This is a genomic window from Vibrio sp. MarTm2 (assembly GCF_027587055.1).
Taxonomy (GTDB): domain Bacteria; phylum Pseudomonadota; class Gammaproteobacteria; order Enterobacterales; family Vibrionaceae; genus Vibrio; species Vibrio sinaloensis_D.
Genome location: NZ_JAPPTK010000001.1, coordinates 630,689 through 688,359, shown reverse-complemented (window position 1 = coordinate 688,359; position 57,671 = coordinate 630,689). Strand labels below are relative to the sequence as shown.

Below are 57,671 nucleotides of genomic sequence, written 5' to 3'. Positions count from 1 at the left end.
GAGGTTCAATCATCTCTAGGATTTCAGCGGCCAACGCGCCCGCTAGTCGCATACGTTCGATTTCTTCAGCTGTTTTAATCTTGATTGACATCGGCTTTCTCTATTTACTTCGCTAGCACCAGATGGTGCGAATGGGCGCATTCTATCAGGAACAGTTGAGAATGTGTATTACTGGCAATTCCCTATTATTCGAGTGGTTGTACGCGGTTTATCAATGATTGGATGACTTTTGCACATTACGTGTTGGTTTTTTTTACTAGCCAGATAGAGCAAAAATATGGTATAAAGCGCGCCGGAAATGTGGTCAGTTCTCTTCACTTCTCATTGATGAAGCGGCGATGCTGGTCAGTTCCATATATACTTTTATCTTTAAATCACACACATTCCGACACATATTCCGGGGTGCTGGGCAGAAGCCTAGTCGGAGTTATGGGGAATGTGGAGGCCTAACCCCATAGAGGATTTTAAAATGGCAACTGTATCAATGCGCGATATGCTGAAAGCTGGTGTTCACTTCGGTCACCAAACTCGTTACTGGAACCCAAAAATGAAGCCATTCATCTTTGGTGCTCGTAACCGCGTTCACATCATCAACCTAGAAAAAACTGTACCAATGTTCAACGACGCTCTAGCTGAACTAGCTAAAGTTGGCGAGAAGAAAGGTAAAGTTCTATTCGTAGGTACTAAGCGCGCTGCATCTGAAGCTGTTAAAGAAGCTGCTATCGCAAGCAACCAGTACTACGTAAACAACCGCTGGTTAGGCGGTATGCTTACAAACTACAAAACTGTTCGTCAGTCAATCAAGCGTCTAAAAGATCTTGAAGCTCAGTCTCAAGACGGTACTTTTGACAAACTAACTAAGAAAGAAGCTCTAATGCGTACTCGTGAAATGGAGAAGCTAGAGAAATCTCTTGGTGGTATCAAAGACATGGGCGGCCTACCAGACGCTCTATTCGTAATCGACGCTGACCACGAGCACATTGCGATTAAAGAAGCAAACAACCTAGGTATTCCAGTTTACGCTGTAGTAGATACTAACTCTAACCCAGACGGCGTTGACTACATCATCCCAGGTAACGACGACGCAATCCGCGCAGTACAACTATACCTAAACGCTGCGGCAGCTTCAGTAACTGAAGGCCGTAACAAAGACGTAGCTGTTGTTGCTGAAAAAGACGGTTTCGTAGAAGCTGAATAATAGCGGCTCCTAGTCACACTTAGACTATGTGCAACCTTGTTGTAGCATATACTGAGTTATAGTTATCAACAGGGGCCGAAAATGTAGGCCCCTGTTTTTTACCAAATCCAGAATCAACTGAGGAATAGAGAATGGCTGTTACTGCTGCTCTAGTTAAAGAACTGCGCGAACGTACTGGCGCAGGTATGATGGAATGTAAGAAAGCGCTTGTTGAAGCAAACGCTGACATCGAACTAGCAATCGAAAACATGCGTAAATCAGGTGCTGCAAAAGCTGCTAAGAAAGCAGGTAACGTAGCGGCTGAAGGCGCAATCATCATTAAAGAAGAAAACGGCGTTGCTGTTCTTCTTGAAGTTAACTGCCAAACTGACTTCGTTGCTAAAGATGGTAACTTCACTGCATTTGCTGAAGAAGTTGCAGCTGACGCTCTAGCTTCTAAAGCTTCTGTTGAAGAACTACAAGCTAAGTTCGAAGAAACTCGTGTAGCTCTAGTAGCGAAAATCGGCGAAAACATCAACATCCGTCGCGTTCAATACGTTGAAGGTGCAGCAATCGCTTCTTACCGTCACGGCGAGAAGATCGGTGTAGTTGTTGCTGGTGAAGGCGATGCAGAAACTCTTAAGCACGTAGCAATGCACGTTGCTGCTTCTAAGCCAGAGTACGTTAACCCAGAAGACGTACCAGCTGACGTTGTTGCTAAAGAGAAAGAAGTTCAAGTTGAAATCGCTATGAACGAAGGCAAGCCTGCAGAGATCGCAGAGAAGATGGTTGTTGGCCGCATGAAGAAATTCACAGGCGAAATCTCTCTAACTGGTCAAGCGTTTATCATGGAGCCTAAGAAATCTGTTGGCGAAATGCTGAAAGAAAAAGGTGCTTCAGTTTCTACATTCGTTCGCCTAGAAGTTGGTGAAGGTATCGAGAAAGCTGAAGAAATGAGCTTCGCTGAAGAAGTAGCTGCAGCTCAAAAAGGTTAATCCTTAGAGAAGCGCACAAAATTTAGACCGTAGCCAAGGCTGCGGTCTTTTTATGACTAGGGATGTAAACGATTAGCCGTGATGAATACAGACTGCTCAGTCTGTATTCATGACTGTTAATCAATAACTCTCTTTTTGGAAGGTAAACTCCATGACAACTAACCCTAAACCAGCGTATCAACGTATTCTGTTAAAACTGAGTGGTGAAGCTCTTCAAGGTGAAGACGGCTTTGGCATCGATCCTGCGGTACTTGACCGTATGGCACAAGAAGTAAAAGAGCTGGTTGAGCTTGGTGTTCAAGTTGGTGTGGTTATCGGTGGTGGTAACCTTTTCCGTGGTGCAGGTCTTGCTGAAGCGGGCATGAACCGCGTAGTCGGCGACCATATGGGTATGCTAGCAACAGTAATGAACGGCCTAGCGATGCGTGATGCTCTGCACCGTGCTTACGTGAACGCTCGCGTAATGTCTGCTATTCCTCTAAAGGGTGTATGTGACGATTATAATTGGGCAGATGCGATTCGCGAACTACGCCAAGGCCGTGTGGTAATCTTCTCTGCGGGTACAGGTAACCCATTCTTTACAACCGATTCTGCGGCATGTTTACGCGGTATCGAAATTGAAGCCGACGTAGTTCTAAAAGCAACAAAAGTAGATGGCGTATTTACGGCTGACCCAGTAGCAAACCCAGACGCAGAGCTGTATGATAAGCTTTCATTTAACGCAGTTCTTGAAAAAGAATTGAAAGTAATGGATTTGGCAGCATTCACATTGGCTCGTGACCACAAAATGCCAATTCGCGTATTCAATATGAATAAACCAGGCGCACTACGTCGCGTGGTTATGGGTGAAGCAGAAGGCACGCTAATCAGCGACGCAGAGTAATTCCAATCACCGTAGCACGATATGTGCTACGGTATTGCCTTTTGAAGACTCCCGCTTAGGCTTTCTTCGAGAAAGATTTACACATTAAGGTGATATTGTGATTAACGAAATCAAACAAGACGCTCAAGAGCGCATGGAAAAAAGCGTAGAAGCGCTAAAGAATAACCTGTCTAAAGTTCGTACAGGTCGTGCACACCCAAGTCTATTGGCTGGTATTTCAGTTGAGTACTACGGTGCACCAACTCCTCTAAATCAAGTTGCTAACGTAGTAGCAGAAGACGCACGTACACTAGCAATCACAGTATTCGATAAAGAGCTGACTCAGAAAGTTGAGAAAGCGATCATGATGTCTGACCTAGGTCTAAACCCTATGTCTGCGGGTACTATTATTCGCGTTCCACTTCCACCGCTAACAGAAGAGCGTCGTAAAGACCTTGTTAAGATTGTTCGTGGCGAAGCAGAAGGTGGTCGTGTTGCTATTCGTAACATCCGTCGTGACGCAAATGGCGAGCTAAAAGCACTGCTAAAAGACAAAGAAATCTCTGAAGATGAAGATCGTAAAGGTCAAGAAGAGATCCAAAAGCTAACGGATGCAGCTGTTAAGCAAGTCGACGAAGTGCTAGCAGCAAAAGAAAAAGAGTTGATGGAAGTCTAATTCCTCTACAAACTCTCCTTCTAAAGAGCGCTGTGCTCGCAGCACAGCGTTTTTTTATGCTACTCTCTGTCCTTTGCTGATTACCTATCAATTTCTTATATGCAAAACTCACATCTCTCTCCAGACGTTCTTCCTCAACATATTGCAATTATCATGGACGGCAATGGCCGTTGGGCTAAAGCGCAAGGTAAACCTCGCGTGTTTGGTCATAAAAATGGTGTTGCTGCTGTTAGAAAAGCGATTTCTACTTCCGCCAAACTCGGTATTAAAGCGATCACTTTATTTGCTTTCAGCAGTGAAAACTGGCGTCGCCCTGAAGAAGAAGTGGGAGTATTGATGGAGCTGTTTATCACGGTTCTTTCAACCGAGATTAAGAAGTTGCACAAAAATAACCTTCGGCTCCGAGTTATCGGCGATACGGCACGTTTCAATGATAGGTTACGGAAAAAGATTGCTCAGGCAGAAGAGTTGACAGCGAATAATACTGGCATGGTGGTGAACATCGCCGCTAACTACGGTGGTAAGTGGGACATCATGCAAGCGACGAAGGCTTTGGCTAATAAAGTCGCAAACGGTGAATTACAAGCGGACGAGATTACTGAGGAAATGATGACTCAGCATTTAACCATGTCCGATTTGCCTGAAGTTGATCTCATGATTCGTACCAGTGGTGAGTGTCGAATCAGTAACTTCATGCTCTGGCAGATGGCCTACGCAGAAATGTATTTTACGCCTATCTATTGGCCAGAATTCGATGAAAATAGCTTAGTTGAAGCAGTGACTTGGTTTGTTAATCGAGAAAGAAGATTCGGTTGTACCGGTGAACAAATCAAGGCATTGATGGAAAGCGAATAAAGGATCCAAGTTTGAAACAAAGAATAATAACAGCGCTCATCCTTGCTCCATTGGTGATTCTAGGAATTTTTGAGTTGTCGCTTCCCTTATTTACAATTGCGATTGCTGCGGTAATGATGATCGGTTATTGGGAGTGGACGCAATTTGTTGAAGCAAAATCTCGTGCTTTGGCGCTGATCCCAGCAGTATTGGTCAGCGGCCTGAGCCTAGCGCTTGTCCCTTTCGATGCTTTTAGTTTAAACCAAATAGTAGAGCCACACTATGCCATCCTTGCGGTTGGGTGTGCGTGGTGGCTAGTGTCTAGTACTCTCGCGATCACATACCCGAAATCGGCTTCATTGTGGCAGCACTCTCCTGTACTGCGTCATCTCTTCGGTATATTAACGCTTTTACCTTTCTTTTGGAGTGTACTGCTCCTTCGTGCCGAAGGGATTGAAACCGACGCTTATCATGGTGCTAAGTTAGTGCTTTACGTTTGTTTGATTGTCTGGGCTGCTGACAGCGGTGCTTACTTTGCTGGTAAGAGCATGGGTAAGCGCAAAATGGCGCCAAATGTCAGTCCCAATAAAACCATTGAGGGCTTGATTGGCGGGATTGTTACCGCAATTATCGTCGGATGGGGAGCGGCAAGCTGGTTTGATATTGAATTTACTAGCCCGTTTATCATGATCGTGATTACGCTGATTACCGTGGTGATTTCCGTTCTGGGTGATCTGGTTGAAAGTATGTTCAAGCGCGTCTCAGGGATAAAAGACAGCAGCAATATTATTCCCGGCCACGGTGGTGTGCTCGATCGCATTGACAGCCTCACAGCGGCATTTCCTGTTTTTGCATTTCTTTACTTCATTTTTTAGGCAAGCTTCGGCTTGCCTAAGTCACAAATCGGTTTCTTGCTATGCGTAAGCTAACAATATTAGGTGCAACTGGTTCGATCGGCGCGAGCACGTTTAAAGTCATCGAACAAAACCCCGAACAGTTTTCTATTGTCGCACTTGCGGCGGGAGGAAATGTTGAGAAAATGCGTGAGTTGTGCCTGAAATGGCAACCTAAGTATGCGGTGATGGCATCGGACTCGGCGGCTTTGCAGCTCAAACAGCAGTTAGCGGCACTTAAACTTGGTACTGAAGTGTTGTCGGGTATTGAGGCCATGTGCGACGTATCCTCGATGGATGACGTTGATACTGTAATGGCTGCGATTGTTGGTGCTGCGGGTCTGTTACCGACGATGGCGGCAGTCAAAGCAGGTAAGCGTGTGCTGCTTGCAAACAAAGAAGCCTTGGTGATGTCTGGTCAGTTGTTTATCGATGCGGTTAAGCAGTCTGGCGCTGAGCTTATGCCTGTTGATAGCGAGCACAACGCAATCTTCCAATGCTTACCAAGTGATATCCAAACCAATCTTGGTCGCTGCGATTTAGCACAGCATGGTATCTCAAACATTTTGTTAACCGGTTCTGGTGGACCTTTCCGTTACAGTGATATCGAATCACTGAGCTCAGTCACTCCTGAACAAGCCATAGCTCACCCTAACTGGTCGATGGGGCCAAAAATTTCAGTCGATTCGGCGACCATGATGAACAAAGGTCTTGAGTACATTGAAGCGAAGTGGTTGTTTAATACCTCGCGTGAACAGCTCAAAGTACTGATTCACCCGCAGTCGGTTATTCACTCGATGGTTCAATATAAAGATGGCTCAGTATTGGCGCAGATGGGCGAACCAGATATGGCGACGCCGATTGCGCTGACCCTGTCTTACCCTGAACGTGTTGCGGCGGGTGTGGCACCGCTAGACTTTACTAAAGTTGGCGAGCTCACTTTCTTAGAACCTGATTACAACCGCTACCCATGTTTAAAACTCGCTATCGACGCCTGCTACGAAGGTCAGCACGCAACAACGGCACTCAATGCGGCAAATGAAATTGCGGTGGCTGCGTTCCTCGATAGACAGTTGTCATTTACAGACATATCGGTCATTAACCAGAAGGTTTTGTCAAAAGTCTGTGCTGATACCCATCAGTCGCACTGTAGTGACTTGGAAAGCATACTTGAGGTCGATAGAATGGCGAGAGATTTAGCAACCAACTGGGTTAGTGAGCGTAAGCTATGACAGGTATTTTGTGGAACTTCGTATCCTTTATCGTTGCGCTGGGAATATTAGTCGCTGTCCATGAGTTCGGCCATTTCTGGGTTGCTCGCCGCTGTGGTGTAAGAGTCGAAAAATTCTCCATTGGCTTTGGCAAAGCGATTTGGAGCAAAGTAGGAAAAGATGGCACAGAATACAGCGTCTCGATGATTCCATTGGGTGGCTACGTCAAGATGCTTGACGGGCGTGTCGATGAAGTCTCTGACGCCGACCAACGCTTTGCTTTTGATAAAAAGCCACTTTGGAAGCGCAGTGCGATTGTCGCTGCAGGACCAGTGTTTAACTTCTTATTTGCCATTATCGCCTACTGGCTTGTGTTTATGATCGGCGTTCCGGCGGTTAAGCCCGTTGTCGGCCAGGTTACCCCCTATTCAATTGCTGCCCAAGCAGGGTTGGAACAGGGAATGGAACTTAAATCCGTTTCTGGCGTCAAAACCGCAGATTGGGAATCGGTCAACATGGGGTTGATTGCTCATATTGGTGATGAACGTCTGACGATGACGGTTGCTCCTTCCGACGGTATCGGCGTTGAGCAAACCCTCTCTTTTGATCTTACCGAGTGGAACTTTGACCCTGAAAAACAGTCTGCTATGTCAGCGCTTGGCTTTGTTCCTTTTACGCCAGAAATTTCAACCAAGCTTATCAATGTGACGCAAGGCAGTGCTGGTGAGCGTGCTGGATTAAAAGTCGGAGATACTCTGCTCGCGATTGACGGTGTCGCCATCACAGATTGGCAGCAAGTCGTTGATGCGATTCAGCAGCATCCGAATGCTTCACTGCCTCTTCAAGTTGAACGCGATGGTGAGCGTGTCTCTCTGACAATCATTCCAGACAGTCGTGAGATGAAAGGTAAAGGTGAAGTCGGTTTTGCTGGAATCGCCCCAGAGGTCGCAGAATGGCCGGAAAGTTATCGCTTCGACTTACAATTTGGTGTAATTGAATCAGTCGGGAAAGCGGTTGAAAAAACCGGACAAGTGATTGATCTGACCATCAGCATGTTGAAAAAGCTGATTGTTGGCGATGTAGGACTTAACAACTTAAGTGGACCCATTTCAATAGCGAAAGGGGCAGGGACGACCGCCGATTATGGCTTGGTTTACTTCCTTGGTTTCCTTGCTCTTATTAGTGTCAACTTAGGGATAATTAACCTTGTGCCGTTACCTATGTTAGATGGCGGACATCTATTGTTTTTTGCTATTGAGGCTGTAATAAGACGCCCAGTCCCTGAGAAAATTCAGGAAATGGGGTACCGTGTAGGCGGAGCAATTATCTTCTCTCTTATGGCAGTGGCAATTTTCAATGATTTTGCTCGTCTCTAACTGGGCAAAGGTTGTAGTAAGGAATAACTAAAACAAATATGGCGATGAAAAAGATTCTACTTGCCACAGCACTCGCAACAAGTATGAGTGCAAATGGTGCCGAAAGCTTTGTTGTCCAAGATATTCAAGTTGAAGGCTTGCAACGTGTGACACTTGGTGCTGCGTTGTTGAAAATGCCAGTCCGTATTGGCGATGCCGTCGACAATGAAGATATCTCGCAAATCATTCGAGCTCTCTACGCATCTGGCAACTTCGAAGACATTAAGGTTTTACGCCAAGACAACGTGCTCGTTGTTCAAGTAAAAGAGCGTCCTACCGTATCCAGTATCTCGTTCTCTGGTAACAAGGCGATCAAAGAAGAGCAGCTGCAACAGAATCTAGATGCTTCTGGTGTCCGAGTCGGTGAAGCGCTTGACCGCACGACTTTGGCCAATATCGAGAAGGGTCTAGAAGATTTCTATTACAGTGTTGGTAAGTACAACGCGAATGTAAAAGCGGTGGTCACACCGCTCCCACGTAATCGTGCTGATTTAAAATTTGTTTTCTCTGAGGGTGTTTCAGCCAAGATTAAGCAAATTAACTTCATTGGTAATGACGTCTTTTCTGACGATGAGCTACTTGGCCGATTTGAGCTTAATGTGGATGTCGCTTGGTGGAACTTCTTATCCGATGACAAATACCAAAAGCAAGTTTTAGCTGGCGATATTGAAGCACTTAAGTCGTACTACTTAGACCGTGGCTACCTGAAATTTAAAGTTGATTCTACACAAGTCTCAATTTCCCCTGACAAAAAAGGGGTCTACATTACCTTAGGCTTGGAAGAAGGCCAGCCATACTCGGTCAAAGACGTGAAGTTCCGTGGTGACCGTGTTGTTGGTGAAGACGAGCTTAACGATCTCATTTCATTTGAGATGGGCGAACTCTACAACGGCTCAGCGGTGACGAGCTTAGAAGAGAACGTCAAACGTTTATTGGGTGAAGCTGGTTATGCTTACCCTCAAGTGCGCACCATTTCTGAGTTTGATGATGAGACTCAAGAAGTTTCTTTGGTGGTCAATATTGAAGCGGGTAAACGTATTTATGTGCGAGATATCCGTTTTGTGGGTAACAACTCGACCAAAGATGAAGTACTGCGCCGAGAAATGCGTCAGATGGAAGGCAGTTGGCTGAACTCTAAGGCAATAGATACTGGTAAGAGTCGACTAAATCGTCTCGGTTTCTTTGAAACGGTCGATGTACAAACTGTGCGTGTTCCGGGCAGCGAAGACCAAGTGGATTTGGTATACAGCGTAAAAGAGGCGAACTCAGGCAGCGTTAACTTCGGTATCGGCTACGGTACAGAATCTGGCGTGAGTTTCCAGGTCGGATTACAGCAGGACAACTTTATTGGTACTGGTAATCGTGTTGGTATTAACGCGATGATGAACGACTACCAAAAGAACGTGAGTTTGGACTATCGTGACCCTTACTGGAACCTTGATGGTGTCAGTCTTGGCGGTAAGATCTTCTACAACCAGTTTGAAGCGAAAGAAGCAGGTATCGTTGACTACACCAACGAAAGTTACGGCGCTAGTTTAACATGGGGCTTCCCATTCGATGAATTGAATCGCTTTGAGTTTGGTGTGGGTTACACCCACAACAAGATTGGTAACGTGCCGACTTATGACCAAGCGCAGCTGTTTGCTCAAAGTATTAATCAGCCAGATGGTGACATCATCACCAATGACTTTGACTTGAATGCATCTTGGACACGAAACAACCTTAACCGAGGTTATTTCCCAACGGCGGGTAACTACCAACGTGCATTTGCTAAGGCAACAGTACCAAGCTCAGACGCTCAGTACTTCAAGCTACAGTATGACGTTAGACAGTACATTCCGTTGACCAAAAAGCACGAATTCACGTTACTTATGCGTGGTCGCTTAGGTTACGGTAATGGTTACGGCCAAACGGATGGTAACGACAACTTGTTCCCATTCTACGAAAACTACTACGCGGGTGGTTTCACCTCTCTTCGTGGCTTTAGATCGAATACCGCGGGACCAAAAGCGGTGTACACAATAAACAGCAATCCATCGTTCTGTAGTAGCTCATCGTGTGTCAACTCGACCGATGACTCTGTAGGTGGTAATGCGGTTGCTCTGGCGAGTCTTGAGCTGATTGTGCCGACGCCTTTTGCATCTGATGAAGTGCGTAACCAAATCCGCACCAGTATGTTCCTTGATGCGGCAAGCGTTTGGGACACAGAATTCGTCTATGATGAGACGATCACAGATCGTTACTACATGGACTACTCGGATCCAACCAACTACCGCGCATCATACGGTGTGGCGTTGCAATGGATGTCACCAATGGGACCTTTGGTATTCTCAGTGGCGAAACCGATTACAATTTACGAAGGTGATGATGAAGAATTCTTCACTTTCACCATCGGCAGAACCTTCTAATTTGAAAGGAAAATATAAAGTGAATAAAACAATTAAAGCGGCTGGTATTGGCCTATTAGTAATGACGTCTTCTCTATTTGCTCATGCGGCAGAAGCTGCGCAAAAAGTAGGCTATGTAAATACCGCTCAAGTGTTCCAAGCACTACCACAACGTGAAGTTGTACTGCAAAAAATGCAGGAAGAGTTTAAAGACAAGGCTGATGAGCTAAAGTCTATTCAAGCAGAAGCAAAAACGAAGATCGAAAAGCTAAAGCGTGATGGCGAGTTATTAGGTCAAGATGAAGTTGAGAAACTACGTATTGAAATCGGTCAGCTAGACAGCAAATACAAAATCAAAGCTCAGGCTCTAGAGCAAGCGTCAGCGCGTCGTGAAGCGCAAGAGAAGCAAAAGCTATTTAAAGTTATTCAGGATGCAGTGAAGAAAGTCGCTGAGAAAGAAGGTTATGACATTATTGTTGATATCCAGACCATGCAGTACGGCAAGCCTGAGTACAACATTTCAGAAAAAGTAATCAAACAACTAAAATAATCGTTTATGACAGCAATCTCTTTAGCCGATTTGGCAACTATTACTGGGGGAGAGCTCCATGGTGATGCAAGTGCAATGGTCACCATGGTTGCACCAATGGACAAAGCACAGGAAGGTGACGTTACTTTCCTGTCTAATCCTAAATACGCTAAGCACCTTGCTGACTGTCAAGCGACGGTGGTGATGGTAAAAGAAGCTCAACGCGAAGCGTGTAGTGGTAATGTACTTGTGGTCGATGACCCTTACGTCGCTTTTGCTAAAGTGGCACAAGCTCTCGATACTACACCTTCACCGGCAACCTCAATTGCGCCTTCAGCGGTGATCGCTGATGATGCAAAGTTGGGTGATAATGTCTCCGTTGGCGCAAACGCCGTGATTGAATCTGGGGTAGAGCTCGGAGACAACGCGGTGATCGGTGCGGGCTGCTTTATTGGCAAAAATGCGAAAATTGGCGCTAATACCAAGTTATGGTCGAATGTCAGCATTTATCATGACGTGGTATTAGGGGATGATTGTTTAGTTCAAGCGAATACAGTGATTGGCTCTGATGGCTTTGGTTATGCCAACGATAAAGGTGAATGGATTAAAATTCCACAACTTGGCTCGGTCATTATTGGCAATCGTGTAGAAATTGGCTCTTGCACGACGATTGACCGTGGCGCGCTCGAAGATACCATTATTGAAGATAACGTTATCTTAGATAATCAGATGCAAATCGCTCACAATGTACAGATCGGATATGGTACAGCTATGGCTGGTGGTACGATTGTTGCTGGCAGTACTAAGATCGGCAAATACTGCATCATTGGCGGTGGTACGGTTATTAACGGTCACATTGAGATCGTTGATGGCGTGACTATTACTGGTATGGGCATGGTTATGCGTGGCATTTCAGAAAAAGGGATGTACTCATCTGGGATCCCATTACAGCCGAATAAAGAGTGGCGTAAAACCGCGACTCGCGTTCATCGTATTGATGAAATGAACAAGCGTCTTAAAGCGGTTGAAAAGCAGTTAGAACAAGACTCGGAATCTTGATTCCAGTCTTGATCAAAAAGGCTCGCGAATTGCGAGTCTTTTTCGTCTATAATGCCAGCCGAAAACATATTTAGCATTCGATATAGGAATATGACTTTGACTACTGAAAAGAAAACGATGAACATCACTGAAATTCAGGAATTACTCCCTCATCGCTACCCATTCTTGCTGATTGATCGCGTGACTGACTATCAAGAAGAGAAGTACTTAACGGCGATTAAAAACGTTTCAGTGAATGAACCTCAGTTTACAGGTCATTTCCCACAACTGCCTGTATTTCCTGGTGTGTTGATTCTTGAAGCAATGGCTCAGGCGACGGGCCTGTTGGCATTTAAATCATTTGGCGCGCCTTCTGAAAATGAACTGTACTACTTTGCTAGCGTCGACAAAGCAAAGTTTCGCAAACCAGTTGTACCAGGTGACCAATTGGTTATAGAAGTTGAGTTTGTTAAAGAGCGTCGCGGTATTGCAGCGTTTAACGGTGTTGCAAAAGTCGACGGCGAAGTCGTATGTTCAGCAGAGCTGAAGTGCGCCCGTCGAGAGTTTTAATATGATTCACGAAACTGCTCAAATCCATCCTTCGGTTGTTATTGAAGGTGAGGTAAAAATTGCAGCCAACGTAACCATCGGTCCGTTTACTTACATCTCAGGCAATATTGAGATAGGTGAAGGGACTGAAGTGATGTCTCACGTTGTGATTAAAGGCCATACAACCATTGGCAAAGATAACCGTATTTTCCCACATGCGGTCATTGGTGAAGAGAACCAAGACAAGAAATACGGTGGTGAAGCCACGACAGTTGTAATTGGTGACCGTAACGTCATACGTGAAGCGGTACAAATCCACCGAGGCACAGCGCAAGATAAGGCAACAACCGTCATCGGTGATGACAACCTTCTTTGCGTTAACGCGCACATCGCACATGATGTGATCGTCGGAAACCATACGCACGTGGGTAATAACGCTATTCTTGGTGGACACGTTACAGTGGAAGATTACGCAGGGGTGATGGCTTTGTCTGCGATTCACCCGTTCTGTAAAGTCGGAGCGTACAGCTACATTGGTGGTTGTTCTGCTGTGGTTAAAGATGTTCCACCGTACGTTCTTGCGCAAGGCAACCACGCGACACCGTTTGGCTTAAACCTTGTTGGCTTACAGCGTAATGGCTTTGAAAAAGCAGAGCTAAGAGCGCTGCGTAATGCGTACAAAGAGTTCTATCGCTCTGGTAAAACCCAAGCAGAAGCGAAAGAAGTGCTCGAAGAAATGGCAAAAGATTGGCCATCAATTAAGCACTTTATTGAGTTTGTGGAAACCTCTGAGCGTGGCGTTATTCGCTAAGCCATCCCATGATTAATTAAAAAGATCGCAGCCATCGGTTGCGGTCTTTTTGCGTTTATAAAGTGAGTAAAATGGAAAAACCACTCAGAATTGGCATTGTTGTGGGGGAGCTGTCAGGTGACACGCTCGGGGAAGGCTTTATCAAAGCGGTCAAAGCGCAATACCCTGACGCCGAGTTTGTCGGTATTGGCGGACCCAAGATGAAAGCACTAGGCTGTGAATCTCTGTTTGACATGGAAGAACTCGCTGTCATGGGGTTAGTGGAGGTACTTGGCCGATTACCGCGTTTACTCAAAGTAAAGGCGCAACTGGTGAAGTATTTTACAGACAATCCACCTGATGTTTTTGTTGGTATCGATGCGCCTGATTTCAACTTACGTCTAGAGTTAGACCTGAAACAAGCTGGCATCAAGACAGTCCATTATGTTAGTCCATCCGTATGGGCTTGGCGTCAAAAGCGCATCTTCAAAATCGAAGCCGCAACCAACTTAGTGTTAGCATTCTTGCCCTTTGAGAAAGCGTTTTACGACAAGTTCAATGTGCCTTGCGAGTTTATTGGCCATACACTGGCTGACGCCATTCCGTTGGTTTCAGAGAAAGCACCTGCTCGAGAACTATTGGGTCTTGAGCAAGATAAGAAGTGGCTTGCGGTTCTACCCGGAAGCCGCGGTAGTGAGCTAAAAATGCTCTCCCAACCATTTATTGAAACCTGTAAAAGGCTGCATAAAACGCATCCTGACTTAGGATTTGTGGTCGCGCTGGTAAACCAGAAGCGTCGAGAGCAATTTGAACAAGCTTGGCAAGAGTTTGCTCCTGAGCTTGATTTTACCTTGGTCGATGATACAGCGCGTAATGTAATTACAGCGGCTGATGCGGTATTGCTTGCCTCGGGGACTGTTGCTCTAGAATGCATGCTGATCAAGCGCCCTATGGTGGTTGGATATAAGGTCAACGCCATCACCGCGTTTATCGCTCGTCGCCTAGTGAAAACAGACTATGTATCACTGCCAAACATTCTGGCTGAGCAAGAGATCGTCAAAGAGTACTTACTAGAAGAGTGCACTCCTGATAATTTGGCACCCGAAGTAGAGCGTTTGCTAGGCAGTGATGGTCAGCAGATGATCGACAAATTTACAGAGATGCATCACTGGATTCGCAAAGATGCGGATACCCAAGCTGCGAATGCAGTTTTGGCATTAATTGGTAAGAAATAGACATTATGGCAAAAGAAAAACAAGAACTTCCGCCGTTTGAGTACCCGCAAGGTTATCAATGTGTGGCTGGGGTGGATGAAGTCGGTCGAGGGCCGTTGGTGGGCGATGTGGTTACGGCAGCTGTGATCTTAGACCCCAACAATCCCATTGAAGGTTTGAACGACTCAAAAAAGCTCTCAGAGAAAAAGCGTTTAGCGCTGCTGCCTGAAATTCAAGAGAAAGCACTCGCTTGGTCCGTTGGGCGTTGCAGTCCTGCTGAGATTGATGAGTTGAATATCCTACAAGCGACTATGGTAGCCATGCAGCGAGCGATCGCAGGGTTAAAAGTACAACCAGATTTAGCACTGATCGATGGCAACCGCTGTCCTGCGTTGCCAATGGATGCTCAAGCGGTGGTTAAGGGTGACTTGCGCGTTGCTGAGATCAGCGCCGCATCCATCATTGCGAAAGTTGTCCGAGACCAAGAGATGGAAGAGCTCGATAAATTACATCCAGAGTTTGGCTTTGCTAAGCACAAAGGTTATCCAACTAAGGCGCATTTTGAAGCGATTGAAGCGCATGGTGTGATTGACCAACATCGTAAAAGCTTCAAACCAGTGAAGAAAGCGCTCGGGTTAGATTAGAAACCCGAATATTATGGGGTGTATTCACGTATTACTATCACGTAAAATACCCCCATTCCTTTCCGATTAAGTACTATTTGCGGAACTATTCATGTCAGATCCTAAGTTTGTCCACCTTCGAGTTCACAGTGACTTCTCCATGGTCGATGGCCTTTCCAAAGTGCCACCTCTGGTTAAGAAAGTGGCAGAGTTGGGAATGCCTGCAATGGCACTTACCGATTTCACTAACTTATGTGGTTTGGTGAAGTTTTATGGTACCGCTCACGGTTGTGGTATCAAGCCGATCATTGGTGCCGATTTTGCCATGCAATCGGCAGCATTCGGTGATGAACTCACCAAGTTAACGGTGTTGGCCGCAGACAATACTGGCTATAAAAACCTAACGTTACTGATCTCAAAGGCGTACCTTCGTGGTCACGTTCAGCATCAGCCAGTCATCGATAAAGAGTGGTTGGTGGAACTGTCCGAAGGTTTAATTTTGCTCTCTGGTGGTAAAAGCGGTGAAATTGGTAAAGCGCTTCTCAAGGGCAACCAAAAAACGGCTCAAGAGTGCGCAGAGTTTTACCAGACTCACTTTGCCGACCGTTTTTATCTTGAGTTAACTAGAACCGGACGCGCCGACGAAGAGAGCTACCTCCATTTTGCACTCGAATTCGCTGAGCAGTTTGAATTGCCAGTGGTTGCGACAAACGATGTCGTCTTTCTTGACGAAACCTTGTTTGATGCGCACGAGATTCGAGTGGCGATTCATGACGGCTATACCTTAGAAGATCCACGTCGACCAAAGAACTACAGCCCTCAGCAATATTTACGCACAGAAGAAGAAATGTGTGAGTTGTTTGCTGACATTCCCGAAGCGCTAGAAAACAGCGTCGAAATTGCTAAGCGCTGTAACGTCACTGTACGTCTTGGAGAATACTTCCTACCCGCGTTCCCAACAGAAGGCATGGAAGAAACGGAATTCTTAGTCATGAAGTCGGAGGAGGGGCTCGAAGAACGCCTTGAGTTCTTATTCCCCGATCCGAAAGTTCGTGCTGAGCGTCGCCCTGAATATGATGAGCGATTGAAAATCGAACTCGAAGTTATCAACAATATGGGTTTCCCCGGTTACTTCTTGATCGTAATGGAGTTCATCCAGTGGTCGAAAGACAATGACATTCCTGTTGGTCCGGGGCGCGGTTCGGGTGCCGGTTCATTGGTGGCGTATGCACTGAAAATCACAGACTTGGACCCGCTCGAGTACGACTTACTTTTCGAACGTTTCTTGAACCCAGAACGTGTTTCGATGCCCGACTTTGACGTCGACTTCTGTATGGACAAGCGTGACCAAGTGATTGATCACGTAGCAGAAATGTATGGTCGCGATGCGGTATCGCAGATCATCACCTTTGGTACCATGGCGGCGAAAGCGGTAATACGCGATGTGGGTCGTGTGCTTGGCCATCCGTTTGGTTTCGTTGATCGCATTTCGAAACTCGTCCCGCCGGATCCTGGCATGACGCTAGAGAAAGCCTTTAAAGCCGAGCCTGCACTGCCAGAGCTTTATGACGCGGATGAAGAGGTCAAAGAACTCATTGATATGTGTCGCATCCTAGAAGGGTGTACACGTAACGCGGGTAAACACGCGGGTGGTGTTGTAATTTCACCCACCACGATCACCGATTTTGCGCCGATTTACGCGGATGCAGAAGGCCATTTCCCCGTCACTCAGTTCGATAAGAATGACGTGGAAACCGCGGGGCTGGTTAAGTTTGACTTCTTGGGGCTGCGTACCCTAACTATCATTGACTGGGCACTAGGGTTGATTAACCCTCGCTTAGCCAAAGAGGGGAAAGCCCCTGTCGCGATTGAGTCGATACCGCTTGATGACCAAGCGTCGTTTAACTTACTGCAAAACTCTGAAACTACCGCGGTGTTCCAGCTTGAATCCCGTGGTATGAAAGAGCTAATCAAACGCCTTCAACCCGACTGTTTCGAAGACATCATCGCACTGGTAGCTTTGTTCCGTCCGGGGCCGCTGCAATCAGGCATGGTAGACAACTTTATCGACCGAAAACATGGCCGAGAAGCAATTTCCTATCCTGATGAAAAGTGGCAGCACGAGTCGCTCAAAGAGATCCTCGATCCGACTTACGGCATTATCCTGTATCAGGAGCAGGTAATGCAGATTGCGCAGGTGCTTTCTGGTTATACCCTTGGTGGTGCGGATATGCTTCGTCGTGCTATGGGTAAGAAAAAACCGGAAGAGATGGCCAAACAGCGTGCCACGTTCGAAGAGGGCGCGATTGCCAATGGTGTCGATGGCGAACTCGCGATGAAGATTTTCGACTTGGTAGAGAAATTTGCGGGCTACGGCTTTAACAAATCTCACTCAGCGGCATACGCCCTGGTTTCCTACCAAACCTTGTGGCTCAAAACACACTATCCTGCGGAGTTTATGGCTGCGGTAATGACCGCGGATATGGATAACACCGAAAAAGTGGTTGGTCTTGTAGACGAATGTTTACGCATGAAGCTGAAAGTGTTGCCGCCGGATATAAACTCTGGCTTGTATCGCTTCAACGTAGATGAAGATGGCGCAATTGTTTATGGCATCGGTGCGATAAAAGGTGTCGGTGAAGGTCCTATCGAGGCGATCTTAGAGTCGCGTAACCGAGATGGCCATTTCAAAGACTTGTTCGATTTCTGCGCTCGCATCGATTTGAAAAAGGTCAATAAACGCGTCATAGAGAAGCTTATCTATGCCGGAGCCTTGGATCGACTTGGTCCTCATCGCGCAGCCATGATGGCTTCACTCGATGACGCGGTTAAAGCAGCCAGCCAGCATCACCAAGCGGAAGCATTTGGTCAGAGCGATTTGTTTGGCGTATTGACGGAAGCACCAGAAGAGGTAGAAAACAAATACACCAAAGTTGCGCCGTGGCCTGAGAAGGTATGGTTAGAGGGAGAGCGGACAACGCTCGGCCTTTATTTGACCGGGCACCCAATAAATGCCTATTTGAAGGAACTTGGTAAGTACACCAGTTGTCGACTAAAAGACGCGACGCCAACTCGTCGTGACCAAAGTGTGACTGTCTCAGGGCTAGTGATTGCAGCTCGCGTCATGACCACAAAACGCGGTACACGCATCGGCTTGATGACACTCGACGATCGCAGTGGACGTATGGAAGTGATGTTGTTCTCAGATGCGTTGGATAAATACGCTGAATTGTTAGAACAAGATAAAATTTTGGTGGTTTCTGGACAGGTCAGCTTTGATGATTTCAATGGTGGTCTTAAAATGTCCGCGCGCGAGGTCATGGATCTCGGCACTGCTCGCGAAAAGTACGCGCGTGGATTATCTGTATCGATTGAAGAATCTCAAATCGATGGCCAGTTTTTTGAGCGCTTTAGTAAAATACTAGAGCCTCATCGGGCAGGAACGGTTCCTGTTCATGTATATTACCAACGGAGCGATGCGCGCGCGCGTCTAACGTTAGGTACCGAATGGCGAGTTACGCCAAGCGATGCATTATTAGATGATTTAAAACAACTGCTTGGTAATGGCCAAGTAGAACTCGAATTTAACTAAATTCGGCACAAAGCCGAATCAGAAAGGATCGATAGATGAGCCTAAACTTTTTAGAATTTGAAAAGCCGATCGCAGAACTTGAAGCAAAGATTGAAGCACTACGTGATGTATCTCGCCACGGCGGTGAGTCTGGTGTGGATCTAGAAAAAGAGATCGAACAGCTAGAAAAGAAAAGCTTAGAGCTTAAGAAAAAGACCTTTAGCGATCTAGGGGCGTGGGAAACGGCTCAACTGGCACGTCATCCACAACGTCCTTACACGCTTGACTACATCCAGCATGTATTTACAGAATTTGAAGAGCTAGCGGGTGACCGAGCGTTTGCTGATGATAAAGCGATCGTTGGTGGTATGGCTCGCCTTGATGGTCGTCCGGTTATGATCATCGGTCACCAAAAAGGTCGTGAGACCAAAGAAAAAGTAAAACGTAACTTCGGTATGCCTAAGCCTGAAGGTTACCGTAAAGCCCTACGCCTTATGGAAATGGCAGAGCGTTTTAACATGCCAATCATCACCTTCATTGATACTGCGGGTGCTTACCCAGGTGTTGGTGCAGAAGAGCGCGGCCAATCAGAAGCAATTGCGAAAAACCTAAAAGTGATGGCGGGATTAAAAGTGCCAGTGATTTGTAACGTTGTCGGTGAAGGTGGTTCAGGCGGTGCATTGGCTATCGGTGTTGGCGATTACGTGAACATGCTTCAGTACTCGACGTACTCAGTCATCTCACCAGAGGGCTGTGCATCGATTCTATGGCGTGATTCAGATAAAGCGCCTCAAGCGGCAGACGCGATGGGCCTAACGGCGCCTCGTCTTAAAGAGCTTGAGTTGATCGATGAAATTATTGAAGAGCCATTAGGTGGTGCGCACCGCGACCATGTTCAAATGGCAGCAAACATGAAAGCGAACCTACTTAAGCAGTTAGACGAGCTGGCTCAATTTGACAACGATACACTTCTTGAGCGCCGTTACCAACGCTTAATGAGCTACGGTTACTGCTAATCAGCATCTTGTTAAATCCTAAAGGTCGAACTTAGTTCGGCCTTTTTTATTGGTGGGTGATAAACTATCGCTTATCAATTATCGAGTTATTCCGTTATGGATCTGTATCAATCATTTTCATCTGTCATTGAAGAGTATCTTGCTCCGCGCAGTCGTATTGTTTTGGCCTTCAGTGGCGGCATTGACTCACGTGTATTGCTTTCATTACTTGCGCGCTATCAGCAGGAAACCCATCGTCCGACGCTAGCTGTCCATGTTCATCACGGTCTGAGTGCCAATGCTGGTGAGTGGGCTAACCAGTGTCAAGAGTGGGCTGCTCAGAGTGATGTCCCCTTTATTTTGGAAAAGGTGCAGTTAGACGCCAGCGGGAAGAGCATCGAGGAGTGTGCCCGAGATGCGCGTTATAAGGTGTTGGCTCGGCATGTAAATGAAAAGGATATTTTACTGACGGGTCAACATGGAGATGATCAGCTAGAAACGTTTCTTCTCGCCTTAAAGCGAGGCAGTGGACCAAAAGGTTTGTCGGCGATGGCTGAGAGCAAGCCGTTTTCTAATGGCCGATTGGTTCGACCGCTACTTAAGGTTAGGCGCGAAGAGATCGAACAATACGCGCAGCACCATGGCTTAAACTGGGTGGAAGATGAAAGTAATCAGGATACCCGCTTCGATCGCAATTACATTCGTCACCATATTTCGCCGATTATTGATGCGCGTTGGCCGCATTTTACTCAATCGGTCCAGCGAAGCGCTCAATTGTGTGCAGAGCAAGAGTTACTGTTAGACGAGCTACTCCAAGATAAGCTCAGGCTCCTGGTCAACTCGGATGGTAGCTTAGCCATTCAAGGGATGGCTGATTTGGGCGCATTGATGCGGGCACGTTTGATTCGTATGTGGTTGGCCAATGCGGGCCAGCGCATGCCAAGTCGAGATCATCTGGACAAAATTTGGCATCAGGTAGCACTTGCTCAGGCAGACGCGAATCCTGTTCTGAATCTAACTTCTGCGCAAGTACGCCGTTTTAACCGACGTCTCTACTTAGTTTCCGCTCATGACGATATTAGCGATTGGTCTCAACGCTTGGGGCTAGGTGAGGAGCTTGAGCTTCCTGATAGGCTCGGCCATTTGACGCTTCAAGCGACATCGACAGGGTCATTGTCCTTATCTGCACTGCAGCAAGCGCCATTACGTATCATCTTTAATCCCGAAGGGCTCAGCGCTCATCCAGCAGAGCGAGGGCATAGCAGAAAACTGAAAAAGCTGTTTCAGGAGTATCAAGTGCCGAGTTGGGAAAGGCGAAGAAGACCGATACTTATGTGTGGCGATAAAGTAGCGGCCATCGCGGATTTGTTTATTGATCATCACTTTATCGGTCAAGACTGTGAGCTTATCTGGAGCAAGTAAACTATCTTTGTGTCAGAATCGTATAGATAAAACACACATAAGAAGTGGACTTATAAGGAAGAGCAATGAAGAAAATCGCTATTGGAATGGTCATCGGAATGAGCTTTATGGCTGGTCAAGCTATGGCGGCAGGTGATGTAGCTGCTGGGCAAGCGAAAGCGGCGGTATGTGCGGCTTGTCATGGTGCGGATGGTATTGCTGTCATCCCAGGTTATCCAAACTTGAAAGGTCAAAACGAACAATACCTTGTCAGCTCGATTAATGCGTACAAAAACAAAGAACGTAATGGTGGTCTAGCGGCGGTCATGCAAGCGCAAGCATCGATGCTCAGTGATGCCGATATCGCTAACCTAGCGGCATACTACGCAAGTTTGAAATAACCTTTGGTTAAGTTGTATATTAGCCTGAGCGCTTATCGCTCGGGCTTTTTATTGCCCGATGATCGTGGGATAATAAGCCAAATTGCTGAAGTTTAAGGGATGAACATGAAAAAAATTGAAGCCATCATCAAGCCGTTTAAGTTAGATGATGTTCGCGAAGCGTTAGCAGAAGTCGGCATTACCGGTATGACGGTTTCTGAGGTAAAAGGCTTTGGACGTCAAAAGGGTCATACTGAGCTATACCGTGGTGCAGAATACATGGTGGATTTCTTGCCTAAAGTGAAGCTTGAAATTGTGGTTACCGATGACGTTGCTGACCAGTGTGTTGATACGATTGTTGAGACTGCACAAACAGGCAAAATTGGAGATGGTAAGATCTTCATTACTGACGTTGAACGCATCGTACGTATTCGTACTGGTGAAGAAGACGAAGACGCTATCTAGTGTTATTGTCAGAGTGCGTGAACTGAATTCGATAATCAAGGAAGAGCCGTAAGGCTCTTTTTTACATTTTAGGGCTCAATGATGAACAAAAAATGGTTACTAGCATTGCCTACTGGACTCGTACTCACGGGAATGGTTGGCTATCGAGTGGTGTTCACATTGCCTGAACAAGGCCAAATATCTTCGATTTCGCAAGGGAATATTGCGCCTTCGTTGCAATGTTACCGCAGTGACTCAGCAAAACCGGTGGATCTCAATGGCGAGCTGAATGTTCTGGTGTGGAACATCTACAAGCAGAACCGACCAAACTGGCATTCTAGTTTGCAAACTCTGGTGGAGGGAAAACAATTGGCTCTGTTACAAGAAGCCAGTATGACCCCTGAGTTACTCCATTGGATTGAGGACAATCAGTGGTTTGGTAGCCAAGTCGATGCGTTTAAAGCCTTTGATACCACCGCGGGCGTTCTGAACTTAAGCTACGATACGCCTGATCTCGCCTGTGCGTATACCGAGCTTGAGCCTTGGTTAGGGTTACCCAAATCTGCTTTATATGCGACTTACCCACTGACGAATGGCCAGTCATTGGCAGTAGTTAATATCCATGCGGTGAATTTCACTTATGGCACAGTGGAGTATCAAAGACAGCTTGATACGTTAGTGACGGAGCTTTTGAATCATCAGGGGCCGATCATTGTTGCTGGCGATTTTAACAGTTGGAGTGACGCGCGATTGAGTGTAATGAAACAAGCGCTCGACAAAATAGGCGTTACAGAGGTTACTTACCAAGTGGATAATCGGACTCAGTTTGTGACTGGGCTACCTTTAGATCATGTTTTTTATCGAGATTTGGTCCTTCAAAAAGCAGAGGCGCCGATAACCGACGCCTCTGATCACAACCCAATAGAGGTGAGCTTCCGTTTAAAAAATAACGATGTAGAGCGCCCAAATTAGATAGTAAGCGAGCCAAGGTAGTGCTGAAATGACCAAAGCTTGGCCGCGCTCGAACTCCGTCCATGTACCGACTGCCGCGTAGCCCAAAGCGACATACCAAGGCAGAAGCAGAGGGAACGAGCTGGCAAACTGAGACCACTCGTTGGTCAGTGGAAGTTTGAGTAGTCCGTTAAGGCTATTGAGATCCGCGGCGTAAACAAGCACTTGACCATGTTTCAGTAGAACACTCACGTAGCTTGCAAGATCACCGATGATTGCAGGGAAAGTGATCACTGCGGCCGCGGCAAACCATTTCCAAAAACCATGTTGGTGCTGACTTGGCTTAGTGGCCAGATTGAACCAAAACGCCAGCATGAGTATGGTCAGCGTTCGACCAAATACATCGCTGATGATTTCACTGGCCATTAAGGTGTTGGCATCAAGTAACTCAAGTTGTTGCGGGTTCGTTTGCGCCAGTTGAGCGGTTAGGACTTCTTTTAGCCAATCAAAATTGACCAAGTCAAAATACGCGCCCCAAAACAAAAATGGCGATAAAATCAGAAAAATGTATGGCTGCCAGCCCCATGCGCCACGTTGATAAAGGGCAAGGAAACAAGCGCTAGGTGAACGAAAAATATCAACTAGCATGATTAAAGGATTACTGGAGGGCGTCATACACTTACCTTAGTTACATCAACGTAGAGTTTCAGTTTTTGACCTGGCTTAAGATATTTTTGTTTGCTTAGGTCATTCCATTTCACGATGTCACGTGATTTCACTTTAAATTTGCTGGCAATGCCACTGATGGTATCGCCTGAGCGAACGTTATAGAAAACGGTGCGGATGATGGCGCCATCTGAGCTGTTCTTCCAAATCACCAGTTTTTGTCCTACACGTAACGTATCTTTTGGTCCCATTCCATTCCACTTGGCAAGCGATTTGTGAGAGACCTTGTTGGCTTTGGCAATGCTCCACAAGCTGTCGCCTGAGCGAACTGTGTGGGTGAGCTTGTATTGACCACGGTTTTTCGCTTGCGTTTTTTCAAGGCGGTTGGATGCGGTTAAAGCGTAGACATTCTCATCTTTTGCCGACGCTGGAATCATCAAGTACTGACCAGCGCGAATATTGCTGTTGGTCATGCCATTCGCACGCTGGATTACTTTTGTCGTGGTGTTGTATCGGTTAGCCAGAACACTGATGGAGTCACCAGATTTCACTTTGTAGCGAACTAACTTCATTCCTTTACCGCGATTTTTTTCAACTTGGTAACGGAAACTGTCTTCTGCTTGGGCTGGAATAAGCAGTTGATGAGGGCCATCGGGTGCAGTCGACCACTGATTGTAAGCAGGGTTTAAGCCTTGCAGTTCTTTGACCGAGATACCCGCGTATTTTGCTGCAATCGCCAAATCCAACTGTTCTTTTGGATCGATGAGGGTAACGACGGGTTTGTTCGCGATGGGTGGAATATCGATCCCGTACTTTTCTTGGTTGGCAATGATATCTGCGAGTGCTAGGAGTTTAGGAACGTAACCACTGGTCTCTTTCGGTAAATCGAGCGAGAAAAAGTCGGTGGGTTTGCCTAGTTTAGTGTTTTTACGAATTGCACTGGAAACGCGTCCGCCGCCACTGTTGTATGCTGCGATGGCGTGGGTCCATTCACCGTCAAAACGTTTATTTAGGTAAGTGAGGTAGTCGAGTGCTGCATCGGTTGCCGCAGGCACATCTCGACGTCCATCGTACCAGAAGTTCTGTTCTAAACCGTACATCTTGCCGGTTGCAGGGACAAACTGCCATAAGCCTGCTGCACTGCCGTGAGAGTAGGCAAAGGCATCAAATGAGCTTTCTACAACTGGGAGCAGCGCAAGCTCAAGAGGTAAGTTTCGCTCTTCGATCTTTTCTGTGATCAGGTAGAGGAATGGCTCGGCGCGTTTTGAAACGGTTCTAAGATGGCTTGGGTGCTTCAAATACCAAGTTCGGTAGTAATCGACCGTTTTGTGATCCGGAATTGGCATATCCAACTGCATCGCGATTCGTTGCCAGACATCTTCTTGCGACTGAGGCGTGACCACAGGTTTTGGTTTTGATACTGGTTTGGCCGGCTGAGCGGTAGGTTCAGCCTTTTTTACCGCGGGTGAGTTATTGGTTTCCGGTGATGAGGTCTCACTAGAATCGGTAGGCTGGGTTAGTTGGCATCCTGTAAGTAAGAGCGCCAAAACCCAGCTATGTGTTAATCGCATTGCACAGCCCTTTTGTTACTTGGCTGCTGATAATACTTGCCACGCACAGAAAGTGACAAGCAGCAAATCGTTAAAATTCGTTCTTCCACTCACGTAATGCACTAAAAATGGCGAGTGCGTCGGTTTGGTCGGTTCGGTTTGCAACTGAGCGAATAACCGTTTGTTGGTCGGTGCGAAGGAAAGGATTGATCCATTTTTCACGGCGTAGTGTGGTGGGCAAGGTGGGGCGATTCTGAGCCCTCAGACGATTGACGTCATCTCGATATTGTTGGAGCTGCTCATTGTCGGGTTCTACAGCCAAGGCAAAAGCGAGATTACTCGCGGTGTACTCGTGCGCGCAATAGACCTCAGTTTCTTCTGGTAGTGCTGCAATCTTGGTGAGTGAGGAGTACATTTGTTCCATGGTCCCCTCAAAGACACGGCCACAGCCGGCTGAGAATAGGACATCACCACAGAAGAGCTTGCCATCTCCAACATAGCCAATATGACCAAGAGTATGACCGGCGAGGTCTAGCACAAAGAAGACTTCACCAAACAGTTCTATTTGGTCACCGCCCTCGACAGGATGAGTTAAGGTCGGTACGGGTTCATTTGCGGGGCCAACGACATCAATGCCAGGGTATTGTCGGACCAATTCGGCCACACCACCAATATGGTCGTTATGGTGGTGCGTGATCAAGATTGCATCTAAGCTTAGCTGGTGCTGTTTGAGGTAAGCCAGAACAGGCGTCGCATCACCAGGGTCGACAACGGCACAACGCTGATCGCTATTTTGAATTAGCCAGATGTAATTATCATTAAATGCAGGTATGCTTTTGATCTCTAACATGGTTGTGTCTCCCGAGTGAAGCAGGTTAGGTATGAAACCAGCACGTAGCAATAAGAAGTTAGAAAAGCCTCATTCATGGTCGCAACTTAAAAACGGCCAATGGGTGAGTGAGTCGATTCAGACTCGGATGGATGAGTGGTGCCCAAAATTATTTGGTTACCATATGCTTAAGCTCGGTGGTCTCAGCTGCGAGTTAACCAGTTTTGCCTGCAATATTCAACATCAAGTCAACCTCGATATAAAAAATCCATTGCATAACGTCATCGCCAACGGCTACGACTTACCCTTTTTTGAGAAAAGCTTTGATGCCGTTGTGATGGCACACCAGCTCGACTACTGCAATGATCCCCATCGAATGCTGCGTGAAGTTGACCGTGTGATGATCGATGACGGCTATTTGATTATCACAGGTTTTAACCCAATCAGTTTTACCGGACTGGCGAGCCTGATGCCTTGGCGAAGAAACAATCTGCCGTGGAGTGGACGGATGTTCACGCCTACCCGAATTAAAGATTGGCTCAGCGTTTTGAACTATCAAGTGATCGAATGCGATAGCTATGCACTATTCCCAATGCAGAAGTACCGAACAATGTGGACTTGGTTAGAGAATAGCTTAGGGGACTGGGCGGCGCCGATGGGCAGTTTATACTTCATCGTCGCGCGCAAGCGAACCTATCCGCTTAAGCCAATTAAGCCTCACTGGAAGCTAAAACGAAAATTGACGCCGGTGAGCGTCAATTACAAGGTGTCGAATAAGCAGTCCCACTAGTTGGGGATATAGCCGGTATCTTCTTCGGTCGGGTTTTCGGCTGCGGTACGTGCCAACTCATCACACATTTCGTTTTCTCGATGCCCAGCATGGCCTTTAACCCAGCGCCAATCGATGTTGTGGCGCTCACTTTCGGCGTCTAAGGCTTTCCATAGATCAGCATTTTTTACCGGTTTTTTATCTGCGGTTTTCCAGCCACGTTTTTTCCAGTTGTGAATCCACTGGGTAATGCCTTGACGCACGTACTGGCTATCGGTAGTGAGAATGACGTCACACGGTTCTTTGAGGGCTTGTAGGGCAACGATCGTCGCTAACATTTCCATTCGGTTATTGGTGGTTAGCGTGTAGCCTTTGGCGAGCGTTTTCTCGGTTTGCTTATAACGTAATACGATACCATAGCCGCCAGGACCAGGATTGCCTAAACAAGAACCGTCCGTGAAAATTTCCACCTGTTTCGTCATGATTTGATACTATTGGGTTAAGCTCATTATTGGCATAGTCTGACACACATTTTGTTATGAATACCAGCAACAATTCTAATCAGCACCGCATTGTCGTACTCGATACCGAAACCACGGGTATGAACCAAGAGGGCGGTCCTCATTATCTAGGTCATCGAATCATTGAGATTGGTGCCGTAGAAATCATCAACCGTAAACTGACGGGACGTCACTTCCATGTTTACATCAAGCCCGATCGCGACATTCAAGCTGAAGCGGTTCAGGTCCACGGTATCACGGATGAATTTTTGGTGGATAAGCCAGAGTATCAAGACGTCCACGCTGAATTCTTAGAATTCATCAAAGGTGCCGAGCTGGTGGCGCACAACGCGCCCTTCGATACCGGCTTTATGGACTACGAGTTTGAGATGCTCGACCCAAGTATTGGTAAAACCGACGATTATTGTAAGGTGACCGATACGCTGGCCATGGCGAAGAAGATCTTCCCAGGTAAGCGAAACAACCTCGATATTCTCTGTGACCGATACGGTATTGATAACTCCCATCGTACTCTGCACGGGGCATTGCTCGATGCCGAGATCTTGGCGGATGTTTATCTGTTGATGACCGGTGGTCAGACGTCGCTGCAGTTTAACGCAGGAAGCTCTGATGGCAGCGATGTGGGAGGTGAGTCAATAAAACGGGCGGCAAGTGGTCGAAAAGCACTAAAGGTTATCCATGCAAGTGCCGATGAATTAGAAGCGCATCAAAATAGATTAGATATCGTCGAGAAAAGCGGAAGCTGTCTCTGGCGTCAGTAGGAGAAAGGATGTTAAGGATTTGGTTGGTTGTACTCAGCGTGTTGCTGAGCGCTGCAAACGTCGCGGCAAAAGAGTCATCAATGACTTTGCTCGATAACCGCTTTCGAGTTGATCCTTCTATCCAACAAATTACCTTTGTGATTTATCGAGCTGAAAACTCACAGCCTGTGGTGTTGGTTCGTCCTGATGGTAAAAAATATTACGCTTGGCGCAGCCCTGACAATGTCCGTTGGTATCAAGAGTCATCAATGGACATTATTTCCATCGATAACCCAATGCCAGGTCCTTGGCAAGCGGTTGGTAAAGTTACTCCCAAGAACAAGATAACGCTGATTTCGCACTTAGAACTGTCAACGGATCGGCTTCCTAGCCGCCTGTACCAAGGCGAGTCGATTAAGTTTACTGCACGTTTAACGTCTGATAAGCAGCCTTTAGTTCTGCGTGACTTTCTTGATCGCGTTAAGCTGAAGGTCACCTTCACCAAATATGTCGAAAATGAAGACGCTTTGATCAAAGAAGCGCGTCCTATCCCAGAAGTGATTGGTGAGTTTGCAGATGACGGTACTGAGCTCGATGAAGTCGCGGGGGATGGCGTGTTTACGGTGTCATTGCCCATTTCGAGCGCGCCGGGTAAATACCGAGTACGCATCACGTCGGGGAATGGGATCTTCCTTCGCGCGCAAGAGCAGGAAGTGCTGGTTTATCCTTCTCCTGTGCAAGTGACCTTCATTCAATCTCGCAGTGAGCAAGAGATGCACAAAGTGGTCTTGTCAGGTGAGCAAGGTATGGTCGAGCCAGGCTCTCTCGCGGCTTTTGTTGAACATATTGACCCGGAAGAGCATCAAATAGATGTGCAAGGCGCCGCTCTGAAAGAGAGCAATAAACTCGAACTCAGCATTCCCTACAGTGACACTTTGGGCAACTACTCTTGGACTGGGCAGGCGTATGCGACGGAAATGGGCTCCGGCAGACCTTTAGTCTTCCCGCTGAGCGAATACACCTATAGTTTGGTCGAAGAGCTCGACATTGCAGAAACCCGTCGTTTGCAAGAAGAGGAGCGCCTGAAACAGCAAAAACTGATGGAAGAGATGCGTCAGATTGAACTTCGCGAAGAGAAGAAAACACAAGGCATGATCATGATTGCGATTGGCAATGTCGTGGTGATTATTCTGGCCTTGGTTGCTTGGTTTGTGATTGGCAAGCTTAGAGCCAGAAAGAAAGCCGTGCCGGAGATGCAACTGGAAATGCCCAAAAAATAGCAACCTCAGATTGCCGCTTTTTATCTAACCCCTAGTTTGCAGTGAAGCTAGGGGTTATTTATATTTTAAACATTTATTTAACTCAAACTTATTGTATGCGATGCACCAAAGGCGGTTTTGAGCATATTTATGTGAACAAGTTTTTGATAACATTCACTTATTCATAGCGTTAAATAAGTTAGGGGTTGAATGTATCATCCGAACAAATATGGTCGAGTCAAAAATGCGCTCGCGCTCGCAGTGGCTGTCGCGTTATTTGGATGTCAGAGTGGACATGAAAGCAGCGATGACGAATCGACCTCGACAACCGATACCAGTTCTGGCTCTAGCGGCAATGCCATTACGGTGAATCTTCCCGCAGCCGTGACCTTGACCGAACCTAGCTCTGGCTCGAACACCGAATCTATTACAGTTACCTTGTCAGCGGCACTGAGCCAAGACCTTGTTCTCTCTGTGGTGACAAGTGATGTGACTTCTCGCAGCGAAGGGCAATTTAAAAACTACGATCCGATCGCCGCTCAAACAGTTCGAGTGCCAGCAGGCGTCACGACGTATTCACTCCCACTTAATCTAGTGCACAACAACTTGCACGAGGGCAGTAAACAGCTGCGTTACACTATTAGTGCTGCTAGTAGCCCAAGTTATACCCTTGAGAACTCAAGTTCTAACGTTACCCTTACCGACAGCGATCTTGAGCCAACCATACGCTTTACCGATGCCAGTAAAACCGTTTTGGAAGGTGACAGCGCACAGAGTCACATTGAGTTGAGCCACTATCACGCCAAAGAGGTTACTGTGAATTTAGCGCAAAGTGGTATCGCTTCCGGTGACGATGTGATGAGTTCACTAAGTTCAATGACGGTAACGATTCCTGCGGAAAGCTTGCGCCATGTCGTGACTGTGTCGGCGAAAAAAGATGGCTTGATTGAAGGTGGTGAATCACTCATTTACACCATGGAGAGTAGCGGTAACACCACTATTGATTCGGACCACAACTCACTGGCGTTTTATATACCTGGTGACCGAGAAATTAATGACACCGGATTTGCCACCTACTCTAATGGCGCCTCTCATGATCTAACCGTAGAACCTGCGGGATACCCTGGGCAAGATGCTGATTACGGGCTTGATAAAGAGGATGGAGGCCTCCACAGTGATGGCCAACATGGCTTCAAGCTGACCAAGTTGGATTACAGCGGCAATGTATTAGCGAATGATGCCTCTTCGTGGTCATGTGTTCGTGACGAGCGAACGGGTGTCTACATTGAAGCGAAGCAGGCTCCAAGAACTTTGCCGTCACAAGGTGAGATAGAGACGTGGCTAGAGGCATTCAAGAATGATCCAGACGCCAACCCATACCCATGGGCAAGCGAGCCTGGACAATGGCGCAGTGCGGCTTATCGTTACACTTGGTACAACTCTGACAGCAGCACCAACGGTGGAAATCTAGGGGCAATTAACGATTTGTTACCCTCAGAAGGCCCAATATCAAGCCAATGCGCTTTCCCCGAAGATGAGGGAATAGAATATCGCTGTAATGCTGAAGTCTACCTCGCGACCCTCAATCGCTATGGTGTGTGTGGCGTGTCCAATTGGCGTTTGCCTTCTCCAAGTGAAGCGCGTTCGATAGTTAATTATGGTTTCGGCGTTGGCCCTACCGATCCAACTACAGAAAACTACTTTCCGTATATGAAGGGGGCCAGTATGGGCAGCTCAGCAGACACGATCTTCACCAGTGCAAGTCGTGTAACGGGGGGCGGAGCCAGTGCTTGGTGTATGCAGACTCAAACTGGGCAAGTCGAGCTCTGTAACAAGGGTACCTACCATGGTGTGATTGCCGTTAGTGAAGGGGTGGAATAATGAAGCTGAAACTTATGAGTATCGCGGCTTTGATGGTTTCTACTACGAGCTTTGCGCAGACTTGTGTTGAGAATCAGCCAGTATCACAACTGGAAGGTCAGTTTATCGATCGTCAAGATGGCACCATCTTGGATGTGAAAACCAACCTTCTGTGGCAAAAGTGCAACGTGGGCGAGACTTACAACAGCACGACGAATGGCTGCGACGGGACGCCAACCAGTTTCGCTTCGTGGGATTTAGCCCTACAGAATTCTCAAGTTGGCGTCGACGGCTTTCGCCTACCCAATATTAAAGAGTTAGGGTCGATAGTGGACTATCGCTGTGCGAAGCCGGCCATCAACTTGACCTATTTTCCGACTACGACCAATGTTCCTTACTGGACAAATACCCCTGATGTTTCAGATATCAACACGGCTTATTCTGGGTTGGTTATCGACTTTACTGAGGGGCAGGAAAAAACGGTCAACGCAAGCGGGGAGATGTTTGTCCGCTTGGTCAAGCCATTTAACTAGATGACTAGAGATATAAAAAGGGCCGTAACAAGCGGCCCTTTTTTGTTCTTGCTGACTAGGCAACTTCAACCATGGTCGGTGGCGTTACCTCAAGTGGCTTTGCTGCCAGTTCTTGCGGCTCAAAGTCATCGACATTGATCACGTATAGGCGTTGCTGCTCTGCTTCAATCAGCAAGTTTGCCTCCGCTTTGTCGAGAATGCCTTTCTCTAAGCCTATTTCGGCGATTGCATCTAGGCGCAAGAACGGACGACGTTCGCCAATCGCTTTACACACTTTGTTGAACAACGGCTCTGCCTCAAGAATCACCGACAGCGCGTGTTCAATTTTCCCTGCTGGGTTGAACTCACTCGCCGTCAAGTACTGGTTGCGACCAATACGAGAGCGGGTTTCTGATGGTGTTTGAAGAATGCGTGCTACTTGGCTGTCCAGTTTGTCACTTGGCGCTTTGCGTACACGACCAAAAGGTAAGATTACGACACGTAGCGCTTTGCCTAGCCACTTGTTCGGGAAGTTGGCTAAGAACTCATCGATCGCTAGTTCAGTCTGTTTCATGCTGTCTTGCAATCCCCAGTGAACCAGTGGTAAATCGTCCGAGATTCGACCATCACTTTCATAGCGTTTCAGCGTGGCTGAGCTCAGATATAGCTGACTGAGGATATCGCCAAGTCGAGCGGACAAACGCTCTTTACGTTTGAGTGAACCACCCAGCACCGCCATTGAAATGTCGGCAAGGAAGGCAATGTTTGCACTGTAGCGGTTCAATTGTTGGTAGTAGCGCGTGGTTGCGTCTTGCGTCGGTGCTTCAGAGCCGCGTCCGTCAGTTAGACCAAGCCAGAAGCTGCGTACTAGGTTGCTCATGGTAAAGCTAACATGTCCTGCAAGTGCTTTATCAAATTTCTCAACAGCGTCGCCTGCTTCAGAGTAAGCGGCGTCCATCTCTTCCAATACATATGGATGGCAGCGAATCGCACCCTGACCAAAGATGATCATCGAACGTGTCAGAATGTTCGCACCTTCAACCGTTACCGCAATTGGCGCACCTTGGTAACCACGTGCTAAGAAGTTAGAGGGGCCCAAACAGATCCCTTTGCCGCCCACAATGTCCATCGCATCAATGATGCTTTGCTGGCCTCGGTGGGTACAGTGGTACTTAACGATGGCTGAGATCACCGATGGTTTTTCTCCCAAGTCAATGCCCGCAACCGTCAAGTTGCTCGCGGCATCCATCACATAGGCGTTGCCCCCTAGACGAGCCAATGGTTCCTCAACCCCTTCCATGTGGCCAATGGGCTGCTTGAATTGGCGACGAATGCGCGAGTAGGCACCCGTTGCCAGTGCAGCAGTTTTGATGCCACCTGTCGAGTTAGATGGGAGCGTGATACCACGGCCGACTGACAGACATTCAACCAGCATGCGCCAACCTTGGCCTGCCATTTTCTGACCACCGATGATGAAGTCGATAGGAACAAACAGATCATTGCCGCGCGTTGGGCCATTTTGGAAAGGAACATTGAGCGGGAAGTGGCGATTACCGATCTCCACACCTTTAAGATGGGTTGGAATCAGCGCACAAGTGATGCCGAGATCTTCTTTATCACCCAACAGTCCTTCGGGATCGCGAAGTTTAAAGGCAAGACCAAGCACCGTTGCGACCGGGGCAAGGGTAATGTAGCGTTTGTTCCAAGTTAGACGCATGCCAAGGACTTCTTTGCCTTCCCACTCGCCTTTACACACAACGCCATAATCTGGAATTGACCCCGCGTCCGAGCCTGCTTCTGGGCTAGTTAGGGCAAAACATGGAATCTCTTTGCCTTCCGCTAGGCGAGGTAAGTAGTAATCCTTTTGCTCCTCTGTACCATAATGTTGCAGAAGCTCACCTGGCCCCAATGAGTTGGGTACACCAACGGTCGATGACAGCACGCCAGAGACACCCGTCAGCTTTTGCAGAACCAAAGATTGAGCGTAGGCAGAAAACTCCAAGCCACCATATTTTTTCTTGATGATCATGGCAAAGAACTTGTTGTCTTTGAGGTATTGCCATACTTCTGGTGGAAGATCTGCCAGTTCGTGGGTCACTTGATAGTCGTTGACCATGGCACACACTTCTTCCACTGGGCCATCCAGAAAGGCTTGTTCTTCTTGGCTTAAGCTTGGCGCTTTGATGGCATGCAGCTTGTTCCAATCAGGCTTACCCTTGAACAGCTCAGCTTCCCACCAAACTGTCCCTGCATCTAACGCTTCTTTTTCCGTTTGCGACATGGCTGGGAGTACTTGTTTGAAAAGCTTAAGTGCTTTTTTGCTAATGAGAGATTGTCTTACTGCAGGGATGCCCAATATCACGACCGCGGATACATACAGTAACCAACTGATAGAACCGGCCGTGCCAACCCAAGATAAGAGAACCATAGTCGCTGTCAGTGCGGCAACTGAAGCGATCAACGAGCTTCGGCGGTATAGGCAGGTGGCCAATACAACCGTAAATCCGAGTATAGAGAGCAAGATGTCCATGTTTCGTTTTCCTTTTTGACGTATCTCAACAGTTATACGTCTTAAACTAGTAAGAGGTCATACCAGTAAAGTGTAAACAAAAGATTAATGAAATGTAAAACGTGCTAATGCTCAAAAAGTGATCTAAGTAGAGTGAAAATTCTAAAAATGCTGTCTTGTGCTGTTTTTATGAGCAATGAATTGCAATAAAGGTGGATTTGTTAACCGAGAGCTATCGACACTATGCGATGTTTGAGTAAACTCATCAAATAAGTTGGGTGATGCGCTAAGCTCGCCTATCCACGAACAATAATTAGAGATAGCCCTATGTACCATGATCTGATCAAGAGCGAGTTGCTAGAAGCTGCTGACGTACTAAACAAGTTTTTGAGTGATGAGAGCAATATTGCTCAAATCGAATCGGCGGCCAAAATGATTGCGGATTCGTTTAAGCAAGGTGGCAAGGTATTGTCGTGTGGTAACGGCGGTTCACATTGTGATTCCATGCACTTTGCTGAAGAGCTGACAGGTCGTTACCGTGAAAATCGCCCAGGTTTGCCAGGTATTGCTATCTCTGATCCTAGTCATTTGTCTTGTGTCAGCAATGATTTTGGTTATGACCACGTTTTCTCTCGCTATGTAGAAGCTGTTGGTTCAAAAGGGGATGTCTTATTTGGCCTTTCGACTTCCGGTAATTCTGCAAATATCTTAAAGGCGATTGAAGCGGCTCAAGCAAAAGGCATGAAGACCATCGCGTTGACCGGTAAAGATGGCGGCAAGATGGCTGGCTTAGCGGATATCGAAATTCGTGTACCGCATTTTGGCTACGCAGACCGTATTCAAGAAATCCACATTAAGATCATTCACATTGTGATCCAGCTTATCGAAAAGGAAATGGAGAACGCGTAACGGCGTGACCATTCATCATTTAACCGGCATCAGTGTTTGCAGTTTCTCTCGCTGATGTCGTTAAGTTACCAACTGCACGCAAGGATGAAGGGAGTTTAGTAGGCCATGTGTGAATTGCTCGGCATGAGCGCCAACGTACCAACAGATATCTGTTTTAGTTTTACCGGATTGATGCAGCGTGGTGGGAACACGGGTCCGCACCGAGATGGGTGGGGGATCACGTTTTACGAAGGAAAGGGGTTCCGCACATTCAAAGATCCCAACCCTAGCTGCAAATCCAAAATTGCTGAGCTAGTCCAGAACTACCCAATTAAAAGCTGCGCGGTTGTTAGTCATATTAGGCAGGCGAATCGTGGCGGAGTAAACCTCGAAAATACCCACCCATTTACTCGTGAGCTTTGGGGGCGCTATTGGACCTTTGCGCATAATGGCCAACTGAGTGATTACCAAGATCTGAAAACTGGTCGCCATCGCCCTGTTGGACAAACTGACAGTGAGCTCTCTTTCTGTTGGCTATTAAAGCAAATGGAAGATCGATACCCAGAGCCGCCACAAGATATGGTCGGTGTGTTCCGGTTTGTTGCCGAGTGCTGCGATAGATTGCGCGAGAAAGGTGTCTTTAACATGCTGCTCTCTGATGGTGAGTACGTAATGACTTACTGTACCAATCATCTTTACTGGATTACGCGTCGGGCGCCCTTTGGCAAGGCAGCACTGATCGATGAAGATGTTGAGATCAACTTTCAAGAAGAGACGACACCCAATGACATTGTGTCAGTCATTGCTACTCAGCCACTGACCGGCAATGAGACTTGGCACCGCATGAAGCCCGGAGAGTTTGGTATCTTGCACTTTGGCGAGCTGATTGATGGCAATGCTGATGAGCTGAGCCATGTTCCTTATGCGCCTAAGAAAGTAGCGAGTCAAGCACCGACAGAGCCGTTGGAATAGCGGTGCACTCTTATCAGTTGTAAAAAAGGCCGATGTTTCCATCGGCCTTTTGTATTTCTGAGCGTCAATCAACTTAAGCAAGCTGCGCTTTAACATGCTCAACGATATCAGCCATCGCTACAGCTGTCTTCTCACCTGAGCGTCGGTTCTTGTATTCGAAGTTGCCTTCTTTCATAGAACGATCGCCAATCACGATAGTGTGAGGAATGCCGATAAGTTCCATATCAGAGAACATTACGCCTGGGCGCTCTTTACGGTCATCGAATAGTACTTCGATACCCATAGCCGTCAGTTCAGCGTACAGCTTCTCAGCTGCTTCTTTCACTTCTTCTGACTTGTGCATGTTCATAGGAACGATAGCCACTTGGAAAGGTGCGAGTGCGTCTGGCCAGATGATGCCGTATTTGTCGTGGTTTTGCTCGATTGCAGAAGCCACAACACGTGAAACACCAATACCGTAACAACCCATCTCTAGGATGACGTTCTTACCGTCAGGACCAAGAACACCACAGTTCATCGCTTCAGAGTAAGTGTTACCTAGCTGGAAGATGTGACCCACTTCGATACCACGCTTAAGCATTAGGGTACCTTTGCCACATGGGCTTGGATCGCCTTCAACGACGTTACGTAGATCTTCAACTTGGCCTAGCTCAACGTCACGACCCCAGTTGATACCGAAGTAGTGCTTGTCATCAATGTTAGCGCCAGCACCAAAATCGCTCATTACAGCAACGGTGCGGTCAACAATGAATGGCAGTTTAAGACCCACAGGGCCAAGAGAACCAGGGCCTGCGCCGATCAGTGCGCGAATCTCTTCTTCCGTTGCCATCTCTAGAGGAGCAGCAACTTGAGGAAGGTTTTCAGCTTTCACTTCGTTTAGTTCGTGGTCGCCACGGATGATTAGCGCGATGATATCTGCGTCTACTTCATCAGATGCTTTTACGAAAAGCGTTTTCACTGTCTTCTCGATAGGCATGTCGAACTGTTCAACAAGCTCAGCGATGGTTTTGGCGTTTGGCGTATCAACAAGAGTCATCTCTTGCGTTGGCGCTGCACGTTCACCTGCAGGCGCTGCTGCTTCTGCTTTTTCTATGTTTGCTGCGTAATCAGATTCAGTCGAGAAGGCGATTAGATCTTCGCCGCTTTCAGCAAGCACGTGGAATTCTTGAGAGCCACTACCACCGATAGCGCCAGAGTCAGCCAATACTGGACGGTACTCAAGACCCATGCGGTCGAATGCTTTACAGTACGCATCGTGCATCGCTTGGTAAGATTTCTCTAGACCTTCTTTATCGATGTCGAAGCTGTATGCATCCATCATGCAGAATTCACGTGCACGCATTACGCCAAAACGTGGGCGACGCTCATCGCGGAACTTAGTCTGGATTTGGTACAGGTTTAGCGGAAGCTGTTTGTAAGAGCTCACTTCGTTACGCACAAGGCTAGTGATCACTTCTTCAGCGGTTGGGCTAAGAACAAACGGACGAGTGTGACGGTCAGTAAAGCGAAGTAGCTCAGGACCCATCTTCTCGCTGCGGCCTGTCTCTTCCCATAGTTCAAACGGCTGAACAACGGGCATCAATGTTTCGACTGCGCCTGCATTGTCGATCTCTTGACGAACGATGTTTTCGACTTTACGCAGTACACGTAGACCAGTAGGTAGCCAGGTGTAAAGACCTGAAGCCAGCTTACGGATCATACCTGCACGTAGCATGAGCTGGTGGCTCACTACTTCTGCGTCGTTTGGAGTCTCCTTCAGAGTAGAAAGAAGATAATTACTGGTACGCATTTAACTTATCCGTTTATTAAAGTTAGATACTCAAGCCGGAATGGACAGGAGTATGGAAGTCCCCCGAGGGGAAAATGGTTAGCCGCTTATAATATCAGCCAATTGCCTTCGTCAAAAGCACTCAATGATGGTAACCGTTATTAAGTTGTCGTTAGCGGTGAACTTAACGTTCAAATCGAACAAATTTACCGCATATTCTTTACTGTCGGGTTTGTTCTTTTTGTATGCAGGGCGAGGGTCTTGCGCTAGAACTTGTTTGATCACCTCACTTTCCATTGCCCCCTGCGTGCGCTTGATGAGCGTGGCTTGCGCAGATTCACTAAAGATAACATCCATGGTTTGAGGGGCTTGCTCTGCGTAGCCTCCCGTCGCATCTGGGATCGAATCCGAGTAGGGAATGTAAGGCTTAATATCAAGAATAGGCGTACCATCGACCAAGTCGACATTACCAAGGTTCAAATACATTTGGTCACCGCGCTTATCGATTCCTTTTACTTCGACAGCAGACATTCCAATCCCGTTGGGTCTAAAGGTTGAGCGAGAAGCAAATACACCAATACGTTCGTTTCCACCAAGCCGAGGAGGTCTCACCGTTGGCTTCCATCCTGCGGCTAAATTTTGGTCAAATAAGAATAATAGCCAGACGTGGGAAAATTGCTCCAACCCTCTTAGTGCTTCCGGTGTGTTTGCCTCACCAATTAATCTTAAGCGAGACGTCGCACCGCTTACTAAACGAGGTTGGCGAGGAACCGCAAATTTCTCTTTATATGGGCTTTCGATGTAGCCAATGGGCGTTACAGAGTACATGTGTCTCTCTCTAAATGGTGAACGAGCAAAAAATATCACAAAAATGGCTAGCAAAACGGGTTGATAATAATTATCATTTATAATGTTATAACATAACAATTTAAGTGAGAGTATTTATGCAACCTAACATCCACCCTGAATATAGAACGGTCGTCTTTCATGACACGAGTATCGATGAATACTTCTTGATAGGCTCGACGCTAAAAACCGATCGCACCATCGAGTGGGAAGATGGCAAAACCTACCCATACTTTACGATTGAAGTGTCCTCTAAATCTCACCCGTTTTACACCGGTAAACAGCGAGTCATTCATCAGGAAGGGCGCGTGGCAAACTTCAAACGTCGCTTTGGTCAATTTACAAAAGAGAAGGAGTAATCAATGAAAGTGGTAAAGTCTTTAAAAAGTGCGAAAAGCCGTCATCCGGATTGTCAAATCGTTAAACGAAGAGGGCGTCTCTATGTGATCTGTAAAACGAACCCTCGATTTAAAGCAGTACAAAAATAGCGCACGAAAAATAAACAGAATGCATGTATTTATATGAATTATAATCCTGATTTGTGTTTTTAATATGGTGTTAATTGCTAATTTTTTGTTCTTATTGCGTTAAATATTGTGCAATAGAACACAGTTTGTAACATTTTAGATTTTATATCGTACACCTTGTCTAGTAACCTGCGCGGGCTTTGTTGACATCTTTGTCACAAAAAAGCGCAGGAATAACTACAAGGAGGGAACAGATGAGTTCATCTGCTTCGATTAAACAAAACTCGCCAAAAAAGCCGCTGTTCACGCGCTTTTTAGATACAGTTGAATATTTGGGGAACCTATTACCCCACCCAATCACTCTATTTGCACTTTTCTGTGTTGCTATCTTAGTGACATCTGGAATCGCAGGTTACTTTGAAGTCTCTGTTATGGATCCTCGCCCTGAAGGTGCGAAAGGTCGCGCAGCTGATGGCATGATCCATGTCGTGAGCTTGTTAAATGCAGAAGGCTTACAGTTGATCGTTACTAACTTAGTGAAGAACTTTGTTGGTTTTGCCCCGCTAGGCACGGTACTTGTGGCTATGCTAGGTGTTGCGATTGCTGAACATTCCGGTCTCTTATCTGCTGCGATGCGTGGCATGGTAATGGGGGCGTCTCAGCGTATGGTGACGGTTACCGTCGTGTTTGCTGGTATCATTTCAAATACAGCGTCTGAGCTAGGTTACGTGGTTCTTATTCCACTAGCGGCGATGTTGTTCCACTCTTTAGGTCGTCACCCACTTGCAGGTCTTGCTGCGGCATTTGCGGGTGTATCAGGTGGCTACTCAGCAAACCTTCTTATCGGTACGGTTGATCCGCTGCTTTCTGGTATCACAGAAACCGCTGCGCAAATGATTGATCCATCTTACACTGTTGGCCCAGAAGTTAACTGGTACTTCATGTTTGTTTCTACCTTCTTCATTGCCATTACAGGTGCGTTCGTAACGGAGAAAATCGTTGAGCCAAAACTTGGCAAATACAACGATGAAGAAGCGTCTGAAGACTTATCTAACGACTCAATGGGTAAGCTTACCGATATTGAGAAGAAAGGTCTGAAACTGGCTGGTGTAGCGGTAGTTGCGGTATCGGCACTTCTTGCTTGGACAATCGTGCCTGAAGATGGCGTTCTACGTTCAGCAACAGGAACAGTGGCAGGTTCACCATTCCTGAAAAGTATCGTCGCGTTTATCTTCGTCTTCTTTGCTATCCCAGGCTTTGTTTACGGTAAAGTAACAGGCTCAATGAAGACTGACCGTGACGTGATTGATGCCATGGCGAAGTCAATGTCTTCTATGGGCATGTACATCGTACTTGTATTCTTCGCAGCTCAGTTTGTTGCCTTCTTCAAGTGGACTAACTTTGGTCAGGTATTCGCAGTCGCGGGTGCAAGCTTCCTACAGGAAATCGGTCTAACTGGCCCAATGCTGTTCTTCGCATTCATCCTAATGTGTGGCTTCATTAACCTAATGATCGGTTCAGCTTCTGCTCAATGGGCGGTAACTGCGCCAATCTTTGTACCAATGCTAATGTTGGTTGGCTACGCGCCAGAAACGATTCAGGCGGCTTACCGTATTGGTGATTCAACGACTAACATCATCACGCCTATGATGAGCTACTTTGGTCTAATCCTTGCGGTAGCAACACGTTACATGAAGAATCTGGGTATCGGTACGCTGATCGCAACCATGCTGCCTTACTCAATCGTCTTCATTGTTGGTTGGAGTCTACTGTTCTACCTGTGGGTATTCGTTTTCGGTCTACCTGTTGGTCCGGGTGCTGCAACGTACTACACACCTTAAGCCAGATAATTGATTACACGTTGAGCCGGAGTTTTTACTCCGGCTTTTTTGTAGGCAAATCGGTTTGACAAGATAGGGTTGTGAACTTTACTTATAGAATACTTATTTAGGAGGGCAGGCTTGCAGTATTTGGAGCGATTAAACACAGAGACTGTGTAACGAATGCCTGTTCGTATAAGTATGAAGCGATTGACTCATATCCTAATTTCCCTGGTCTACTTCAGCAGTTTTTATCTCGGTGCGAGCTCGACGCTACAGTTAGTGACTTTGGAGTACCCACCGTATATTGAACACCATGACGATAAGATTTCTGGCGTGGCGGTTGAGTTGGTCAAGGAGGTCTTTGCTGAACTCAAACAACCCATCACTATCCAAGTTCTGCCATGGGCGAGGGCACTAAATAACATTCAACATGGTCGCTCAGATGCCATCTTTACCGCATTCAAAAACCAAGAACGGGAACAATTTGCGGACTATAGCCAACAAGTTTTGTTTACCCAGAATATTAGCTTGATTACCTTGATTGATAGTGAGTTAAGCAGTATCGATTTTTTCCAACGTGACTTGAGCTCACTCTCTATATGTGTGGTCAACAGAGTGAGTTATGGCAAACGAATGGACGATTTGCTGGAGACTGGCGTGTTTAAAGTGATTTTTAAACGCAATAAAACTGAGGACTGTGCTTATCTTGTCAGAGCAAAGCGCGCTGATGTGTGGGTCAATAATGAGTTTGGGGCACGCAGTATTATGGTACGAAATGGGCTCGACCAATCGCTGAAGATTCTGGTGCCTTCATTAGAAGCAACGCCAAGCTACATTGCTTTTTCAAAGCTTCGCCAGCATCACGATCTAAAGAATGAGTTTGATGCAGAGCTCGCTGCTATGAAGCGTGACGGTCGATATCAAGCGCTGATTGAACGGTACTTTGATAGCTTGAGAGTTGAGCCGAGTGGAGAATGAATAGGGCTGACGCATTCACGTCAGCCCTATTCATTTTGCTTGGCTAGATAAAGTGGTGATTACCAGCCTTTAACCACGCCACCTTGGAAGATTTCTGATGCTGCTGCGTAAACTTCTTCTGTCTGGTAAGACTTAACGAAGTTCTGAACGTTTTCAGCATTTAGGTTCTCTTCACGAGAAACGATTAGGTTTACGTATGGAGACTCTTTGTCTTCAACAAACACGCCATCTTTTTGTGGAGTTAGGTTGATAGAGCTTGCGTAAGTTGTGTTGATGATAGATAGCGCTACGTCGTCTAGAGAACGAGGAAGTTGCGCTGCATCTAGCTCAACGATTGAGATGTTTTTCGGGTTTGCCGTGATGTCACGAACCGTTGCTAGTAGACCAGCACCTTCACGAAGTTCGATCAGACCTTGCTGCTCAAGAAGTAGCAGTGAACGACCTAGGTTAGTTGGATCGTTTGGAACAGCGATGCGCGCGCCTTCTTGAATCTCATCCACAGATTTTATTTGCTTAGAGTAACCAGCGATTGGGTAAACGAACGTGTTACCTGCGATAGTCAGTTTGTAACCACGATCTGCCACTTGCTGATCTAGGTATGGCTTGTGTTGGAATGCGTTGATATCGATTGAACCGTCATCCAATGCAGCGTTAGGCGTTACGTAGTCAGTGAAAGTAACAAGTTCAACGTCTAGGCCGTATTGCTCTTTTGCTACTTTTGCAGCAACTTCAGCAACTTGTGCTTCAGCACCTGCCATAACACCTACTTTGATTTTGCTGTTGTCCGCGGCTTTTTCACCACAGCCAGATAACACTAGTGCTGATGCAGCAGCGGCAATTGCCAAAAGACCTTTAATATTGAATTTCATGACTATCTCCTTGTAATAAATCGAATAATTTTTATCTGTGATCGACGCGGCGCACAATGGCATCGCCGATAGACTGAATAATTTGCACTAAAATAATCAGCATCACGACCGTTACTGCCATTATGACCACATCATAGCGATGGAAGCCGTAACGGATGGCTACGTCACCTAGACCACCACCACCTACCGTTCCTGCCATTGCTGAGTAGCTGACTAGCGTAACCAATGTAATAGTGACTGAGTTGACGATGGTCGGTAGCGCTTCAGGAAGCAATACCTTAGAAATGATTTGTACCGGTGTTGCACCCATCGATTGCGCTGCTTCTACCAGGCCTGTTGGTACTTCAAGCAAGGAACCTTCGATCAAACGAGCGACAAATGGAATTGCGCCGATGGTGAGCGGTACGATAGCGGCTGTAGTACCGATAAAGGTGCCGACTAAAATTTTTGTCACAGGGATTATGGCAACCATCAATACCAAGAATGGCACAGAGCGACCGATGTTCACGATGGCACCGAGTATGCTATTAAGCTTGGTGTTTTCGAGTAGACCACCTTTTTTCGTGGTATGGAGAATAACACCAAGTGGAATGCCCACGGCAAATCCAACAATTCCGGCAACCGCGACCATGTAAAGGGTTTCCCAAGTTGCTCCAATCAGCAAGTTGCCATTGAGGTTTAGCCATTCTGATACTGTATTAAAGGACATAACCCAACACCTCTACTTTTACGTTGTGTTCACGGAGGAATTCGATAGCAGCATTGTCGTCCTGCTCATTGCCAAACAGTTCTGCGACCATCATGCCGAACTTCACACCACCTGCATAATCAAGATCAGAGCTCAAAATGCTGACGTCGATATTGAACTTGCGTGCAATTTGCGTCATCAGTGGCGCGTCTACCGTTGCTCCCGTAAATTCTAAGCGAACCAGTGGGTAGCTGCCTTCAACTCGAGTTTCTTGCAAGCGGGCTTGGTAATCCTCTGGGATGGAGAGATCCAGCGTCGAGCGAATGAACTCATGGGCCAGTTCCGTTTTCGGGTGGGCAAAGATTTCGCCGACCGTGCCTTTTTCAACGAGCTCACCACCACCAATAATGGCCACTTCGTGACAGATGCTTTTCACTACGTCCATTTCGTGAGTGATCAGCAGCATTGTGATATTCAGCTTACGGTTGATCTCTTTAAGTAGCTCAAGAATAGATTGAGTGGTCGCTGGATCGAGGGCGCTGGTGGCTTCGTCACACAGCAGCACTTTTGGATCTGATGCCAGTGCACGAGCAATCGCAACACGCTGCTTCTGGCCGCCACTTAGATTGGATGGGTAGCTTTCATGCTTGTCTGCAAGGCCAACTAGTTTCAATAGCTCAGTCACTTTGGTGCTAATTTTTTCTTTCTCGGCGCCAGCCAGCTCAAGTGGAAGCGCAACATTATCGAATACAGTGCGAGAAGAAAGCAGATTAAAGTGCTGAAAAATCATGCCGATGTTGCGGCGTGTTTTGCTCAGTTCAGACTTTGATAATTTAGTGAGGTCCACGCCGTCAACAATGATAGAGCCACTTGTTGGGGCTTCCAGCATGTTTACACAGCGAATAAGCGTACTTTTCCCTGCTCCAGATGAGCCGATTACACCGAAAATCGTTCCTTGAGGAATGTGTAGATTGATGTCTTTAAGGGCATTGATTTCCTTTTTGCCCTGATAAAACACCTTATTAACTTGATTAATTTCAATCATCGAGAAACTCGCTAATCCGATTACCTTGGGAGTAGTAGATAATTTTGAACTACATCTCATTTAGTAGACGATGCTATGGTCTCGCGTGTTTTCTGTCAATAGATATTTTTACGTCTAGACGTCTAAATGGTTATTTTGCTCAATCGTTTGGTAATTAGATAGTGATGAAAGAAATAAAGCGTGCAATAATTCTTACTATAACTGGGTGATTCACCCCAAAGAAAGCAACGGATAGAGAAGCATATTTTGGCTAAACCAGCAGTCTTTTTAGATCGTGATGGCGTGATTAACGTCGACCATGGTTACGTACATGATGAGCATGATTTTGAATTTATCGAAGGCGTGTTTGAAGCGACGAAGAAACTGAAAGAGATGGGCTACTTGCTTGTCTTGGTGACTAACCAGTCTGGTATTGCACGTGGTAAGTTTAGTGAAGATCGCTTCCTAGACTTAACACAGTGGATGGACTGGAACTTTGTCGATAATGGCGTTGAGTTTGATGGTTTTTACTACTGTCCTCACCATGCTGAACATGGACAAGGTAAATACAAAGAAGAGTGTAATTGCCGAAAACCCAAGCCTGGTATGTTTATCTCAGCACGAGACTTTTTGAAAATTGACATGGCAAACTCTGTCATGGTTGGTGATAAAGCGGAAGATATGATGGCAGCGGATGCTGCTGGCGTAGGAACCAAAATTCTTGTTCGTACAGGTAAGCCAGTCACTGATAAAGGTGAGGCGCTTGCCTCTGTTGTGCTAAACAGTATTAAAGACGTGCCAGCTTATCTCACTAAATAGCATTAAAGGGTCGCTTTGGCGGCCCTTGTTTGTTTGGAGGTCATGATGAAAAAAGGACGATTTATCGTGATGATGGGCGTAGCCTTAGCAGGTTGCTCCCAATCAGCGTCACAATCAGACAACACCTTTCAAGGGGACTGGATTCAGTACCAATGTGACGCGGGGCAGGCATTTGAGGTTGGTTATCTACCAAGGCAAGAAAAAGCTTGGCTGAGAGTAGAGCAGCAAGAGTTCCCTTTGATACAAGTCCCGTCAGGCTCTGGAACCAAATACATACTGGATGATGGCACTGCCGCAACCGCTAACCCTATTGTGTTGCATACCAAAGGTACGAATGCGCGATTGGAATTTGCACGCACCATATACAAAAATTGTCAGTTTGACGAGTAACACAGACTTCGCGATTCGTTAACCATGAGACTAGGAAGCTAACTATCCCCCTATGAGTAAAAAACTAACCATTCTTGATATTGCTAAATTATCGGGCGTCGGTAAGTCGACCGTATCTCGAGTATTGACCAATGATCCGAAAGTAAAGCCTGCGACGCGAGCGAAAGTCGAACAAGTGATTCAAGAATCCGGTTACGTACCTTCCAAGTCTGCGCAAACCATGCGTGGTGGAAGCCAAAAAGTCGTTGGGGTGATCATTTCACGCTTGGATTCTCCATCAGAGAATAAAGCGGTAGGGAGCATGCTCAATACGCTTTATGCCGCGGGGTATGACGTGGTGATCATGGAAAGCCAGTTTGATCGCGACAAGACTAATGCCCACCTCGATGTGCTGAAAAAGCGTAATGTCGACGGAGTTATCGTGTTTGGCTTCAGTGATTTTGATGTGACCAAACTGGGCAGTTGGCAAAACCGTACCGTGGTGATTGCCATGGATACGGATCAAGTCTCTTCGATCAACTACGATAACGAGCAAGTGATCATCAAAGCGCTCGAGTATCTGCAGCAAAAATCGCTCAGCCGTATTGCCTTTATCGGAGTGGACCCGAGTGACAAAACAACGGGTAAGCTGCGTCTGGATGCTTACTTAACTTGGTGTCACGCTCATGCACTAGAGACTTGCTACCAAACCGGTCAGTTGAATCATGAAAGTGCCTATCTGCTTGTCGATAAAGTCCTCAAACCCGAGACACAAGCCATCGTCTGTGCCAGTGATACTCTGGCGCTAGGTGTAATCAAGCGCCTCCAAGAACTCGACCGTGAAGACGTTGTAGTGACAGGTGTCGGTGGCAATGAGTTGCTTTCTTTCCTCTTTCCTAAAGTATTTAGCATCGACCCCGGTTATTCATTAGCGGGTGAAAAAGCAGCTAACCTACTGATATCTCAAATAAATGGCGATGTGGGGACGGTTCATCTCACTCAACAGCCTCTGACTCTCTAAGCCATTATTTTCAAAGTGATTTAAAATTATACTGTGATCTCATTCAATTAATGGGACTGTTCCCATTTTTATCTTTTATCAGATCTGACAATATAATGAACATGAATGGGAACATTCCCAAAATAACAAAAAATAAGTCAGTTAATAGTCTGATGTTGATTCAGACATGAATGAGAATCCAATTAGGGTGGACATGGATATGAGTAAGATTGCGAAACACGAAGTGGAGCGTCTGATTGAGTTAGTCGGTGGAAGCGATAACATCGCGAGTGTGAGCCACTGCTTAACGCGCCTTCGCTTTGTACTAAACGATACCGAGAAAGCAAAAGAAAAAGAGCTAGAAGCTCTGCCAATGGTGAAAGGTTGTTTTACCAACGCAGGTCAGTTCCAAGTCGTTATTGGCACTGAAGTTGATGAAGTCTATAAAGTGCTGATTGAACTGACAGGGCAAACGGCAGCATCGAAGGATGAAGCTAAGCTTGCTGCTCGTCAAAACATGAACATTTTGGAGCGCGGGATCTCCCATTTAGCTGAAATTTTTGTCCCGCTGCTGCCAGCCATTATCACCGGTGGTTTGATTCTAGGTTTCCGTAACGTTATTGGCGACATTAAGATGTTTGATGGTCAATCTCTAACGGAAATCAGCCAATTCTGGGCAACAGTTCATAGCTTCTTGTGGTTGATTGGCGAAGCGATATTCTTCTTCCTACCTGTTGGTGTGTGTTGGTCAACGGTGAAAAAACTGGGTGGCACACCAATTCTGGGTATCACGCTAGGTGTTACCTTGGTCTCCCCACAGCTTATGAACGCTTACTTGATTGGTAAGCAGGTGCCGGAGGCTTGGGACTTTGGTCTGTTTGTCATAGAGAAAGTCGGTTACCAAGCGCAGGTCATTCCAGCAATGCTGGCAGGTGTTGCCTTAGCCTTTATTGAAACAAATCTAAAGCGCATCGTCCCATCGTACTTGTACCTAGTCGTTGTGCCGTTTGTTTCTATCATCCTTTCTGTTGTGCTTGCTCACTCACTGATTGGCCCATTTGGTCGAGTCCTTGGCGACGGTGTTGCGTTTGCGGCGAAAGCGGCGATGACAGGTGATTTCGCGGTGATTGGTTCAATGGTATTTGGTTTCTTGTACGCACCTCTTGTGATTACAGGTATCCACCACACGACTAACGCGGTTGACCTACAGCTAATGCAAGACCTAGGTGGCACGCCAATCTGGCCTCTGATTGCACTTTCTAACATTGCTCAAGCATCGGCTGTTGTGGGTATCATCATCATCAGCAAGAAGCATGGCGAACGCGATATCTCGGTTCCTGCGGCAATCTCTGCCTACCTTGGTGTAACAGAGCCTGCGATGTACGGTATCAACCTTAAGTACAAATTCCCTATGTTGAGCGCAATGATCGGTAGTGCGATTGCCGCTGCGATTTGTGGTAGCGCAGGTGTGATGGCAAACGGCATCGGTGTTGGTGGTCTGCCAGGTATCTTGTCAATCCAGCCACAATTCTGGGGCATCTACGGAATTGCGATGCTTGTTGCGATTGCGGTTCCTGCGGCACTGACACTCTTCTTCTACAAGCGCGCACAAATTAAAGGCGAGTTAGAGCCTGTAAGCGCATAAGCATTTCTTTATGGAGCGGCCGTCGCTGCTCCATCTTCAACGATTTCTATTTTTGGTAAGTGAGCTCAATGATGTCTGTAATCACAAATGATGCAAACTGGTGGAAAACCGCCTCGATATATCAAATTTACCCAAAGAGTTTTTGTGATAGTGGCAGTAAAGGGACAGGTGATATCCAAGGCATTATCTCTAAGTTGGACTATTTGCAACGATTGGGAATTGACGCAATTTGGTTAACTCCGGTTTACCAGTCGCCAATGATCGATAATGGCTACGACATTTCTGATTATTACGCGATTAACCCAGACTTTGGCAGCATGGACGATTTTGACCAACTGCTTGCAGAGGCGCATCAGCGTGGGATTCGCATTATTATGGATATCGTGGTCAACCATACGTCGACGCAACATCATTGGTTTCAATCGGCTTTGGGGGATAAAAATAGCCCATACCGAGATTACTACATCTGGAAAGATCCTGTAGATGGCGGGATCCCGAACAACTGGCAATCCAAATTTGGTGGCAGTGCGTGGGAGCTTGATGAGAAAACGGGTCAATACTTTCTTCACTTATTTGCCAAAGAGCAAGCCGATTTAAATTGGGAAAATCCTCAAGTCCGTTCAGAAGTGAAAGAGGTGATCAGCTTTTGGGCGGAGAAGGGCGTTGATGGCTTCCGCTTAGACGTGATTAATCTCATCTCTAAACAGCAAGATTTTCCCGATGATGAACAGGGAGATGGCCGCCGATTTTACACTGATGGACCTCGTGTGCATGAATACTTGCAAGAGATCAGTGAAGCGGTATTCCAACAATATGGCAGTGTCACTGTGGGTGAAATGTCTTCGACGACGCTGGAGCATTGCCAGCAGTACTCTTCACTGGATAACAAAGAACTCTCAATGGTGTTTAATTTCCACCATTTAAAAGTAGATTATCCAAATGGTGAAAAGTGGACCAAAGCGCCATTTGATTTCATCCAACTCAAGCAGATTTTCAACCACTGGCAAACCGGTTTAAATGGCAAAGGATGGGGAGCTCTGTTCTGGTGTAACCATGATCAGCCACGTGTGGTGAGTCGATTGGGGGATGATAAACACTTCCGTGTCGAGTCGGCGAAAATGCTCGGAGCTTCGGTACACATGATGCAAGGTACGCCGTATATCTATCAGGGTGAAGAAATCGGCATGACCAATCCGGGCTACACATCGATAGAGCAATATCGTGATGTGGAAAGTACCAATATGTACGACATCATGGTCAATGAGCAAGGTGTTCCTCATGACGAGATGCTGGCGATCCTTGCGCAGAAGTCTCGTGACAATTCACGTACCCCTATGCAGTGGAATCATCAGGAGTACGCAGGCTTCTCCAAAGGCCAGCCTTGGTTACAAGTCGCGAACAATTATAAGGAAATCAACGCAGAACAAGCCGTTGCAGACACTAACTCTGTGTTCTATTTCTACCAGCAACTGATCAAATTACGTAAAGAAGTGGAAGTGATTACGACTGGGGACTATACCGATCTCTATCCTTCACACACGGCTATCTTCGGCTATCAGCGCCAGTCGCAGCATCAGACCTTGATCTGTTTGAATAACTACTATGGTGATGAGTCGGAGTGCATGTTGCCTAGCGATTTAGATTTATCGACAGCAACGTATTTACTTGGCAACTACCCGTTGCAAGGCGAGGTTTCTCAGCGTCAGGTACTTAAACCCTATGAAACGCGCATTATTCTTTTCCAAAGCTAACACCCCCTATAGTGTTTGCTTCGTTAGAACTGAAAAGTTCTAGTATTTGCCCCGCAATGTCGGGGCTTTTTTATGTCTGGAGGAAAAGCACGTTGAGAAACAATAGATACAAAAAAACCAGCTCAATGAGCTGGTTTCTTGAAAATGGTGGAGGGGGACGGATTCGAACCATCGAAGGCAGTGCCAGCAGATTTACAGTCTGATCCCTTTGGCCACTCGGGAACCCCTCCAGGGTGTTTTTATCCTTAATTGATGTTTTCCCAACACGTCAATCAAGCTGCTCTCTATCTTAGAGAAAATATGGTGGAGGGGGACGGATTCGAACCATCGAAGGCAGTGCCAGCAGATTTACAGTCTGATCCCTTTGGCCACTCGGGAACCCCTCCAGGGTATTTTTATCCTTAATTGATGTTTTCCCAACACGTCAATCAAGCTGTTCTCTATCATAGAGAAAATATGGTGGAGGGGGACGGATTCGAACCATCGAAGGCAGTGCCAGCAGATTTACAGTCTGATCCCTTTGGCCACTCGGGAACCCCTCCAGGGTGTTTTCTATTCTTTTTACAGAATAGCTTGACTAATGTTTTCCCAACACGTTAATCAAGTTTTTCTCACAACTTATTAAAAGGTTATTCACCTAAAAAGTCACAAGAATAAATATGGTGGAGGGGGACGGATTCGAACCATCGAAGGCAGTGCCAGCAGATTTACAGTCTGATCCCTTTGGCCACTCGGGAACCCCTCCAGGGTATTTTTATACTTAAGTTTTGTTTTCCCAACACAACTCTCAAGTGCGGAGCGAATCATAGCAAACTCGCTCAAGCTGTAAAGCGTTTTCTTATAATTTTGAATCGAATGGTGCCTTTTTGGGCAAAGGTGGTAGGAAATGACCATTAAGCTCAAACAATCAACGGCTTTGCTTACATAATATTTATTCCTCTTTACATTACTTGACGTTCCAGTTGCGTATAAAGGGATACAATAAACAGAGTTAATTTATGCAGAATACCAACATGAAAAACAAAATTGTTCTGAGTCTATTATCCTTGTCGATTATCACCGCCTCTCCTTCTGTGATGGCCAACAGACAAGGACCATCGAGTGTCACCGTAGTGACTGAGCAAGTGAAAACGCATCAAGTTTCTCAATCTCTTTCCCTTGTCGGCAAATTAGCCGCGGATCAGTCGGTGATTATCGCGCCGGAAACTTCCGGAAAGGTTGATGTGATTGCCGTTAAAGCGAATCAAAATGTCCAAAAAGGTCAGCTATTGATTCAACTTGATGATGATAAAGCGCGAGCGGCTGTCGCAGAGGCGCAAGCGTATCTCAAAGATGAGCAACGTAAGCTGAAAGAATTTGAGCGTCTGGTGAAGCGTAACGCTATTACCCAAACCGAAATTGATGCGCAAAAAGCGAGTGTGGACATCGCCAAAGCAAGATTGGATGCCGCTAACGCCAGTTTGAAAGACCTTCACATCAGCGCACCTTTCGCCGGAACGGTGGGTTTTATTGATTTTAGCCGCGGCAAGCTTGTCAGCGCTGGCTCTGAGCTGCTGTCGCTTGATGATTTGTCTGTGATGCAGCTCGATCTGCAAGTACCAGAGCGTTATTTGTCTCAGTTGAGCAAAGGGATGCAAGTAAAAGCCACCACTGCAGCATGGCCAGGTGAGGTTTTTGAAGGTGAAGTGGTGGGGATTGACTCTCGCATCAATCAAGAAACGCTCAACTTGCGCGTTCGTATTCACTTCGAAAACGTCGCGCAAAAGCTAAAGCCGGGGATGTTGGTGTCTGCGGATATGGATTTCCCAGCGATTGAAGCGCCTATTATTCCTGTTCAGGCGCTTGAGTACTCTGGAACCAAGCGTTACGTCTACGTCGTTGGTGAAGACAACAAAGCGGTTCGAACCCAAGTCATTTTGGGCGCTCGCGTTGATAACCTAGTTGTGATTGAAGACGGATTATCTATCGGTGACAAGATTGTTGTTCAAGGCATTGTAAACATGCGAAACGGTGTGACGGTCGCCGAACTAGGCAGTGATGGACGTCCTAAAGGCGAGCCAAATAATCAAGAGGGCAAATAGTCATGTTGCTCTCTGATGTGTCTGTGAAAAGACCAGTCGCTGCACTGGTGCTTAGTTTGCTGCTGTGCGTGTTTGGTATTGTGTCGTTCAGTAAGTTGGCTGTGCGTGAGATGCCTGACATTGAAAGCCCAGTCGTCTCGATCAGTACCCGCTATGAGGGGGCATCTGCCACCATCATCGAAAGCCAAATCACCTCGGTGCTGGAAGACCAGTTATCGGGGATAAGCGGTATTGATGAAATCTCCTCGACCACCCGCAACAGCATGTCTCGGATTACCATCACTTTCGATTTAGGCTACGACTTAAATACCGGTGTCAGTGATGTCCGTGATGCCGTTGCTCGTGCCCAGCGATCGTTACCTGATGAAGCTGACGATCCCGTTGTGTTTAAGAATAATGGTTCGGGTGAGGCTTCGCTCTATATCAATTTAAGCTCTTCTGAAATGGACCGCACTCAGCTTACCGACTATGTTGAGCGTGTCTTGATGGATCGCTTTAGCTTGATCTCAGGTGTGAGCTCGGTGGACATTTCGGGCGGTTTGTACAAAGTGATGTACGTTAAGCTCAAGCCTGAACAAATGGCTGGTCGCGGCGTCACTACCTCTGACATAACTTCAGCGCTGCGCAGTGAAAATATTGAAAGCCCAGGTGGTGAAGTACGCAACGACCAGATTGTGATGTCGGTACGTACAGCGCGTAGCTATAACCAAGCCGAAGATTTTGAATACTTGGTGGTTAAGCGTGCTAGTGATAACTCACCAATCTATTTAAGAGATGTCGCAGACGTTTACATCGGTGCAGAAAACGAAAACTCCACTTTCAAAAGTGATGGCGTAGTCAACGTGAGCATGGGGATCGTGCCTCAATCCGATGCCAACCCGCTGGAAGTTGCTGACCGAGTCCATACCGAAGTCGAGAACATTCAACAATTTTTGCCGGAAGGAACGCGTTTAGCCATTGACTACGACTCAACCGTATTCATTGAGCGCTCGATTGCTGAAGTATATAGCACGCTCTTTATTACTGGCGGATTGGTGATCCTTGTTCTGTACATCTTTATTGGCCAAGCAAGGGCAACCCTGATTCCTGCGGTGACTGTGCCAGTATCCTTGATTTCTTCCTTTATTGCCGCGTATTACTTTGGCTTTTCAATCAACCTTATCACCTTGATGGCGTTGATTCTGTCAATCGGTCTGGTTGTCGATGACGCAATCGTTGTGGTCGAGAACATTTTCCACCATATCGAAAATGGTGAAAAGCCGTTACTCGCTGCGTACAAAGGTACCCGTGAGGTAGGCTTTGCTGTAATCGCAACCACCTTGGTACTTGTCATGGTGTTTCTGCCTATCTCCTTTATGGATGGTATGGTCGGTCTGCTATTTACTGAATTTTCTGTATTGCTGGCAATGTCGGTGATCTTCTCATCACTAATTGCGCTTACGTTGACGCCAGTTTTGGGTAGCAAGCTTCTAAAAGCTAACGTAAAACCGAACCGCTTCAACCTATTTATTGACCGTATGTTTGGTCATCTGGAATCTGGTTATCGTAAGGTTCTTCGATCGGCACTAAATTGGAAATGGGCAGCACCGCTTGTCATCCTCGCTTGTATTGGCGGCAGTTGGGGGTTAATGCAGCAAGTGCCAGCACAGCTCACACCATCGGAAGACCGCGGGGTAATCTTTGCTTTTGTTCGCGGTGCCGATGCCACCAGTTATAACCGCATGTCGGCGAATATGGATATTGTTGAAAAGCGTTTAATGCCTTTGCTTGGTCAAGGTTTCTTGAAGTCGTTCAGTATTCAATCGCCTGCCTTTGGGGGAAACGCTGGTGACCAAACGGGCTTCGTGATCATGATCTTAGAAGACTGGAATGACCGTGATGTCACCGCGCAGCAGGCGCTAGGCCAAGTCCGGAAGGCGTTGACTGGTATCCCTGATGTGCGCGTCTTCCCATTTATGCCGGGATTCCGAGGCGGTTCGAGTGAGCCGGTTCAATTTGTACTAGGCGGCAGTGATTACCCTGAGTTAAAACTGTGGGCGGAAAAATTAGAGCGTTTAGCGGAAGAGTCGCCTTACATGGAAGGTGCAGACATCAATTACTCGGAAAAAACGCCTGAGTTAGTTGTCACAGTGGATAAGCAGCGTGCAGCAGAGCTTGGTATTCGAGTCTCGGATATTTCCGACACGCTGGAGATTATGCTTGGTGGTAAGAGTGAAACTACGTTTGTTGAACGTGGTGAAGAGTACGATGTTTACTTGCGAGGTGACGAAGACAGCTTTAACAACGCTGCGGATTTAAGCCAAATCTACATGCGCACTGCTTCTGGCGAATTAGTCACTCTTGATGCTGTGACCAAGATTGAAGAGGTGGCTTCATCGATTCGCCTATCGCACTACAACAAGCAAAAGGCGATTACGATTACGGCCAACTTATCCGATGGCTACACGCTGGGCGAAGCGCTCGACTTTTTAGATCAGCAAGCGATTGAGTTACTTCCGGGGGATATTTCCGTCAGTTATTCGGGAGAGTCGAAAGATTACAAAGAGAATCAATCGAGCATCTTAGTGGTCTTTGCCTTGGCTTTGCTGGTGGCGTACTTGGTTCTTGCTGCTCAATTTGAGAGCTTTATTAACCCGCTGGTGGTGATGTTCACGGTTCCTATGGGCGTGTTTGGTGGATTCCTTGGATTATTCTTGATGGGGCAGGGGCTCAACATCTATAGCCAAATCGGTATGATCATGCTGATCGGTATGGTGACCAAAAACGGTATCTTAATCGTTGAGTTTGCTAACCAGCTTCGAGATAGAGGGATCGAGTTTGAAAAAGCCATTTTGGATGCGTCGGCTCGCCGCTTGCGTCCAATCATGATGACTGCGTTTACGACGCTTGCTGGAGCGATTCCTTTGATTGTTTCGACGGGCGCGGGCTATGAAAGCCGAGTGGCTGTCGGTACGGTTATTTTCTTCGGGATGGCTTTTGCGACGCTCGTAACCTTGTTTGTGATTCCTGCGATGTACCGATTGATTTCGGCAAGTACACAGGCTCCGGGACACGTAGAGGCAGAGCTTAACCGAGAGCTTAGCCACGATGTGAAAGCTCGAAGCTCCCATGGTGAGTTGAACTAAAAAAGAAAAAGGGTTGATGCCGATGCATCAACCCTTAATTTTATGAGCCGTGGTAATTAACCGTAATTCACAGAGTAGCGAGTTGGCTTATGGTTCATTGCTAGTACAAGGTTTAGAGCAATAGCGCCAAGAATCGATAGACCAATGACTTCGATTGATACAAAGAAGCAAGAGGCAATTAAGATACAAAAGTCGATAGCAAGCTGAGACTTACCCACCGAAATGCCAAACTTGTCTTGAATAAAGAGACACAAGACATTGAATCCCCCAAGGCTTGAGCGATGGCGGAACAAAATCAACATGCCTAATCCCATCAACAGTCCACCCGCGACCGCGCAGTACACCTCATTGATCGTGTCTAAGCTAATCACCAAGTAGAGATGGTCAGCAAAAACTGAAACCAAAGCGCCAGAAATTGCACTGTTGAAGGCGAATCGAGCGCCAAATCGTTTCCACGCCAATAAATAGAATGGGCAGTTAGCAATAAAATAGAGTGTACCGAATGAAATCGATACAAATTGGCTAACCAGTAACGCTAAGCCAGTGGTTCCGCCAGTCAGTAATGAAGCGGATTGCAGGAAGAAGACGCCCTGAGCAACTAAAAACGTGCCAGTTAAAATTGCGACCCAGTCTTCCTTTCTTGAGTGTTTTTCCATCAATTTGAAATTTAACCAGTAAATAATGGCGTGCATACTATTTAAAAAATAAGGATTTCGGTAGCTTGAGAGGGAAATTTAAGGTAAACCTATGTAATCATCGTTTTACGGGGTGTAAAGGATAGATTTGACACTTAGCTCAGTACGAGCCGTAAAAAGTGCCAACATGACGATTCTCGTAAATCATTATGAAAAAACTGCATGAGAAAAATTTGAATTTTCTCTTTATGACCTAGATCAAATTATGTAGAATGCGCGTCATTAGCTTAATGCAAACGTTTGCGTCAGGTAAAAACGTCGGTATTTAGGTCAGAAATCAGTTTTTTTGCAATTTTAAAGTCTTAATCTGAGTCAGGAGATACAGATGCTAAAGCGTGATATGAACATCGCAGATTACGATGCGGAACTGTTCGCAGCAATCCAAGAAGAAACTCTTCGCCAGGAAGAACACATTGAACTTATCGCTTCAGAAAACTACACCAGCCCACGTGTAATGGAAGCTCAAGGTTCTCAGCTAACAAACAAGTACGCTGAAGGTTACCCAGGCAAGCGCTACTATGGTGGTTGTGAGTACGTTGATAAAGCAGAAGCTCTTGCTATCGATCGTGCATGTGAGCTTTTCGGTTGTGAATACGCAAACGTACAGCCACACTCTGGTTCTCAAGCAAACAGCGCTGTTTACATGGCTCTTCTGAATCCAGGCGATACAGTTCTAGGTATGAGCCTAGCGCACGGTGGTCACCTGACTCACGGTTCACCAGTCAACTTCTCAGGTAAGCACTACAACGTTATTCCTTACGGTATCGATGAAGCTGGCCAAATCAACTACGATGAAATGGAGCAACTTGCTCTAGAGCACAAACCAAAGATGATCATCGGTGGTTTCTCAGCTTACTCTCAAATCGTCGATTGGGCTCGCATGCGTGAAATCGCAGACAAAGCAGGTGCTTGGCTATTCGTAGATATGGCGCACGTTGCTGGCCTTATCGCTGCAGGTGTTTACCCAACGCCTGTACCACACGCGCACGTTGTGACTACAACAACGCACAAAACACTAGCGGGTCCACGTGGTGGTCTAATCCTTTCTAACGCTGGCGAAGAGATGTACAAGAAGCTGAACTCAGCAGTATTCCCTGGCGGTCAAGGTGGTCCACTAATGCACGTAATCGCTGGTAAAGCGGTAGCGTTCAAAGAAGCAATGGAACCTGAGTTCAAAGAGTACCAAGCTCGCGTAGTGAAGAATGCAAAAGCGATGGTGGCTCAGTTCCAAGAGCGTGGTTACAAAATCGTTTCTAACGGTACTGAAAACCACCTGTTCCTGGTTGACCTAATCGACAAAGACATCACTGGTAAAGATGCAGACGCAGCACTAGGCGCGGCAAACATCACAGTAAACAAGAACTCAGTGCCAAACGATCCACGTAGCCCATTCGTGACTTCAGGTATCCGTATTGGTTCTCCAGCAATCACTCGTCGTGGTTTCACTGAAGCAGACGCAACTGAACTAGCAAACTGGATGTGTGACGTGCTAGATAACATCGGCAACGAGGAAGTTATCGAAGCAACGAAAGCTAAAGTACTCGAGATCTGTAAGCGTCTACCAGTTTACGCTTAATTTTTCTTCGTAGAGTGAACGAACTTCTGTGTCGAACATACTCATTTGCTAGCGCAAACTCCGTGTGAGCTCCTTGAATTTCGTCCATCTACTTTGAAAACTATGTTGAAAGGGCTCATTGAGCCCTTTTTTGATCT

Annotated in this window: 52 protein-coding genes and 4 tRNA genes (1 of these 56 cut by a window edge); 40 read left to right on the top strand and 16 right to left on the bottom strand. The window is 46.7% G+C overall.

The features are described from left to right. Window positions 1-91: the 5' portion of a type I methionyl aminopeptidase gene (map, locus tag OH458_RS03225; RefSeq protein ID WP_269977244.1), read on the bottom strand. The gene continues 788 nt to the left of window position 1, outside the view; 91 of the gene's 879 nt are visible here — the first part of the coding sequence; the start codon lies at window positions 89-91; its stop codon lies off the left edge, out of view. Between the two features lie 378 nt (window positions 92-469). Here map and rpsB point away from each other — a divergent pair, with 378 nt between their 5' ends. From rpsB to OH458_RS03120, 21 genes are all read left to right on the top strand, one after another. After that, window positions 470-1,198 carry a 30S ribosomal protein S2 gene (gene rpsB, locus OH458_RS03220; protein ID WP_269977243.1) on the top strand — a complete coding sequence of 243 codons (729 nt, stop codon included), beginning with the start codon at window positions 470-472 and terminating at the stop codon, window positions 1,196-1,198. A gap of 131 nt (window positions 1,199-1,329) precedes the next feature. After that, the gene (gene tsf, locus OH458_RS03215) at window positions 1,330-2,172 is read left to right on the top strand and encodes a translation elongation factor Ts (RefSeq protein ID WP_269977242.1); all 843 of its coding nucleotides are present in this window, start codon (window positions 1,330-1,332) and stop codon (window positions 2,170-2,172) included. 151 nt (window positions 2,173-2,323) lie between these two features. Beyond that, the gene (gene pyrH / locus OH458_RS03210; protein WP_038139540.1) at window positions 2,324-3,055 is read left to right on the top strand and encodes a UMP kinase; all 732 of its coding nucleotides are present in this window, start codon (window positions 2,324-2,326) and stop codon (window positions 3,053-3,055) included. A 97-nt stretch (window positions 3,056-3,152) separates the two neighbouring features. Then, window positions 3,153-3,710: a ribosome recycling factor gene (gene frr, locus OH458_RS03205; RefSeq protein ID WP_038139537.1), complete on the top strand. Its 558-nt coding sequence runs from the start codon at window positions 3,153-3,155 to the stop codon at window positions 3,708-3,710. Window positions 3,711-3,809: 99 nt separating this feature from the next. Then, window positions 3,810-4,565 carry a polyprenyl diphosphate synthase gene (locus OH458_RS03200; protein ID WP_005475343.1) on the top strand — a complete coding sequence of 252 codons (756 nt, stop codon included), beginning with the start codon at window positions 3,810-3,812 and terminating at the stop codon, window positions 4,563-4,565. An 11-nt stretch (window positions 4,566-4,576) separates the two neighbouring features. Beyond that, on the top strand, window positions 4,577-5,419 hold the full coding sequence (locus tag OH458_RS03195) for a phosphatidate cytidylyltransferase (protein ID WP_269977241.1): 843 nt from the start codon (window positions 4,577-4,579) through the stop codon (window positions 5,417-5,419). A gap of 41 nt (window positions 5,420-5,460) precedes the next feature. Continuing rightward, window positions 5,461-6,669: a 1-deoxy-D-xylulose-5-phosphate reductoisomerase gene (gene ispC / locus OH458_RS03190; protein WP_269977240.1), complete on the top strand. Its 1,209-nt coding sequence runs from the start codon at window positions 5,461-5,463 to the stop codon at window positions 6,667-6,669. Then, complete coding sequence (gene rseP, locus OH458_RS03185; protein WP_269977239.1) at window positions 6,666-8,024, top strand: sigma E protease regulator RseP; 1,359 nt, start codon at window positions 6,666-6,668, stop codon at window positions 8,022-8,024. Before ispC ends, rseP begins: the two co-directional genes overlap by 4 nt. Before the next feature lie 38 nt (window positions 8,025-8,062). Next, entirely contained in the window at window positions 8,063-10,471 is a 2,409-nt protein-coding gene (gene bamA / locus OH458_RS03180) for an outer membrane protein assembly factor BamA (protein ID WP_269977238.1), read from the top strand. 19 nt (window positions 10,472-10,490) lie between these two features. Further along, on the top strand, window positions 10,491-11,000 hold the full coding sequence (locus tag OH458_RS03175; RefSeq protein WP_005475287.1) for an OmpH family outer membrane protein: 510 nt from the start codon (window positions 10,491-10,493) through the stop codon (window positions 10,998-11,000). A 6-nt stretch (window positions 11,001-11,006) separates the two neighbouring features. Further along, the gene (gene lpxD / locus OH458_RS03170; protein WP_269977237.1) at window positions 11,007-12,038 is read left to right on the top strand and encodes a UDP-3-O-(3-hydroxymyristoyl)glucosamine N-acyltransferase; all 1,032 of its coding nucleotides are present in this window, start codon (window positions 11,007-11,009) and stop codon (window positions 12,036-12,038) included. 96 nt (window positions 12,039-12,134) lie between these two features. After that, window positions 12,135-12,587, top strand: coding sequence for a 3-hydroxyacyl-ACP dehydratase FabZ (gene fabZ / locus OH458_RS03165; RefSeq protein WP_038139751.1), 453 nt, complete (start codon window positions 12,135-12,137; stop codon window positions 12,585-12,587). 1 nt (window position 12,588) lies between these two features. Beyond that, window positions 12,589-13,377, top strand: a complete 789-nt coding sequence (gene lpxA / locus OH458_RS03160) for an acyl-ACP--UDP-N-acetylglucosamine O-acyltransferase (protein WP_269977236.1) — start codon at window positions 12,589-12,591, stop codon at window positions 13,375-13,377. A 71-nt stretch (window positions 13,378-13,448) separates the two neighbouring features. Continuing rightward, window positions 13,449-14,591 carry a lipid-A-disaccharide synthase gene (gene lpxB / locus OH458_RS03155; RefSeq protein ID WP_039476551.1) on the top strand — a complete coding sequence of 381 codons (1,143 nt, stop codon included), beginning with the start codon at window positions 13,449-13,451 and terminating at the stop codon, window positions 14,589-14,591. 2 nt (window positions 14,592-14,593) lie between these two features. Continuing rightward, window positions 14,594-15,214 carry a ribonuclease HII gene (gene rnhB, locus OH458_RS03150; RefSeq protein WP_269977397.1) on the top strand — a complete coding sequence of 207 codons (621 nt, stop codon included), beginning with the start codon at window positions 14,594-14,596 and terminating at the stop codon, window positions 15,212-15,214. Window positions 15,215-15,305: 91 nt separating this feature from the next. Continuing rightward, entirely contained in the window at window positions 15,306-18,785 is a 3,480-nt protein-coding gene (gene dnaE, locus OH458_RS03145) for a DNA polymerase III subunit alpha (protein WP_038190709.1), read from the top strand. Between the two features lie 35 nt (window positions 18,786-18,820). Further along, window positions 18,821-19,780 carry an acetyl-CoA carboxylase carboxyl transferase subunit alpha gene (gene accA / locus OH458_RS03140; RefSeq protein WP_005475319.1) on the top strand — a complete coding sequence of 320 codons (960 nt, stop codon included), beginning with the start codon at window positions 18,821-18,823 and terminating at the stop codon, window positions 19,778-19,780. Between the two features lie 96 nt (window positions 19,781-19,876). Continuing rightward, window positions 19,877-21,181: a tRNA lysidine(34) synthetase TilS gene (gene tilS / locus OH458_RS03135; RefSeq protein WP_269977235.1), complete on the top strand. Its 1,305-nt coding sequence runs from the start codon at window positions 19,877-19,879 to the stop codon at window positions 21,179-21,181. Between the two features lie 65 nt (window positions 21,182-21,246). Beyond that, a complete protein-coding gene (locus tag OH458_RS03130; protein WP_269977234.1) occupies window positions 21,247-21,561 on the top strand; it encodes a c-type cytochrome in 315 nt (104 codons plus the stop codon). A gap of 105 nt (window positions 21,562-21,666) precedes the next feature. After that, window positions 21,667-22,005 carry a nitrogen regulatory protein P-II gene (gene glnB / locus OH458_RS03125; protein WP_008077534.1) on the top strand — a complete coding sequence of 113 codons (339 nt, stop codon included), beginning with the start codon at window positions 21,667-21,669 and terminating at the stop codon, window positions 22,003-22,005. Window positions 22,006-22,086: 81 nt separating this feature from the next. Further along, a complete protein-coding gene (locus tag OH458_RS03120) occupies window positions 22,087-22,956 on the top strand; it encodes an endonuclease/exonuclease/phosphatase family protein (protein ID WP_269977233.1) in 870 nt (289 codons plus the stop codon). Here the strand turns inward: OH458_RS03120 and OH458_RS03115 are convergent. The 3 genes from OH458_RS03115 to gloB all read right to left on the bottom strand — a co-directional run bounded on the left by OH458_RS03115 (window position 22,924) and on the right by gloB (window position 26,001). Then, complete coding sequence (locus tag OH458_RS03115; RefSeq protein WP_269977232.1) at window positions 22,924-23,610, bottom strand: YIP1 family protein; 687 nt, start codon at window positions 23,608-23,610, stop codon at window positions 22,924-22,926. The genes OH458_RS03120 and OH458_RS03115 overlap by 33 nt on opposite strands. Beyond that, entirely contained in the window at window positions 23,607-25,172 is a 1,566-nt protein-coding gene (locus tag OH458_RS03110; protein WP_269977231.1) for a lytic transglycosylase, read from the bottom strand. The genes OH458_RS03115 and OH458_RS03110 overlap by 4 nt, the downstream gene beginning before the upstream one ends. 70 nt (window positions 25,173-25,242) lie before the next feature. Beyond that, a complete protein-coding gene (gloB, locus tag OH458_RS03105) occupies window positions 25,243-26,001 on the bottom strand; it encodes a hydroxyacylglutathione hydrolase (RefSeq protein ID WP_039476534.1) in 759 nt (252 codons plus the stop codon). A gap of 31 nt (window positions 26,002-26,032) precedes the next feature. On the opposite strand from gloB, the gene OH458_RS03100 reads away from it, so the two are divergent. Continuing rightward, window positions 26,033-26,770, top strand: a complete 738-nt coding sequence (locus OH458_RS03100; protein WP_269977230.1) for a class I SAM-dependent methyltransferase — start codon at window positions 26,033-26,035, stop codon at window positions 26,768-26,770. On the opposite strand, the gene rnhA is transcribed toward OH458_RS03100, so the two are convergent. Further along, a complete protein-coding gene (gene rnhA, locus OH458_RS03095) occupies window positions 26,767-27,231 on the bottom strand; it encodes a ribonuclease HI (RefSeq protein ID WP_005475295.1) in 465 nt (154 codons plus the stop codon). The two genes, OH458_RS03100 and rnhA, sit on opposite strands and share 4 nt — an antisense overlap. A 56-nt stretch (window positions 27,232-27,287) precedes the next feature. Here rnhA and dnaQ point away from each other — a divergent pair, with 56 nt between their 5' ends. The 4 genes from dnaQ to OH458_RS03075 all read left to right on the top strand — a co-directional run bounded on the left by dnaQ (window position 27,288) and on the right by OH458_RS03075 (window position 31,662). Beyond that, complete coding sequence (dnaQ, locus tag OH458_RS03090) at window positions 27,288-28,031, top strand: DNA polymerase III subunit epsilon (protein ID WP_269977229.1); 744 nt, start codon at window positions 27,288-27,290, stop codon at window positions 28,029-28,031. Between the two features lie 8 nt (window positions 28,032-28,039). Then, window positions 28,040-29,290, top strand: a complete 1,251-nt coding sequence (locus tag OH458_RS03085; RefSeq protein WP_269977228.1) for a TIGR03503 family protein — start codon at window positions 28,040-28,042, stop codon at window positions 29,288-29,290. Window positions 29,291-29,479: 189 nt separating this feature from the next. Then, window positions 29,480-31,150: an Lcl domain-containing protein gene (locus OH458_RS03080; RefSeq protein ID WP_269977227.1), complete on the top strand. Its 1,671-nt coding sequence runs from the start codon at window positions 29,480-29,482 to the stop codon at window positions 31,148-31,150. Then, window positions 31,150-31,662 (top strand): Lcl C-terminal domain-containing protein, encoded by a 513-nt coding sequence (locus OH458_RS03075; protein WP_269977226.1) that lies wholly within the window; start codon window positions 31,150-31,152, stop codon window positions 31,660-31,662. Before OH458_RS03080 ends, OH458_RS03075 begins: the two co-directional genes overlap by 1 nt. Window positions 31,663-31,717: 55 nt before the next feature. Here the strand turns inward: OH458_RS03075 and fadE are convergent, their stop codons facing one another. Further along, the gene (fadE, locus tag OH458_RS03070) at window positions 31,718-34,171 is read right to left on the bottom strand and encodes an acyl-CoA dehydrogenase FadE (protein WP_269977225.1); all 2,454 of its coding nucleotides are present in this window, start codon (window positions 34,169-34,171) and stop codon (window positions 31,718-31,720) included. Window positions 34,172-34,477: 306 nt separating this feature from the next. Here fadE and lpcA point away from each other — a divergent pair, with 306 nt between their 5' ends. After that, window positions 34,478-35,059, top strand: coding sequence for a D-sedoheptulose 7-phosphate isomerase (gene lpcA, locus OH458_RS03065; RefSeq protein ID WP_005475341.1), 582 nt, complete (start codon window positions 34,478-34,480; stop codon window positions 35,057-35,059). 105 nt (window positions 35,060-35,164) lie between these two features. Then, entirely contained in the window at window positions 35,165-36,010 is an 846-nt protein-coding gene (locus tag OH458_RS03060) for a class II glutamine amidotransferase (RefSeq protein ID WP_269977224.1), read from the top strand. A 73-nt stretch (window positions 36,011-36,083) separates the two neighbouring features. On the opposite strand, the gene OH458_RS03055 is transcribed toward OH458_RS03060, so the two are convergent. Further along, on the bottom strand, window positions 36,084-37,799 hold the full coding sequence (locus OH458_RS03055; RefSeq protein WP_038190690.1) for a proline--tRNA ligase: 1,716 nt from the start codon (window positions 37,797-37,799) through the stop codon (window positions 36,084-36,086). Window positions 37,800-37,910: 111 nt separating this feature from the next. Beyond that, window positions 37,911-38,606, bottom strand: a complete 696-nt coding sequence (gene tsaA / locus OH458_RS03050) for a tRNA (N6-threonylcarbamoyladenosine(37)-N6)-methyltransferase TrmO (RefSeq protein WP_269977223.1) — start codon at window positions 38,604-38,606, stop codon at window positions 37,911-37,913. A gap of 116 nt (window positions 38,607-38,722) precedes the next feature. Here tsaA and OH458_RS03045 point away from each other — a divergent pair, with 116 nt between their 5' ends. The 4 genes from OH458_RS03045 to OH458_RS03030 all read left to right on the top strand — a co-directional run bounded on the left by OH458_RS03045 (window position 38,723) and on the right by OH458_RS03030 (window position 41,892). Next, complete coding sequence (locus OH458_RS03045; RefSeq protein ID WP_005475290.1) at window positions 38,723-38,983, top strand: type B 50S ribosomal protein L31; 261 nt, start codon at window positions 38,723-38,725, stop codon at window positions 38,981-38,983. Between the two features lie 3 nt (window positions 38,984-38,986). Then, window positions 38,987-39,112, top strand: a complete 126-nt coding sequence (gene ykgO / locus OH458_RS03040; RefSeq protein ID WP_005380299.1) for a type B 50S ribosomal protein L36 — start codon at window positions 38,987-38,989, stop codon at window positions 39,110-39,112. A gap of 233 nt (window positions 39,113-39,345) precedes the next feature. Next, window positions 39,346-40,932 (top strand): AbgT family transporter, encoded by a 1,587-nt coding sequence (locus OH458_RS03035; RefSeq protein ID WP_269977222.1) that lies wholly within the window; start codon window positions 39,346-39,348, stop codon window positions 40,930-40,932. Window positions 40,933-41,094: 162 nt separating this feature from the next. Continuing rightward, window positions 41,095-41,892: a substrate-binding periplasmic protein gene (locus OH458_RS03030; RefSeq protein WP_269977221.1), complete on the top strand. Its 798-nt coding sequence runs from the start codon at window positions 41,095-41,097 to the stop codon at window positions 41,890-41,892. 59 nt (window positions 41,893-41,951) lie between these two features. On the opposite strand, the gene OH458_RS03025 is transcribed toward OH458_RS03030, so the two are convergent. Genes OH458_RS03025 through metN form a run of 3 tightly spaced genes read right to left on the bottom strand, consistent with a single transcriptional unit; the run spans window position 41,952 to window position 44,494 of the window. Then, window positions 41,952-42,761, bottom strand: a complete 810-nt coding sequence (locus OH458_RS03025; protein ID WP_269977220.1) for a MetQ/NlpA family lipoprotein — start codon at window positions 42,759-42,761, stop codon at window positions 41,952-41,954. 31 nt (window positions 42,762-42,792) lie between these two features. After that, complete coding sequence (locus tag OH458_RS03020; protein WP_269977219.1) at window positions 42,793-43,470, bottom strand: methionine ABC transporter permease; 678 nt, start codon at window positions 43,468-43,470, stop codon at window positions 42,793-42,795. Further along, window positions 43,460-44,494, bottom strand: a complete 1,035-nt coding sequence (gene metN / locus OH458_RS03015; RefSeq protein WP_269977218.1) for a methionine ABC transporter ATP-binding protein MetN — start codon at window positions 44,492-44,494, stop codon at window positions 43,460-43,462. The genes OH458_RS03020 and metN overlap by 11 nt, the downstream gene beginning before the upstream one ends. Window positions 44,495-44,740: 246 nt before the next feature. Between metN and gmhB the strand changes: the two genes are divergently transcribed. The 5 genes from gmhB to treC all read left to right on the top strand — a co-directional run bounded on the left by gmhB (window position 44,741) and on the right by treC (window position 50,057). Continuing rightward, window positions 44,741-45,292 carry a D-glycero-beta-D-manno-heptose 1,7-bisphosphate 7-phosphatase gene (gmhB, locus tag OH458_RS03010; protein WP_269977217.1) on the top strand — a complete coding sequence of 184 codons (552 nt, stop codon included), beginning with the start codon at window positions 44,741-44,743 and terminating at the stop codon, window positions 45,290-45,292. Between the two features lie 42 nt (window positions 45,293-45,334). Continuing rightward, window positions 45,335-45,682 (top strand): MliC family protein, encoded by a 348-nt coding sequence (locus OH458_RS03005; protein ID WP_269977216.1) that lies wholly within the window; start codon window positions 45,335-45,337, stop codon window positions 45,680-45,682. A 52-nt stretch (window positions 45,683-45,734) separates the two neighbouring features. Further along, on the top strand, window positions 45,735-46,682 hold the full coding sequence (gene treR, locus OH458_RS03000; protein ID WP_269977215.1) for a trehalose operon repressor TreR: 948 nt from the start codon (window positions 45,735-45,737) through the stop codon (window positions 46,680-46,682). A gap of 199 nt (window positions 46,683-46,881) precedes the next feature. Further along, window positions 46,882-48,306 (top strand): PTS trehalose transporter subunit IIBC, encoded by a 1,425-nt coding sequence (gene treB, locus OH458_RS02995; protein WP_269977214.1) that lies wholly within the window; start codon window positions 46,882-46,884, stop codon window positions 48,304-48,306. A gap of 71 nt (window positions 48,307-48,377) precedes the next feature. Beyond that, window positions 48,378-50,057, top strand: a complete 1,680-nt coding sequence (gene treC, locus OH458_RS02990; RefSeq protein ID WP_269977213.1) for an alpha,alpha-phosphotrehalase — start codon at window positions 48,378-48,380, stop codon at window positions 50,055-50,057. Window positions 50,058-50,202: 145 nt separating this feature from the next. On the opposite strand, the gene OH458_RS02985 is transcribed toward treC, so the two are convergent. From OH458_RS02985 to OH458_RS02970, 4 genes are all read right to left on the bottom strand, one after another. Next, a tRNA-Tyr gene (locus OH458_RS02985) sits at window positions 50,203-50,287 on the bottom strand. Window positions 50,288-50,358: 71 nt separating this feature from the next. Next, window positions 50,359-50,443, bottom strand: a tRNA-Tyr gene (locus OH458_RS02980). 71 nt (window positions 50,444-50,514) lie between these two features. Beyond that, a tRNA-Tyr gene (locus tag OH458_RS02975) sits at window positions 50,515-50,599 on the bottom strand. Window positions 50,600-50,717: 118 nt separating this feature from the next. Continuing rightward, window positions 50,718-50,802, bottom strand: a tRNA-Tyr gene (locus OH458_RS02970). Between the two features lie 268 nt (window positions 50,803-51,070). Here OH458_RS02970 and OH458_RS02965 point away from each other — a divergent pair. Then, window positions 51,071-52,138: an efflux RND transporter periplasmic adaptor subunit gene (locus tag OH458_RS02965; protein ID WP_269977212.1), complete on the top strand. Its 1,068-nt coding sequence runs from the start codon at window positions 51,071-51,073 to the stop codon at window positions 52,136-52,138. A gap of 2 nt (window positions 52,139-52,140) precedes the next feature. Continuing rightward, complete coding sequence (gene vexH / locus OH458_RS02960; RefSeq protein WP_269977211.1) at window positions 52,141-55,263, top strand: vibriobactin export RND transporter permease subunit VexH; 3,123 nt, start codon at window positions 52,141-52,143, stop codon at window positions 55,261-55,263. Window positions 55,264-55,319: 56 nt separating this feature from the next. Here vexH and OH458_RS02955 read toward each other — a convergent pair whose 3' ends face one another. Beyond that, a complete protein-coding gene (locus OH458_RS02955) occupies window positions 55,320-55,919 on the bottom strand; it encodes a YitT family protein (protein WP_038139746.1) in 600 nt (199 codons plus the stop codon). A 364-nt stretch (window positions 55,920-56,283) separates the two neighbouring features. Between OH458_RS02955 and glyA the strand changes: the two genes are divergently transcribed. Then, window positions 56,284-57,534 carry a serine hydroxymethyltransferase gene (glyA, locus tag OH458_RS02950; protein ID WP_039476476.1) on the top strand — a complete coding sequence of 417 codons (1,251 nt, stop codon included), beginning with the start codon at window positions 56,284-56,286 and terminating at the stop codon, window positions 57,532-57,534. The last annotated feature ends 137 nt before the right edge of the window (window positions 57,535-57,671 follow it).

Bases quoted from the DNA above. Each gene is read 5' to 3' on its own strand.
- rpsB (WP_269977243.1), top strand. From the start codon at position 470: ATGGCAACTGTATCAATGCGCGATATGCTGAAAGCTGGTGTTCACTTC.
- tsf (WP_269977242.1), top strand. From the start codon at position 1,330: ATGGCTGTTACTGCTGCTCTAGTTAAAGAACTGCGCGAACGTACTGGC.
- pyrH (WP_038139540.1), top strand. From the start codon at position 2,324: ATGACAACTAACCCTAAACCAGCGTATCAACGTATTCTGTTAAAACTG.
- OH458_RS03200 (WP_005475343.1), top strand. From the start codon at position 3,810: ATGCAAAACTCACATCTCTCTCCAGACGTTCTTCCTCAACATATTGCA.
- ispC (WP_269977240.1), top strand. From the start codon at position 5,461: ATGCGTAAGCTAACAATATTAGGTGCAACTGGTTCGATCGGCGCGAGC.
- rseP (WP_269977239.1), top strand. From the start codon at position 6,666: ATGACAGGTATTTTGTGGAACTTCGTATCCTTTATCGTTGCGCTGGGA.
- bamA (WP_269977238.1), top strand. From the start codon at position 8,063: ATGGCGATGAAAAAGATTCTACTTGCCACAGCACTCGCAACAAGTATG.
- lpxD (WP_269977237.1), top strand. From the start codon at position 11,007: ATGACAGCAATCTCTTTAGCCGATTTGGCAACTATTACTGGGGGAGAG.
- lpxA (WP_269977236.1), top strand. From the start codon at position 12,589: ATGATTCACGAAACTGCTCAAATCCATCCTTCGGTTGTTATTGAAGGT.
- lpxB (WP_039476551.1), top strand. From the start codon at position 13,449: ATGGAAAAACCACTCAGAATTGGCATTGTTGTGGGGGAGCTGTCAGGT.
- dnaE (WP_038190709.1), top strand. From the start codon at position 15,306: ATGTCAGATCCTAAGTTTGTCCACCTTCGAGTTCACAGTGACTTCTCC.
- accA (WP_005475319.1), top strand. From the start codon at position 18,821: ATGAGCCTAAACTTTTTAGAATTTGAAAAGCCGATCGCAGAACTTGAA.
- tilS (WP_269977235.1), top strand. From the start codon at position 19,877: ATGGATCTGTATCAATCATTTTCATCTGTCATTGAAGAGTATCTTGCT.
- OH458_RS03130 (WP_269977234.1), top strand. From the start codon at position 21,247: ATGAAGAAAATCGCTATTGGAATGGTCATCGGAATGAGCTTTATGGCT.
- glnB (WP_008077534.1), top strand. From the start codon at position 21,667: ATGAAAAAAATTGAAGCCATCATCAAGCCGTTTAAGTTAGATGATGTT.
- OH458_RS03120 (WP_269977233.1), top strand. From the start codon at position 22,087: ATGAACAAAAAATGGTTACTAGCATTGCCTACTGGACTCGTACTCACG.
- OH458_RS03115 (WP_269977232.1), bottom strand. From the start codon at position 23,610: ATGACGCCCTCCAGTAATCCTTTAATCATGCTAGTTGATATTTTTCGT.
- OH458_RS03110 (WP_269977231.1), bottom strand. From the start codon at position 25,172: ATGCGATTAACACATAGCTGGGTTTTGGCGCTCTTACTTACAGGATGC.
- gloB (WP_039476534.1), bottom strand. From the start codon at position 26,001: ATGTTAGAGATCAAAAGCATACCTGCATTTAATGATAATTACATCTGG.
- OH458_RS03100 (WP_269977230.1), top strand. From the start codon at position 26,033: ATGAAACCAGCACGTAGCAATAAGAAGTTAGAAAAGCCTCATTCATGG.
- rnhA (WP_005475295.1), bottom strand. From the start codon at position 27,231: ATGACGAAACAGGTGGAAATTTTCACGGACGGTTCTTGTTTAGGCAAT.
- dnaQ (WP_269977229.1), top strand. From the start codon at position 27,288: ATGAATACCAGCAACAATTCTAATCAGCACCGCATTGTCGTACTCGAT.
- OH458_RS03085 (WP_269977228.1), top strand. From the start codon at position 28,040: ATGTTAAGGATTTGGTTGGTTGTACTCAGCGTGTTGCTGAGCGCTGCA.
- OH458_RS03080 (WP_269977227.1), top strand. From the start codon at position 29,480: ATGTATCATCCGAACAAATATGGTCGAGTCAAAAATGCGCTCGCGCTC.
- OH458_RS03075 (WP_269977226.1), top strand. From the start codon at position 31,150: ATGAAGCTGAAACTTATGAGTATCGCGGCTTTGATGGTTTCTACTACG.
- fadE (WP_269977225.1), bottom strand. From the start codon at position 34,171: ATGGACATCTTGCTCTCTATACTCGGATTTACGGTTGTATTGGCCACC.
- lpcA (WP_005475341.1), top strand. From the start codon at position 34,478: ATGTACCATGATCTGATCAAGAGCGAGTTGCTAGAAGCTGCTGACGTA.
- OH458_RS03060 (WP_269977224.1), top strand. From the start codon at position 35,165: ATGTGTGAATTGCTCGGCATGAGCGCCAACGTACCAACAGATATCTGT.
- OH458_RS03055 (WP_038190690.1), bottom strand. From the start codon at position 37,799: ATGCGTACCAGTAATTATCTTCTTTCTACTCTGAAGGAGACTCCAAAC.
- tsaA (WP_269977223.1), bottom strand. From the start codon at position 38,606: ATGTACTCTGTAACGCCCATTGGCTACATCGAAAGCCCATATAAAGAG.
- OH458_RS03045 (WP_005475290.1), top strand. From the start codon at position 38,723: ATGCAACCTAACATCCACCCTGAATATAGAACGGTCGTCTTTCATGAC.
- ykgO (WP_005380299.1), top strand. From the start codon at position 38,987: ATGAAAGTGGTAAAGTCTTTAAAAAGTGCGAAAAGCCGTCATCCGGAT.
- OH458_RS03035 (WP_269977222.1), top strand. From the start codon at position 39,346: ATGAGTTCATCTGCTTCGATTAAACAAAACTCGCCAAAAAAGCCGCTG.
- OH458_RS03030 (WP_269977221.1), top strand. From the start codon at position 41,095: ATGCCTGTTCGTATAAGTATGAAGCGATTGACTCATATCCTAATTTCC.
- OH458_RS03025 (WP_269977220.1), bottom strand. From the start codon at position 42,761: ATGAAATTCAATATTAAAGGTCTTTTGGCAATTGCCGCTGCTGCATCA.
- OH458_RS03020 (WP_269977219.1), bottom strand. From the start codon at position 43,470: ATGTCCTTTAATACAGTATCAGAATGGCTAAACCTCAATGGCAACTTG.
- metN (WP_269977218.1), bottom strand. From the start codon at position 44,494: ATGATTGAAATTAATCAAGTTAATAAGGTGTTTTATCAGGGCAAAAAG.
- OH458_RS03005 (WP_269977216.1), top strand. From the start codon at position 45,335: ATGATGAAAAAAGGACGATTTATCGTGATGATGGGCGTAGCCTTAGCA.
- treR (WP_269977215.1), top strand. From the start codon at position 45,735: ATGAGTAAAAAACTAACCATTCTTGATATTGCTAAATTATCGGGCGTC.
- treB (WP_269977214.1), top strand. From the start codon at position 46,882: ATGAGTAAGATTGCGAAACACGAAGTGGAGCGTCTGATTGAGTTAGTC.
- treC (WP_269977213.1), top strand. From the start codon at position 48,378: ATGTCTGTAATCACAAATGATGCAAACTGGTGGAAAACCGCCTCGATA.
- OH458_RS02965 (WP_269977212.1), top strand. From the start codon at position 51,071: ATGAAAAACAAAATTGTTCTGAGTCTATTATCCTTGTCGATTATCACC.
- vexH (WP_269977211.1), top strand. From the start codon at position 52,141: ATGTTGCTCTCTGATGTGTCTGTGAAAAGACCAGTCGCTGCACTGGTG.
- OH458_RS02955 (WP_038139746.1), bottom strand. From the start codon at position 55,919: ATGGAAAAACACTCAAGAAAGGAAGACTGGGTCGCAATTTTAACTGGC.
- glyA (WP_039476476.1), top strand. From the start codon at position 56,284: ATGCTAAAGCGTGATATGAACATCGCAGATTACGATGCGGAACTGTTC.